Genomic DNA, 57,083 nt, shown 5'->3' on the forward strand with positions numbered 1-57,083 from the left:
ATGAGGTAGGTTCCTACGCGCGGCACTATCAAGAGAAGGCGCGCGAACTGAGTGACCTGCGTCACCGCGCTGCACCGGAGCTGGCCCACAAGGTCGAGCACGAAATCCAGCGGCTGGGCATGCCGGGCGGCCGTTTCAATATCGAGCTGCGTGAGAACGTAGATAAAGAACTTTCACCCAACGGGCTGGAGCAGGTTGAGCTGCTGGTCAGCGCCAACCCGGGTCAGCCGCTCAAGGCGCTGGCGAAAGTGGCGTCGGGCGGGGAGCTGTCGCGAATTAGCCTGGCGATACAGGTGATCACCGCACAGACATCCCGAGTTCCGACGCTGGTGTTTGACGAAGTCGACGTTGGTATCGGTGGCCCAACGGCTGAAATTGTTGGCCAGCTGCTGCGACGTCTTGGCGAACGCGGCCAGGTCATGACGGTTACTCACTTGCCGCAAGTGGCCGCCCAAGGGCATCAACACCTGTTCGTGCACAAGGTTCGTGAAGCGGATGTGACGCGCACGGCGGTGTCCAAGCTAAGCAAAAATGAACGCGTGGAAGAAGTGGCGCGAATGCTGGGAGGGATCGATCTGACCAAGGAGTCGCTCGCGCACGCCAAGAAGATGGTGGTCACGTCCAAATCGTGACGATCATTATGGCCTGAGCCGGACGGCGTTGATGTGGCGTTATCCCGATCCCGCAACGTAGACACAACAAAGGCGACCCGCGGGTCGCCTTTGTCGTACTTCACAAAAGGCTTACACCTTTTGCTTGCGTACGTAGAGCACCAGATTGTGATCAACCAGCTCGAAGCCGTGCTTGCTCACAATGGCTTTTTGCAGTTTTTCGATTTCTTCGTCGAAGAACTCGATAACCTCGCCGGATTCCACGTTGACCATATGGTCGTGGTGACCTCCGTCAGCCAGCTCGAATACCGCATGGCCGCCGTCGAAATTGTGGCGAACCACCAATCCGGCTGCTTCGAACTGAGTCAGAACTCGGTAAACCGTTGCCAGACCGACGTCTTCGTTGGCCTCCATCAGCGCCTTGTAGACGTCCTCCGCGCTCATGTGACGCTGCTGCGCAGAATCGAGCATTTGAAGGATCTTGACCCGCGGCAGGGTCACTTTAAGTCCGGCTTTGCGTAGTTCGCTATTTTCAACCATGGTCAGCTTTCTCGCAGACGCTGCTTCGCAGCTTCTCTTAATGCAGGTATGATCGGGGTTTACGTTGTCCCAGCCAAGATAGTGGAAGTCGCCCACCGATGCAAAACACCAAGCTCTTGCTAACCAGTGTCACCTTCGTGGGACTGCTCGCACTCGCCGGTTGTTCATTCCCCGGGGTTTATAAAATCGACATCCAACAGGGCAATGTCGTCACGCAGGACATGATAGACCAGTTACGCCCGGGAATGACCCGTCGGCAAGTAAGGTTTATCATGGGCAACCCCTTGTTGACCGACACCTTCCACCCTGAACGCTGGGACTATCTGTACAGCCTGCAGCCTGGTGGTGGTGAACGCCAGCAGGAGCGTGTCAGCCTGATATTCAATGGCAATGACCAACTGGCGAGCCTGTCCGGTGACTTCAAGCCGGGCGTCAGCCGCGACGAGGCCATTCTCGGCAATAGCAGCGACACGACTGTCACCCCCGAAAATCAAGGGACGCAGCCGCCGAAGGAAGAGCCGCCGAAGCCTGGTTCGTTGCTTGAGCAGATTCAGAACGATGTCGACAAGGTCGAGACCGTGCCCGTTCCTTCCCAGGAACCACTGGACACAAATCCGCGCTGATCCACCGTTTCCCAGTAGAATCAGCCGCACAAAAAAGCCCGGACATCCCGGGCTTTTTTACGTCTCTCAATCGTGCCGATGAGAAAATTAAATCGATTTTTGCGCCTTTCTTGAAGCCGCAGCTTTTAAAGCGCGCAGACGCCGTACCTCTTTCGGATCAGCGAGCAACGGGCGATAAATCTCGACCCTGTCACCGTCATCCAGCACGCGCCGCTCCGGATCGCCAACGAGCTTGCCGAAGATACCCATCGGGCACTGCGCGAGATCCAGCTCAGGAAAACGCTCGGCCATGCCCGACGCGATAGCCGCAGCGCGTACTGATGTGCCGGCAGGCACATCCAGTGCGAGCAACGCCTGATGGTCAACGGCGGCATACACCACCTCAACGCGAATCAGCCGCTCAGCCATGCAGCTCTTTGGCTCGCTGGCAGAAGGCGTCAACCAGAGTGTTGGCGGCCTGATTGAACAGCGGCCCCAATGTTGCGCGGACGATCGAGCCGCTGTAGTCGAACGACAGGTCCAGACTGATCTTGCAGGCCTTTTCATTCAGGGCCTTGAAGGTCCAGACGCCGTGCAGCTGGCTGAAAGGCCCCTCCTCCAGATTCATCTCGATGGTTTGCCCGGGGGTCAGCGTATTGCGTGTGACGAAGTGCTGGCTCAAGCCGCCTTTGGCGATCTCGACACGCGCACGCATTGAGGTATCACTCTGCTCCAGCACACTGGCGCCGGAACACCAGGGCAGAAACTCGGAGTAGCGACTCACGTCATTGACCAGGTCATAAAGCGCCTGGGCGGGATACGGCAAAAGGGCGGAACGTTGAATATGCGTAGTCATGTCAGCGTCATTTCCAAAGCTGAGCGGCAAAGACAATCAAGATGCCGATCGGCGCCACATAGCGCATCAAAGAGAACGTTAAAGCGAACAGAACCGGGCTACGTACCGACAACTCGTCGCGCACCGCACCGCGTCCCATCACCCAACCTGCGAATACCACGAAACACAATCCACCCAACGGCAGCATGATCCGCGAGGTGAAGAAATCGATCACGCCAAAGAAATCCAGCCCCGACGACGATCCCCACTGATAGAGATGGAACCCGCCGCCTTCGTTCACGAAGAATTTGGCCTGCTTCCAGATGTTGAACGAGAAAACCGTCCCAAGGCCCACGAACCAGCAGATGAACGATAGCCAGAAAGTCACCCAGCCACGGCGCACCTTTGTACGCTCGACCAGGTACGCGACCATGGGCTCGAGCAAGGAAATGGCCGAACTCCAGGCCGCGACGGCGACAAGAATAAAGAACACCACGCCCATGACGGTACCGAAGGCGACGTTACCAAATGCATACGGCAAGGTAACGAACATCAGGCCCGGCCCTTCGCTTGGGTTCAGGCCCGCTGCGAACACAATCGGAAACAATGCAAGGCCCGCCAGCAGCGACACAAACGTGTCGAGCAATGCCACGCCGACCACTGTCGCGCTGATCGAAGCCTCCTTGGTCATGTAGGCGCCGTAGATCATGATCGATCCAACGCCCACGCTGAGCGAGAAGAACGCGTGCCCCATGGCCGGGAGCAGACCATCAAGGACCTTCTCAGGCGTGAAGTCGAACATGAAATGCACGCCTTCCATGAAGTGCCCGGTGGTCAGGCTATAACCCAACAGAATCACGATGAGCACGAACAGCAAAGGCATCAGGATGCGCAGGCTGCGCTCAAGGCCGGCGTTGACGCCCTTGGCAATGGTGATCGCCGACAGCAGCATGAACAGCGTGTGCCAGCCGACCAGGCGCCATGGATCAGCGATCATCTCGCCAAAATAGGCACCGACACCGTCAGGCGTGACGCCTTTGAAATCGCCCTTGCCGACATCGATGATGTACTCGAGCGACCAGCCCCCCACGACGCTATAGAAAGAGAGGATGAGCAACGCGGTGACCATGCCGGCAAACGCGCCCCATGACCACTTCGACGAATGCCCGGCGGCGAGCGCCAGCGAACGCAGCGCGTTGGCCGGACTCTGCCGCGCACGACGGCCGATGAGCGTCTCGGCGATCATCACCGGAATCCCGATCAGGGCGATGCACGCGAGGAAAACCAGCACAAACGCACCGCCGCCGTAGACGCCGACCATGTAGGGGAATTTCCAGATGCTGCCCAACCCCACGGCGGAGCCGGTGGCAGCCAGGATGAACACCCAGCGACTGGCCCAACTCCCGTGAACCGAAACCTTGTCCGTCGACATCGTTGACACGTCCAACACGCAAAAAAGATCGCGCATTGTCCGGGATTCACTCCACGTGCTCAAGCACACAGCTTCAGCGTGCGAGCCCATAGCCGAGACGCCCGTTGATCCCTATAATGCGTCGCCTATGGCTAAGCTCAAGAAACATCCCACAGGGACCATCGCGCAAAATAAAAAGGCGCGTCACGATTACTTCATCGAACACAAGTTCGAGGCCGGTCTGGTCCTGGCTGGCTGGGAAGTAAAAAGCCTGCGTGCCAACAAGGTGCAGCTGGTGGACAGTTACGTGTTGCTCAAGGACGGTGAGGCCTGGCTGATGGGTAGCCATATCTCGCCGTTGACGACAGCCAGTACCCACGTCATCGCTGACCCGACACGCACCCGTAAACTGTTGCTCAACAAGCGCGAGCTGGAGAAGCTGACGTCGTCTGTTCAGCAAAAAGGCTATGCCTGCGTGGCCCTTGCCCTTTACTGGAAGCAGCACTTGATCAAGTGCGAGATTGCTCTGGGTAAAGGCAAGAAGGAATACGACAAGCGCGACACCGAGCGCGAACGCGATTCCAATCGCGAGCTGCAACGCGCCGTGCGGAACAAGGGCAAGGAAGACTGACTCAGTCTCTCCCGCCTGTTACGGCAAGACCGGGTCTCGGCTGAGGCCCGGTAAAAATGCACGTTCAGCAGCGCCGGCTGGTTATCAGCGGCACGTTCCCCATCGTGCGCAACATCACCTCCTCAAATCCGGCTGCGCCGCTCAGCCCGGGCAGTTCGCTGCACTTGCTGGCGCACTTCCTCCAGCACTTCCTGCACGTACAGCAAGTGACGGCTCGACACTTCTCGAGCGTCGTCTGCCCGCCCCTCGATAATCGCCAGGTACAACTCACGATGCTGATCAATCAGCATGTTGCGGGTTTCTGCGCGCTGTTTGTACATGCCGCCAATGTTGGTGACGACACTGCGCCGCAGCAGATCGAACAGACCGCGAATGGTGTGCAGCAACACGGCGTTGTGGCTGGCTTCGGCGATGGCGAGGTGAAAATTGGCGTCCGCCGCGCCCTCCTCCGCGCGGCTCACTTCCTCCGCACGGCTGTAGCAGTCCTGCAAAGCATCAAAGGCTTCGCGCAGCTGCATCCGATCAACATCTGTCGCACGTATCGCCGCGTAGTAGGCGCAGGAGGCTTCAAGGGTGTGGCGAAATTCGAGCAGGTCGCGCTGGGCTTCCGGACTGCTTTCCAGCAGATGAAGCAGCGGATCGCTGAACGTCGACCCAATGCTGTCGACGACGTAGTTGCCGCCCCCCTGACGGCTGACCAACAGCCCTTTGGCCGTCAGCTTTTGAATGGCTTCGCGCAGCGAGGGGCGTGACACACCAAATTGCTCGGCCAGCGCTCGCTCAGCCGGCAGGCGACCGCCGGAGCGCAGCGTGCCCTCCAGAATCATCCTTTCCAGCTGCTCGACAATATCGTCGGACAAGCGGCGCTGACGCACCTGATCAAACCCCATAACCCTTCACTCCACATCCCGACTGCCCCGCCTGACATGGCCGCGGGGCGCATATTCTCGCCCATCGTAACCAGACATTCACCCGGCAGATGTAGGAGAAATCGCCCTCTCAGGCGAAGAGCGGGCGAAATCCGGGCGAGCTGCTACGAAAGTTTAAGCGTCATAAATTGACACACCATCGGCAAGGCTTCTAACCTAGCGCCAAGACATTGTAAATTGGTATTACCAATTTACAATGCCGGCGATGGACGGCTTGCCGCTGTCCCACGCTGCAGGCACTTCCCGACGGCGGAACGCTTGAGCTGGTGAGCTGTGCGACTCGTTCGTCAGCGCCGGCAGGAAGACAGACAAGCAGTTGTCACCTGCAGGAGCCGCGCACGTAAGACATGGACACCGGGCCTAACCAAAAACAATTAGGGGCCTCATACATGCAAACCTGGCAACAGCTCTACACACCTCTTGGCGGCTTGGGCTTTTCGGCGCTGGCGGCTGTCATTCCGATCGTTTTCTTCTTTCTCGCGCTGGCGATATTCCGGCTCAAGGGCCACGTCGCAGGCGCCATCACGCTTGTTCTCGCCATACTGATCGCGATCTTCGCGTTCCAGATGCCTGCCGACATGGCCGTTGCTTCCGCCGGCTACGGGTTCCTCTACGGCTTATGGCCGATCGCGTGGATCATCGTCGCCGCCGTGTTTCTCTACAAACTGACGGTCAAAAGCGGCCAGTTCGAGATCATTCGCAGTTCGGTCATGTCGATCACTGACGACCAGCGCCTGCAGGTCTTGCTGATCGGTTTCTGCTTCGGCGCGTTTCTGGAAGGAGCCGCAGGCTTCGGCGCACCGGTGGCGATCACCGCTGCGTTGCTCGTTGGCCTGGGTTTGAACCCGCTGTACGCCGCCGGCCTCTGCCTGATCGCCAACACTGCACCCGTGGCGTTTGGTGCATTGGGTATTCCGATCATCGTGGCCGGTCAGGTGTCGGGCCTCGACCCGTTCAAGATCGGTGCGATGGCCGGTCGTCAATTGCCGCTGTTGTCGGTGTTCGTGCCGTTCTGGCTGATGTTCATGATGGACGGCGTGAAAGGCGTCAAGGAGACCTGGCCGGCGGCGCTGGTCGCGGGCGGCAGCTTCGCCATCGTTCAATTTCTGACCTCCAACTTCATCGGCCCGGAACTGCCTGACATTACCTCAGCGCTGGTCAGCCTCGTGGCCCTGACGTTCTTCCTGAAAGTCTGGCAGCCCGCTCGCGCAGCCGATGCGCAGATCGCCGGTACGCCAGGCGGTGCCGCAGTCATGGGCGGCGGCGCAGGAAATGCAGGCGGCTTTGGTCAGCCGCGCACCACCAAGAAATCGCCGTACTCGGCGGGCACCATCGTCAAGGCATGGTCGCCCTTCCTGATCCTCACAGTCGTCGTGACGATCTGGACGCTGAAGCCGTTCAAGGCGCTGTTCGCGGCAGGCGGTCCGCTGCAAGGGCTGACCATGAACTTCCCCGTCCCGCACCTGGATCAACTGGTCATGAAGATGGCGCCGATTGTCGCCAACCCGACCGCCATGCCAGCGGTGTACAAGTTTGACCTGCTCGCCGCCTCGGGCAGCGCGATTCTGATCTCGGCGATTCTGGCGATGATCGTGCTGCGCATCAGCGCCAAAACCGGGCTGACCACGTTCAAAGAAACGCTCATCGAACTGCGCTGGGCCATCGTGTCCATCGGCATGGTGCTGGCCTTCGCCTTCGTCATGAACTACTCCGGCATGTCCTCCACCCTGGCGCTGGTCCTCGCCGGGACAGGCAGCGCCTTCCCGTTCTTCTCGCCGTTCCTCGGCTGGCTGGGCGTGTTCCTGACAGGTTCCGACACCTCGTCGAACGCGCTGTTCGGCTCGTTGCAGGCGACTACCGCACATCAACTGGGCGTCAGTGACGTGCTGATGGTGGCGGCCAACTCCAGCGGCGGCGTGACCGGCAAGATGATTTCCCCGCAGTCGATCGCAGTGGCCTGCGCGGCGACCGGGCTGGTGGGTAAAGAATCCGACCTGTTCCGCTTCACCCTCAAGCACAGCATTTTCTTTGCCACCATCGTTGGCTGCATCACCTACGCCCAGGCGTACTGGTTCACCGGCATGCTGGTTCATTAATCAGACGAGCGCCGGGTGCGTTTTTAGCGCCCGGCTGTGGCCCCCGCTCACTCATCTGCGAGATCCCATGATCATTTCTGCCTCCACCGACTACCGCGCCGCCGCTCAGCGCAAACTGCCGCCCTTCCTGTTTCACTACGCCGACGGCGGCGCCTACGCCGAGCACACCCTGCGCCACAACGTCTCCGACCTGGCCAGCATTGCGCTGCGCCAGCGCATCCTGAAGAACATGTCCGAGCTGAGTCTGGAGACGACGCTGTTCGGTGAAACCCTGAGCATGCCGATGGCACTGGCACCGGTCGGTCTCTGCGGCATGTACGCCCGCCGTGGCGAAGTACAGGCCGCCCGCGCTGCCGACGCCAAGGGCATTCCGTTCACGCTGTCGACGGTTTCGTTGTGCCCGATTGAAGAAGTCGCTCCGGCGATCAAGCGACCCATGTGGTTTCAGCTCTACGTGCTGAAAGACCGCGGCTTCATGCGGAATGCGCTGGAGCGAGCCAAAGCCGCCGGCGTGAAGACACTGGTATTCACCGTCGACATGCCCGTCCCGGGCGCTCGTTACCGTGACGCGCATTCCGGCATGAGCGGCAAAAGCGGGCCGATGCGCCGCGTTTTGCAAGCCATGACTCACCCGCAATGGGCGTGGGATGTCGGCATCAACGGCCGCCCCCACGACTTGGGCAACGTGTCGGCCTATCGCGGCAACCCTACCGGTCTCACCGACTACATCGCCTGGCTGGGCAACAACTTCGATCCATCGATTTCATGGAAAGACCTGGAATGGATTCGCGATTCCTGGGACGGCCCGATGATCATCAAGGGCATCCTCGACCCGGAAGACGCCCGGGATGCGGTGAAATTCGGCGCCGACGGCATCGTCGTGTCCAACCATGGCGGTCGCCAGCTCGATGGCGTGTTGTCCAGTGCCCGTGCGCTGCCGGCCATTGCCGACGCGGTGAAAGGCGATCTGAAGATTCTCGCCGACTCCGGCATTCGCAGCGGCCTGGACGTAGTGCGCATGATCGCCCTCGGGGCCGACACCGTGCTGATCGGCCGCGCGTTCATCTACGCCTTGGCCACTCACGGCGAGGCCGGGGTGAAAAACCTGCTGGATCTGTTCGAGAAGGAAATGCGCGTGGCGATGGTCCTGACCGGCGCTAAGTCGATCAACGAGATCACTCGCGATTCGCTGGTTCGCGAACTGGGCGCCTGAACGGCGCCGATCCCGACCCATGCGGCCCGACAGAGGCCGCAGCCGCCACTGAGATGCACCCATGAGGAAAACCGCATGACCTTGCCCGCCGCGTTTCTGGACGGAGTGAACAGCCTCATTCCTGCCGGAAGACGCTTCGACGACCCGCTCTCGACCCTGGCCTTTGGCACCGACGCCAGTTTTTATCGGCTGATCCCCAAACTGGTCATCCGCGTCGAATCAGAAGACGAAGTCGTGGCGCTGCTGAAGCTGGCGCAGGCGGATAAAGTCTCCGTGACCTTCCGCGCGGCGGGCACCAGCCTGTCGGGGCAGGCCATCAGCGACTCAGTATTGATCGTGCTCGGCGACAACTGGAACGGCCGTGAAATACGCGAGCAAGGTGCGCAGATCCGTTTGCAACCGGGCGTCATCGGTGCACAGGCCAATGTCTGGCTGGCGCCGTTTGGACGCAAGATCGGTCCAGACCCGGCGTCCATGCACGCAGCAAAAATCGGCGGCATCGTTGCCAACAATTCCAGCGGCATGTGCTGCGGCACGGCCCAGAACACCTACCACACCCTGGCAGGCATTCGGCTGGTGCTCGCCGGCGGCACACGCTTGGACACGGAAGATGCCGCCAGCGTCGCTGCATTTAAAGTCAGCCATGGCGAGCTGCTCGACCGCCTCGCGCAGCTGGGCCGTGAGACGCGCGCGAATACGGAACTCGCTGCGAAGATTCGCCACAAGTACCGCTTGAAGAACACGTGCGGCCTGTCGCTAAACGCCTTGGTGGATTTCGACGAGCCCCTCGACATCCTCAGTCACCTGCTGGTGGGTTCGGAGGGCACGCTGGGTTTCATCAGCGCGGTGACGTACGACACGGTGCCCGATCACCCGAGCAAGGCGACGGCGCTGATTGTCTTTCCAGACATCGAAACCTGCTGCAACGCCGTAACGGTTCTGAAGACCCAGCCAGTCGCTGCCGTCGAACTGCTTGATCGACGCAGCCTGCGTTCGGTGCAGAACAAGCCAGGCATGCCGGCATTCGTTCGTGAGCTGTCGGAAGGCGCCTGCGCCCTGTTGATCGAAGCCCGCGCCGCGACCCGGCCGTTGCTGCACGAACAACTGGCCCAGATCATGGCGTCCATCGCGCATTTCCCGGTCGAGAAGCAGGTTGATTTCACCGAAGACGCGATCGAAAACGCGCGGCTCTGGGCCATTCGCAAAGACACCTTCCCTGCCGTCGGCGCGGTGCGTGAGACCGGTACGACCGTCATCATCGAAGACGTCACCTTCCCCGTCGAGCAACTGGCCGTCGGCGTTCGGCGACTGATCGAACTGTTCGAAAAGCACCGCTACGACGAAGCGATCCTGTTCGGCCATGCGTTGGAGGGCAACCTGCACTTCGTCTTCACCCAAGGGTTCAACGACCCGCAGGAAATCGCGCGTTATTCCGCGTTCATGGATGACGTCACGCAACTGGTGGCCGTGGAGTTCAACGGCTCACTGAAGGCTGAACACGGCACCGGCCGCAACATGGCGCCGTTCGTGGAGCTTGAGTGGGGAAGCGAGGCTTATGCGCTGATGTGGCAACTCAAACGGTTGCTTGACCCCGCCGGCATTCTTAATCCGGACGTCGTGCTCAGTGAGGATCCGCAGGTGCACCTCAAGCACCTGAAACCCATGCCCGCTGCCGATGCGATCGTCGACAAATGCATCGAGTGCGGCTTTTGCGAACCGGTGTGTCCATCGAAAGGGCTGACCCTGAGTCCACGGCAGCGGATCGTCATGTGGCGTGACATTCAGGCGAAAAAACGTGCGGGCACCGACACCACGCAGCTGGAGCGCGACTACCAGTACCAGGGCATCGACACCTGCGCCGCCACCGGTCTGTGCGCGCAACGTTGCCCGGTCGGCATCAATACCGGCGAACTGGTGAAAAAGCTTCGTGGGGACCAAGCGCATCATGACAAGGCGGCCAGCTGGATCAGTCAGCATTTTGCGACAGCGTTGAAGGGCGCGCGATTTACGCTGCATGCGGCCAATGGTGCGCGCATGTTGCTCGGCGCGCCAAGGCTGGCGAAGATTTCCAGCGCGCTGAGCAAGGCGTCGTCGGGCCGCGTACCTCAGTGGACGCCGGCGATGCCGCAACCCGAGCACGCTATTCGCTTCACGCCCCCGGTTGAAGATACGCGCCCCCGCGTGGTCTATCTGGCTGCCTGCGTTTCCCGCGTCATGGGGCCTGCGGCGGGGGATCGCGAACAGATGTCGCTGATGGACAAGACCCGAGGGCTGCTGGAGAAAGCCGGCTATCAAGTGGTGTTTCCGGAAGACCAAGACAGCCTGTGCTGCGGGCAACCCTTCGCTTCCAAGGGCTACGCCGAGCAGGCTGAAGACAAACGCCAGCAGCTTCTCGCCGCGCTGACCAAGGCCAGTCGTGGCGGGCTCGATCCGATCTATTGCGACACCAGCCCCTGCACCCTGCGTCTGGTTCAGGACCTCAAGGAAACACGGCTCGACCTGTATGACCCGGTACGTTTCATCCGCACCCATCTGCTGGATAAACTGGTGTTCACCCCGCAGCAGGCGCCCATCGCTGTTCACGTCACCTGCAGCACGCAACACCTGGGCGAGAGCCAGGCGCTGATCGACCTTGCGAGGATGTGCAGCGTGAATGTGGTCGTGCCCGAAGGCATTCATTGCTGCGGGTTCGCGGGCGACAAAGGCTTCACCACACCGGAGCTGAACGCCCATGCGCTGCGCTCGCTGAAAGACGCGGTTCAGTACTGTAATGAAGGCATTTCGACCAGCCGGACGTGCGAGATCGGGCTCACGCAACACGGCGGTATCGACTACCACGGGCTGGTCTACCTCGTGGATCGAGTGACTCAACCAAGAACCGCTTAATGCACATAAATGGGGCGTAGATCGCCCCATAATCCCGAAACATCCGGCAACGTGGCTTTTTCACAGCATCGTGAAAAAAAATAGAACCCCTGCGACAGGCGGCAGTCCATCTCTTTAGGCGCCACAAACCATTCGGCGCTTTTCCCTCTATCTCGGGCACCGGCAAATTGAGCGGCGACACCGAGTCAACAGGCTCAAGGAGATACACATGAAGCGCACCGCACTGACTGGACTGTTTCTTACCGCTGCACTGTTGGGCTCCCCGGTTTTCGCTGCTGATGACCTGTGCGGCGCGAACATCGCGACACTGAAGAATGCTGAAGCGTCGACTACCACCAATCTGACCGGCGACAGCAAGACTGACATCGAAAAAACCGTTGCTGATGCCACCGCCGCGCAAAAACGTGGCGATGACAAAGAGTGCATCTCGATCACCACCAAGAAAATCACTGAGCTGAAAACCGGCGGTGACGGCAGCGACGGCGGTGCCGCGAAGTAATTGCCGAATCGCGACGGCTCCAAAGCCGTCGCGAGCGGAATGTCAGGCGGACGGTCGACGTATCTCATTGATTCGGGTAGACTCCGCCGCCTGACTGCTAGAGCAGCAGAATTGGGGCCGATTAGGATTCGACGCCGGTGATGAAACTCTAGGGGCATGCCGACTTGGTAACAGAAGTCGTAAATCCACTGTTGCAACTTTCTATAGTTGCCAATGACGAAACCTACGGGGAACAAGCTCTCGCCGCGTAAGCGGTGCTAGCCTTCCTTCTGGTAGCTTCGGCTCCAGCAATCACCAGGGGATGCCTGTAAACCCAAAGTGATTGTCATATAGAACAGGATCGCCGTGCAGTACGCTGTGGACGAATCGGCTAAAACTTACACAGCTCGCCCAAAGCACCCTGCCCGTCGGGTCGCTGAGGGTTAACTTAATAGACACGGCTAAGCATGTAGGCCCGAAAGCGGAGTACTGGCGGACGGGGGTTCAAATCCCCCCGGCTCCACCAAACACGCAATACAAATCAAGCACTTAGCGCTTAGCGCAAGTGTTTTTTTGTGCCTTTAGGACGGCCAAGTGTTTCAGGATCGAGTGTAGAGCAGAGATACCCGTGCGAGAAAAGGCCGACCGGCTCCATCAAGGGCGTCTCGGCTCTTTCGCCGTCCTTTGAGCCCGAGGGGAGTCACGTGAAGGTTTAGAGATATAGTAGCTGGTTGCCGGTACTTATCAGATCTTCACCATCACAGGGAGCAGAGGCGTGGATCATGGTCGGGCATGTGACAGCAGTAAGCATCGGGTTGGCCTTGCTAGTCAGACTTATTTTCAGTCTGCGGAGCACCAAGCAGTGGGAGTCTGCCGTCAGCACAGACTTTGAAGCAGCGCTTAAGCGTATGCATCCACGCATGTCTTATGGATCGGACGGTCGCCCCAGGTTACGAAACAGCCGAGGCGGTCTATCGGATACTCCTCGATCAGGACGGCCGATACTTTCTGTATATGCTGGTTGAGGGCACCACGGGGCTGATTAAGCCTGTTTCCAAGGAGCGCGCACTCATAGCCGCCAAGCTGAACGGACTTAAAAGCGAGAGCTGACCCACGCATTTGAAATCGCGGTCAGGATACTAAGCTTTGGGGTACAGTCACCCATACGACTATCAGCTTCCGTGACGGGCAGCTGCCAAGCTGCCGTCACCTACATCGCTAACGCGCGCCCCGAAGATCAGGTATGTCGAATGGACAACGATGACGTTGATTATGAACTGCTGGGCACAATAATAGAGTGCATTCAAGAAGCATTTGAGATCGGCAAAAATGGGTTTGAAAATTTAAGTCTGTCGACGGACCTCAATCGTGACCTAGGAATTGAAGGCGATGACGCGAACGAGTTGATGCCTGAGTTTTTCCGGCGATTCTCAGTGGAACTCAAAACCTATGACCCCTACAGATACTTCGTGGCGGAAGGTTACGATCTGCTTTCCTTCAGGCGTGCCAAGGCAAGGCAGGGGAAGATACCGATCAAGCTAGGCATGTTGTACTTGGCCGCCGTAACAAAGGCGTGGGATTCGATACTGCTGGAAACGGGTAACTACAGCGATAGGCCTCTTTATCGCAGTAACGCCGACATCCCACCTCCGGGGCATCAGATGTAGCAGACCGGAGAGCTGTCGCAGTGGTACATCAGCCCATGGGAAAGCATTCTGAAGGTTTCGGCGCCCCGCTGGTGAGCGTTCAAAGCAGATCTGATCCGAGGAAAGTACGGGCTTCCGCCAGCGCAGCAGGCCGTGTAGTCGCCAGCCCGCATCATTTCGGATCCAAGACTATCGCGGCGAAAATGATGCTGGTATGTTTGCGCCCTTCCAAATTGAGCTTTTTGAGAGGGATCTCATGCAGTCATTTTTTGCCAAGTCGTTCGGTGGGCTTAACGCCAGCTACTATCTCCGACACTTTCTCTTTGGTGCCGCATTCGGCACGCTAATGCTTTACGTGGGCGGCAACGCACCCGGCGGCCTTTTCGCTAAACCGGGACTGATTATCTACGTGGTCATCAACACACTGTTGTACCCCTACTCTCGCTTCGTCTACGAGAGCATCGTCGGATACGTCATGGGCACCAATGTGTTTTTCGTGAATGCTTTGCTGATGCTGTTCGTGAAGGCAATGACGATGTTGATCTGCTGGACCATGGCTATATTCGTAGCACCCCTTGGACTCGGATATCTCTACTGGCGAAACAGCCGAGCGTCCGCAGACTAACGTGTGACGACGGCTACCTAACTTCGGCCTGTTTTTTTGCATGTTACGGAATGGGGCGGATGCGTTACCCAGGCACTACCGACCGGCGCTCCAGGCAGAACCATCTGCACAATCACCATAGGCGCGCCGGTTCACGGGGACTTTGAATTCTCCACCAAGGAAAGGACTTCCCATGAAGCAATGGATTGCAGCGTGCCTCATCACAACCCTATCTGGCTGCGGCACCATCATCACGCTCTACAACGGGCCGGGCGCAGCGGACAATCTGGCCGGGTGGCATTCGTATTGCTCTCAGATCCCGCGCGTTTACAGCGGCTTCGCTTACGGGTATTGCACCATGGATGCGCCGGAAAGGTATGGCGTCCATGACTCGGCTCCGATCGCTGCGGCCGACATGCTGCTTTCAGGGATTGCAGACACCCTCGTCCTGCCCTACACGATTTATCAGCAGAATGAGCTCGGTGTTATTCCGGTCAAGCGCAAGCAGCGCTGATCAGCACGCCGTCAACATTCGCCAAAAGCCATAAAAAAGCCCCGCTCTCTTCAGCAGGGCTTTTGGGTTCAGCGCAAGTCGATCAGACCCCGCCCTTCCCCGGCAACAGCTCATCATTCCCACGCCTAGTGGTTGGCTCTTCAGTCACCGGATCGTTCTCGGTACGCGCGGGCTCTGTCGGATCAACCTGCGGGTCAGAGACATCGGGCGATTCCTCATCAAACCCAAGATCCTTATCCGGATCCGTCTGCGCGCTGGTCCCTGTAAGCGAAGTGTCATTAGCCATGAATTCGATCTCCTCGTTTACGTGCGAGTTATCCGCACCATGACCATGAGAAGCCTACAAGCGCTCCAAGTGCCGCGGATTAGACGGGCGGTTTCGAAATCGCCTGCCCATCACACGGCTCACCAACTCGCACGAATGCCGACACTGCCGCTGACTCCCGCCAGTTCATGGCTGTCCAGCTGGGCGGCGTAGTCCACCGCGAAGTACACGCTTACTCCCTTCGCCACACCAACGATCAAGCCAGCGCCAATGTCAGTGGATGAGGACCTGTGTTGGGTTTTGATCCGGTCGACGCCGTTGTAGGTCACGGTGTCCTTGCCATCCAGCACCTGCCAGACGTTCGCGCGCAGGTAGGGTTCGACGGGCAAGTTGTCGATCAAGTATCGACCCCTCAAGCGCGCGCCGACTCGACTCGTCCAGTAGTCCTGTGAATCAAACGAGACGTCGGAGATGCCGTCGTTCTGGCGGTCGAGGTCGATCCGTTGATGGATGACCTGCACTTGGGGTTCAACGACCCAGCGTTCGGAAACGGCCATCGGGTAGCCCGTTTCCAGAGACAGGCTGATGGCGTGGCCGTCGGTGTCGAGCCTGATGCCTTGATCGGACCGACTGCTGCCGCCAAGACGCGTGCCCATGGCGACGGCGTCCAGGTACCAGCCGCCCGGGTCGACCAGGCTCCAATAGGCGCCGAAGTGATCGCCGTTGATTTTCATGCGGCCGGCTCTTGTGCCCTTGAAGCCTTCGGCGAATCCCTCGACGCTGCCTTGTAACCGGCTCTGGCCGACGAAGACGCCAGCGCGTTGCACCCGCCCGGAATCAGTCGGTGCGACATACAGGTCGTGGCCCACTTGGTAGCCCTTGGTCGACCCATCGAAATGCGGCGAGGCATCGCCGGCCCAGTCCCTGCGTATGTCGCTGCCATACAGCCGCGCCCATCCGCCGGGCGCACCGCTGAGCAGGTTTTGATCGCCCTGACGATCATGAAAAGTACCCAGCGCTTCACGCGCCATGATCTGCGCAGCCGGCACGAACACCGAATAGATCGGCACTTCCAGGCGATATAACGGGATGGGCTCGGCGCCGGGCGACGCCGTTGGCAATGGTGCCGTTAACGGGGCCGGGATTGGCGAGACAACGGCAGGCGCAACGGAGGGTGTAACCGGAGCAGCAGGCGGTGGGACGGGAGCAAGGGTCGGTGGCTCAACGGCCGGTTCGTCCGGATCGACAGGGACCGGAGGCACTGGCACTGGCTCGGGAACGGGAACGGGAACGGGAACAGGTATAGGCGTTGGTATAGGCGTCGGAATGACAGGCGACGGCGTGACGGGCTGGGGTGTCGGATCAACCACAGGCGGTGCGGTGGGCGGCGGTACGCTCAATGGGCTTCGGACCGCAGCCACCGAAGAGCGCAGGAACCAGCTGTTCTCGGTCCCGGCCGTCACGCCGCCCTTGAACAACTGATAGCGGTAAGCGCCGGCCACGACGCGGTTACCGAGCACAAAAGCGTCGTTGGTGCTGGTCGCTCCATTGACGGCCTGCACCACTTCGATGCCGTTGTCCTGTGTCAGTCCGCCCAGCCCGTTAAGGTTGCTGATGCCCAGCTGGGTGTTGCCGCTAATTGCACCTTGGGACACCACCAGTCGGTCACTGGCCGAGCGGTCGTCGCCTAGAACCGTCTGCAGCAGCAACCGGCCGTTATTGCCCAAGTAGTTGCCGAACACGTTAAGTGTGTCGGCGGCCACGACGCTGTTGGCGGTCATGTCGACAGTCCCGGCGTTGTTCAACGAGGCGAGCTGTCCGGCGGCGTAAGGGCGAATGGCGCCTTGGGTCACCTCCAGCGTACTGGAGCTGTCGATGTTGAACGTGCCGGTGTTGCTCACGCTGTCACCAAGAAAGAGGTCGGTGTCGAGCGTGAAACGCGACTGCCCGGTGAGATCAATCGCTTCCCACCCCAGGTAGCGCCCGGCCCCGGCGCTGAGGGTCTGGAAAAACGTCAGTTGGTCATTACCCAGTCCGCCGTCTAGCAAAGGGTTCGAACTCAGCGTGCTTTCATTGAGGTTGCTGATTGAGGCGCGGTCATTGCCGTCGCCCATCAGCACGGAGGACTGGATCACTCCGCCCCCGTTCCACGCGAACGTGTCGTCGCCGAAGCTGGCGCGGATTTCGCCGGATACCGTCCCGCCGTTCACGCTGATGCTGTCGTTGCCGCCACTGACGCTGATGTTGCCGCCAATGCTGCCGCCCGAAACGACAATGGTGTCGCGGCCGAAACCGGTGACGAGGTTGCCGATGATCCGGCCGCCCGACATGTCGAAAAGATTGTTGTCGAGCTTCATGTCGACGCGGCCAATGGTGCCGCCGCTGAGGGTCGCGACATCACCGTCTTCAAACGCCCCGACGATGGTCCCGCCGCTCATGAAGAACACGTCGCGGCTATCACCCTGCGCCAGTGACTGGAGGGTGCCGCCGCTCATGAAAAAGTTGTCGATACCGGGACCCTGCATGAGGCTGCCGGTGATGGTCCCGGCCTCCATTACCATCACGTTTGTGCCCGCGCCCTGGTTGATGGCGCCCTGCACCCGGCCGGAGCTCATGACAATCCGGTCGGCGCCGTTGCCAAACAGGATGTTGCCCGTCACCACGCCCGTGCCGCCAGTTGGAAACGTCAGCACGTTATCGCCGGCCAGATCGATCAGGCCCGGACTGGTGCTGCTGTCGCATACGTAGTTGTCATTTCCTGTCCCTGACACCAACGTGCAAGCCGCTTCGATCGGCGTGACTGGCAACAGCACTGATACACAAGACACACGGAGAAACTGGCGGAAAAATGCCCGATCGGGCTGTTTCATCACAACGTCCTGCGGAATGACCCGCGTGCTTACATCCCTATAAAGAGCGCACTCAAGCAAGTGCGTCCAATTGTCGCCCTGACAGTACAAGCGAAGGATACAAACCCCGACATGTCAAACTGCGCGAGCCTTATCGACAGGTGAGTTTGCGGGAAAACGCCGCTTAGGCACACGCCTGAAGCCTTCGATCAGCACCGGCTTGTGACCCGGCGACCGCGCCCGGCCGCGGTTGTGACAACGATGACAACGGCGTAGAATCCGCAACATCTCGTCGCATCTCCCCATACTCATAATATTCAGCTGACCGCATGCACCGCCCAGGCACACGCCTCGAGCGGTCTTTCTGCTTGTCAGCGTTTTTACCGGGGAAACGGCAAACCGAATTCTTCAGGAGGGCATTCGTATTGATGAATACCACTAATGCACACACCGGAAGTTGGCTGAGCGTGATCGCGCTGGCCCTGGCAGCGTTCATCTTCAACACCACGGAATTCGTACCGGTGGGTTTGTTGAGCGCCATCGGTCATAGCTTCGACATGACCACCGCCCAAGTCGGCCTGATGCTGACGGTTTATGCGTGGATCGTGTCCCTCACGTCGCTGCCGATGATGCTGATGACCCGCAACATCGAGCGGCGCAAGTTGCTGTTGTTTGTGTTTCTGACGTTCATCGCCGCCCATGTGATGTCGAGCCTGTCATCGAGCTTCGGCATGCTGCTGGTCAGTCGCGTCGGTATCGCAGTGGCCCACGCCGTGTTCTGGTCGGTCACCGCATCCCTGGCGGTACGAGTGGCACCGGAGGGCAAGCAGGTTCAAGCCCTCGGCCTGTTGGCAACCGGCACTGCGCTGGCGATGGTGCTCGGCATTCCGCTGGGACGCGTGCTCGGCGAAGCGCTGGGCTGGCGCGCAACCTTCCTGGCGATTGCCATTGCCTCGGGCCTCACGGTGTTAGTGTTGATGAAGTCGCTGCCGCTGCTGCCGAGCCAGAACTCGGGCTCGTTGCGCAGCCTGCCGATGCTGTTCAAGCGCCCGGCGCTGATGTCGCTCTACCTGCTGACGGCGCTGGTGGTCACGGCGCAGTTCACGGCCTACAGCTACATCGAACCGTTCGCACAGATCGTGGCGAAGATGGATGGCGACATGACCACCGTTATCCTCTTGCTGTTCGGCGGCGCCGGGATCGTCGGATCGGTGATCTTCAGCCGCTACAACGACCGTTACCCGCGCGGCCTGCTGATCACTGCGATCGGCGCCCTGGCGGCGTGTCTGATTCTGCTGCTGCCGCTGTCCGGCAACTCATCGTCGATGGGTACGCTGAGCGTGGTCTGGGGCATGGCGATCATGTGCTTTGGTCTGGTAATGCAGTCCAAGGTCCTGGCGATGGCGCCGGACGCCACGGACGTGGCCATGGCGCTGCATTCGGGCATCTACAACATCGGCATCGGCGGCGGCGCGCTGTTGGGCAGCGTGGTGATCAGCCAGCTCGGCGTGGCCAACATCGGACTGGTGGGCGGGATGGTGGCGATCAGTGGCTTGCTGCTGGCGTGCCTGGCGACCCATCGCTATGGCGAAACGATTCGGGCATAAAGACAAAAAGCCGAACACAGTATGGAAGGCGCGAGCGACAGTGATGTCGCTCAAGCTTCCTCGCAAACAGTTGTGTATCCGCCAGACAGCCAGCGTCTGAAACGCCGTATTCGTGAGCAAGCTCACTCCCACATGAACTGCGTTCGCCGCGCCACGGCGAACGATCCATCATTCCCATCGATAACCAACATTCCCGCTAATGCCTTCCGCTCAAAACTGATGGGCGTACCATCGCCCTCACACCCAAACACGAACCGAGGGCAGGAAAGATGATCGTTCATCTCCTTACTTGCTTGACGCTCGCAGCGCTCACCAGCTACGTCGTCGCCCTCAAACTCTTCGATCTGGGATCGGTCTTGATGACCGCGGACGATGAGGACAGTCGTGTTGTGGCACCGGCCAACTAAGGCCAAGTAGCTGACACTTATCAGCACCTTTCACGCTTTCAACGTTCTGTTACATGCGGAGCAATCGACATGACCCGAGACGTCACGTTGCACGTTAGTTTTCCAACATTTGGAAAGAACTATTACTCACAACATGTCATCGCCCGCAAGAACGGCCACGGTCTCGTTGAGGACAATCGCTTCGGCGCCTTCATGATGCCTTCGGCGGAAAACCACTTCAGGAATGAGGTGGTGGGCTTCAACGCTTTTATCCTCTCTCTTGAAATGTGTTGATCGTGAAAAACCTCATGCGTAGTTTTATCCCCCATTCGCTAAACACCCACCCTGCCGAATGGTCGCGTGCCGCCATCGGCGCGTGCCTGGGCATCTTCGTCGGCGCGGTGTTCTGCCGCGAGTTGTATGGCATCGACATCACGCTGCACCTGCTGGGGCCGGTGGGCGCTTCAGCGGTGCTGCTGTTCGCGGTGTCGACCGGCGCGCTCGCTCAGCCGTGGGCGATCCTCGGCAGTTACCTGATCGCCGCGCTGGTGGCGCTGTTGTCCATCAGGCTGCTCGGCAACACCATTAACGCCGCTAGCCTGGCGGTCTGCTCGTCCATCCTGCTCATGTGCGTGCTCCGCTGTTTGCACCCGCCCGCTGCTGCGGTCGCGATCTGCATCGTCACCTCGAAGAACGAGCTGTCGCCCATGGGCCTTCAAGTGCTTGGCCCGGTGATGCTAAACGCAGTGTGTCTGCTGGCTGGCGCGCTGATCTACAACAACCTGACCAGGGTGCGTTACCCCAAGGCGCAGGCCACTGAGCTGCCGGCGCCCGAACAGGTGCCACTCAACAGCGACGGCTTCAACGCTGAAGATCTCGACAAGGCGCTGGAGGAAATGGGCGAGTTCGTCGATGTTTCTCGCGAGGACCTTGAGGACATTCTGCACAAGACCGAAGCCCATGCGTTGCGGCGCAACCGTTCCGATATCGACGCCGCCCGGATTCTCTCGCGCAGTACCCAAAGCCTCTCGCTGGAGCATTCGATGGCTGACGCGATGAAAATGCTCGCCAAAAATGACAGCAAGTATTTGCCGGTGCTGGATGGTGACAAGAAGGTGGTGGGCATCATCACGCTGGTCAACTGATAGCCAGCGTCGGGCACCCACTGGTAGAAATCTGGAATCTGAGGTCTGATGCACAAGGCTCGTACCGATAACGAGCCACACCCCCAATTCTGCGGAAACCCACATGAAACACGCCCTGCTTGCCGGCTTGCTCCTGACTGCATGTGCCCTGCCCTTCACGGCAAATGCCAACGACGACAACAATCAGTGCCAGATGAACCTGAGCAAGGTTCGTGACGCGAAAGTCGCCAACCCCCATCTCAGCGATGCGGTCAAAAGCGATATCGACACGACCGTGCACCGCGCCGAAGCGGCCTTGGCGCGGCACAACGATGACGGTGGGCGTGAATGTGTGGCGCTGACGCAGCAAGCGCTGCAGAAGGCTCAGAGCAACTGAGCCGGAGGGGCGCCAGACGGCTCACCCCTTTTCAGCGCTGCAGCTATTTCAAGACCAGCATCCGATACACCCCCGCTTCGCTTTCAATCCCGTGGGTGTCGTGGGTGAAGCCGGGGAATGACCGATCGAAGCCTTCCAGCGCCCGAAGATAGGCCAGCAACGGCCCATCTGCAGGGCCCGCGTTTTCCCCGGGCATCAGCAGCGGAATGCCAGGCGGATAAGGCACGATGCCAGTCGCGGCAATTCGTCCGGCGGCCTCTTCCAGGGTGACCTGCTCTACCTCGTTTTTGACTAACTTCTCGTACGCCTCCACCGGGCTGAATTCGGCCTTGGGCAACGTGCCGAACGCCTTCGACATGGCCGCTGTGGTCTTGGTCTCTTTCATCGCGGCGAAAATGTCCTCTGCCAGATCTTTCAAGCCCATGCCGGCATAGCGCTGCTGATTCGCCGTCAGCAATTCGGGCAGGCAAAGCTCCAGTTCCAGGTTGGTGTCGTAGTCACGCTTGAAGTCCAGCAACGCGTTGACCAGCGTGCCCCACTTGCCCTTGGTGATCCCGATCGAGAACAGGAAAAGGATGGTGAAGTCGGTGGTCTTCTCAACGATGATGCCTTGGTGCCCCAGGTAGGCACTGAGCAAGCAGGCCGGAATGCCGAAGTCCAGCAGGTTGCCGTCATCACCCATCCCCGGGCTGAGGATGGACACTTTGATCGGGTCCAGCATGCAGTAGCCGTCTTCGATGTCGCCGAAGCCGTGCCACACCTCGTTGGGGTGCAAGACCCAGCAGTTCGGGTCAGTCTTGAGCCGAACCGGATCGACTTCGTGAAACGCAATCGCCGTGGCCCCGACCTGCACCGTAGGCGGCTGCCAGCAAGAGAAGAACCAGTCGTCCTGGCTCAGCATGTCGGTCTGCATGCGCGAAATGACCTGACGGAACGCCACCGCTTCTTCGATGGATTCGTTGGTCAGAATCTGGCCACTAGGCGCCTCCATCATCGCCGAGCTGACGTCACAGGACGCCATGATCGCGTAATTGGGCGAGGTCGACGCGTGCATCATGTAGGACTCGTTGAACCGCCCGTGGGGAATCGGGTTGCGGCCGTTACGGACATGAATCATCGATGCCTGGGACAGCGCCGCGAGCAGCTTGTGAGTCGACTGCGTGGCGAACACGGTGGGTTTGGACGGATCGTGATCATCCGGGCTGCCGTGCATGGCAAAGCGGTCCTTGTACAGCGGATTGAACCGGGCATAGCCGTACCAGGCTTCGTCGAAATGCAGCCGGTCAACGCTCTGCCCCAGCAGCTCTTCAACGCGGGTGACGTTGTACGTCAGGCCGTCGTAGGTGGAGTTGGTGACGATGGCATGCACCGGCGTCGGGTCGATGTGGCTTTTGACCAGCGGGTTGCTGGCGATGGCGGCTTTGACGCTCTCGGCGCTCAAGGTCTGCGGCAGGATCGGGCCGATGATGCCGAAGCGGTTGCGCGTGGGCACCAGGTAGGTGGGGATGGCGCCGGACAGCGTCATCGCGTGTTCGGCGGACTTATGACAGTTGCGGTCGCACAGGGCGATCTGGTCCCGGGTGACGCTGGCCATCAGGATCACCCGGTTGGACATCGACGAACCATTGGTCACGTAGTACGTGCGATGGGCGCCAAACACCTTCGCCGCATAGCGCTCGCCCTGGCCGATCGGGCCGCTGTGATCGAGCAACGAGCCGAGCTCGCCGACGGAAATCGACAGATCGGAGCGCAGCAGGTTCTCGCCAAAAAACTCGTAGAAGGCTCGGCCTGCCGTGCTTTTCAGAAAGGCCGTACCGCCGGCGTGGCCCGGGGTGTGCCAGGAGTATTCGTAGCTGCGGGCAAACTTCAGCAGCGCACCGAACATCGGTGGCAACACCGCCTGACGGTAGCGTTCGATGGCCGCCATGATGCGTCCGCTGAGAAAGCGGCTGGTGTCCTCCGGCAGCCAGATGAAGTCATCGGCGTGCTGCATGACGATCAACGGCACACTCGATGCCGTGCTGCGATCGCTGATCAGAAACACCGGCACCCGCGTGTTGCGCTCACGCAGCGTGGTGAGCAGATCGATGCATTGCTTGTGGTCGTCGCTGCTGTCCATTTCCCAACTGAGCAACACACACTGGATCGCCGGATCGGTGCTGAGGATCGACTTCGCGTCGCTGAGGCTTTCGGAGGTCAGCACGCTGATGGCGCGGTCTTCCACATCGCTGATCAGCTGGATCAGGGCCCGGCCGAACACGCTGCGTTTGTCGGGCTGGCTGCTGACCAGCAGCGCCAGCATGCCGAGCAGGTGTCTGTTGTCGCTCATGGTCGAGTCTCCAGGGTGGCCAGGTTCAGGTTGTTGACGGGGATCGGCTCGCCGACGATGTGCTGCGCGGAAACGGTCTGGGTCGGCACGCTGTTGTTCAGCGCTTCAAGCTTGATCAGGCGCGTGTTGACGAAGCCGAACAGGGTGTAGCCGACGATGGTCGCCACACCGCCAAGCATCAACGCCTCGGCGCCGGAGCTGTACAGCGCCAGATAGCTGTACGCGGTGGCGATCCCGGCGACGATGTTGGTGATGAGGGCTTTTTGCGGCGGCACGTTGGAGACCTTTTGCAGGGTCATCAGCGTGGCCATCGACAGGATGTACGGCACCAGATTGGTGACTACCGCGAGATTGACCAGCGTGTCGAACTGTTTGGCCAGGTCAGGGCTGATGGTCAGCAGTGCCAGGGCAGTCTGGATCGCCAGCAGGATCAGCATGCTGATGATGGGCACCCCGTGCTTGTTGGCTTTGGCGAAGATCGGCAGGAAGTAACCGGTGTCTGCCGAGCTTTTGAACACCTGCGCCACCGTGAACTGCCAGCCCAACAGCGAGCCGACGCAGGCGAGGACCATGAGCCCCATGATGATGTCGCCGATCATGGGGTTGAACATCTTGGCGAACACCAGCCCGAACGGCGCCGTTGAGGAAACCAGTGCCGCGTTGTCGACGATGCCGGCAATGACGTTGGTGGAGACGATGTAAATCACTGCTGCGCCGAGTGTCCCGCCGAGCACTGCGATGGGCACATTCTTTTCGGGGTTCTCCACCGCATCGCCGTTGGCGCACGCCGACTCCAGGCCGAGAAATGCCCACAGGGTAATCGCTACCGAAGCGCCCGCTGCCTGGTACCAGGTTTTGTCGTGGGGATTCCATCCGGCCGCATACGTGCTGCTGTCGAACCAGAACCAGCCGATCGTCGAAACCAGCACCACGGGAGCAATAACGCCCCATACGGTCACCGCGCCAATCTTGCCGGTAATACGTGCGCCGCCGAAGTTGGCGAACGTGGTGATCCATAACAGCGCGATGGTGGCCAGGCCGACTTGAAGCGAACCCAACTTGATATCGAACAGCGTCTGTATATATCCAACTGCGGTGATACTGATGGCCACGTTGGCAATCAACAACGACAAACCGTAGGTGTAGTTGGTGATGTAGTTGCCTGATTTACCGAAGGTGTATTCCGCGTATCCACCCATGCCGCCGGTCTTGCGACTGAGCATGCCGCACCGCGCAAAAGCGTAGGCCAAAGCCAGCGAACCGGTGGCTGTGATCAGCCAGGACAGGATGGAAATGCCGCCCACCTCAGCGAGTTTAGTGGGCAATAGCACAATGCCGGACCCGAGCATGTTGACCGCAGTCAACATCGTGAGCTGACCGACGCTCATTTTCTTAGCGACTGACATTCCGTTGCCCTGTTTGCAAAAGGTGAGAGGATTTAGCTATAGCAAAGGATTCTTGTTAATCAAGAAAACAGCGTCTTGTTAATCAAGAACGGCCGGCCGCTAGTTGCTGGCGACAAGCCATCTTTACTTGGGCTAATTATGTTTGAAGGGTGAATAACGTTAAGAAGAACTGTCAGTTCAGAGGGATGGCGGCGTCTTGCCGAAGGCAAAAGAGGATAGCGTCAAGGACCGGAGGGGTATTGATCTATATCAATCAGTGGTCAGGTAGCGAAGCGGCAACACTGGTCAATTCGGACAGGTCTTTTTGGACCAAGCGAAGCGAGGGCTGAACAGGTGGGAGCCGGCTTGCCGGCTCCCGACGTTTCAAACGAATAACGTGATCAGCGCAAACCCGACGTACCAGACGATGGCCGAGCGGATGAGCAGTTCCCACAGCACATCGAGGCTGTTGACGCCCTCGACGCCCACCACGGGCGCAGGAACCTCGCCAGCAACGCAGCCGACTTTGCTGATCAGGCGTGAGGCGCTGATGTTCCAGTTGAGCAGTTCGCTGAGCATCACCCGGCTGACCGCGACGAAGTTGCCCACTAGCGCAAAGCTGGCGGCCAGCAGGCGCACGGGCACCCAGTCAAAGGCATGCCTTGCCTGTGTCGCACGCTCGACCAGCGCCGGTGTTTTGCCGTGTTCCGAAGCAAGGGCCAGTAAGCGGTAGGCCAACGCCGCAACCGGGCCGAGCACGAAATACCAGAAAATCACCGCAAAAAAGCCCTGATAAATCTGCCACAGCAAATATGTCTGAGCGCCGCCCAGTAGCTGTTCTTCATTCTCGGCCTGGACCCCCAGGTCGCGTTCGGCAACCAGCACCGCCGCTTCCTGATCGCCTCGACGGCAGGCATCTCGAAACGAGCCGAGCGCGGCTTTGACGTCGCCACGGCCGAGGCTGTAAATCAGCACCAGCAAGTGGATCGGCAGCGCGAGCCAGCCGTAGGCCACCGAGCCGACAATCACCAATGCCAGGGCCAGGACCACCAAAGGCAGCACAACCGTCACCATCAAAATCCACCACGGTCGCTTGGCTGAGCGTGGGTTGGATTCCAGCCGGCTCAATTGATTGAGCCATGGCCCGTCGCGCTGAATGCGCTGGCGCAGGGCCGAAAACTTCTCGATCCAGACCGCCAGCAGCAAAACCAGAAAACTCATTAGCTGCTCCTCACTTCAAACGTCCAGGGCGGCACGAAACCGCTCCCAGTCAAAACACGGACCCGGATCGGTCTTGCGCCCCGGCGCAATGTCGCTGTGACCGCATATGCGTTGCCCCGTGATCGCTGGCCACGCCGCCTGCAACTGGCGGGTCAACTCGATCAGCGCCTCATACTGCGCGCCGGTGAAAGGTTGATCATCCGTGCCTTCAAGCTCGATGCCAACGGAAAAGTCATTGCACGTCTCTCGACCGTCGAAGATCGAGACACCTGCGTGCCATGCACGGTCGAGGCACGACACGAATTGAGTGACCGCTCCATCGCGCTCAATCAGGAAATGCGCAGACACCCGCAGTTCAGCGATGCCTTCAAAGTAAGGGTGTTCTGTGACGTCCAGCCGATTCTGAAAAAACGCCTGGACCTTGCCGGTCTTGAACTGCGCGGGCGGCAGGCTGATGTTGTGAATCACCAGCAACGAAATTTCATTTTCAGGCCGGGCATTGAAATTGGGTGAAGGGCAATGCTGCGCGCCGTGGCACCAGCCGGTGGCAGGGTCCAGATGCATGGAAAATCCTTAGGGCGTGAAACAACAGCGCGCAGTATGCCCGCGACAGGAAAGGATGTGGATGGCGAATCTACCCTGAGGTTGCGCGGATTCGCAGCAAGAAGTCGTAGGATCGATCTCAGCCCTAGCCCTTCAGCTTGCGTAGATTGCCCAGTACTGACTCAAGAGCGCGGTCAAACAACAGCGCGTCGTCGAGGACGCGAATAGCGCCGCGACGAAATTCAACCGCCAGGCCCATGCGGGTTTTCTCAAGCACCTTCATACCCGTGCGATTGACGAACACATACCGCCCACTCGGATCAACAATCGCCGCCAGCTTGCAGCGCAGCTTGTGGGATTCGTCTTCCTGGATCTCGATCCAACTGCCCAGGCGAAGCTTTTCGACTTGCATCAAACCTTCGTCGTCGGCAGGCAACTGCATCGATGGCTCGGTCTGAATCTGCTCGCCCGGCCCAACGAGAACGATCTCTTCGACCACGGCCATCATCGTCGGCCCATGATCAGACGCGACCTGGTCGCCAACGGTGGTCGTGCCAGGTGCTTTCGTCACGTGGCTGAACGCCTGGACGTGAAGCGCTTCGAGCTGACTGAAGAATTCGCTGGTGGCAAACGGATCGAAGGCGGCACTGCTCAAGCCATCGCGCAGGGACTTGAGTAACCCAGGCACCAGCTCGAGCAAACGCTGTCGCGCTTCCGGCTCGTCATGGGACTCAACGCTCCAGATCAGATCGTCCATCGCCTGAAGGCCTGACGTCCATTCAACTGACTGGTCGCCGTGTTTGAGGCACGTGAGCAACAGCACCTTGCTCCACGCCTCTTGCAACAGGCGAACAACGACCTGCGGCAGGGTCTTGCCGAGCAGGCGATCGTTCAGCGCCTGCTGCACCCGCTGACGGGCCAACTCTGCCAGTGCGCGGCCTTGTTCGGCGTCACGGGTGCGTTGCTCAAGCAACTCACTGCGACGACGCTCGTCGCCGGTAAAGGCCAGAAAATCCACCAGCAGCTCAGTGAAGATTGCCGGGTCATCGACGAAATCGTGGAGCAGGCGCTGGACGATTTGATCGATGCGGGCGTAAAGCGAGTCACGCTGGGTGTCGTCGCGACCACCCCAACCGAGCGCCGCAGAGGCGATTTCATTCAGCAGCCGGCGTGCAGGGTGACTGCCACGGCTGAAGAAACTCTTGTCGATCACCGCGACCTTGAGCATCGGAATCTGCAAGCGGCCGATCAACGCCCGCAGCGAACTGGGCAGGTTGCGGTCGTCGAGAATGAATTCAAACAACATCGAGATGAGGTTGATGACGTCCTCATCCATCGTACCCACAACGCGAAACTTGCCGCTTCTCGCGCTGACCCGACTGATCAACTGCTCAAGCTGGGCGCGCAGGTCGAAGTCGTCGCTCTCCTCGGCTTTCGGTACGTACTGCTGCAAGTGGGACAGCAGACGCAGCAAGTCCTGACTGGAAATCGGACGCGCATCGGTCACCGACTCGGGGCGCGGCGTCAGGTGGCCACGCACATGCACCAGCAACTCCTGCAACGCGGAAAACACGTCCTGCACGCTTTTATCGAGACTTTCGGTCGCTTGGAGAATAGCGGCGTTGTCGGCACGCAACGCTTCGCTCGAAGGCGGCACGCTGGCGATACGATCAGTGGAGCGACGGGACGGCAACGCCTTCAGTTCCGGCAATACACCTGCGGAAATTAGCAACTGGTTGGCTTCCTCATAGAGCTGATCGGCGTTGCTCAAGGCGTACTTCTCGAACAACTTGAGAATGATCAGCTTCACCTTGATTTCAACGCCAAGACTGCGCCCGGCCTGCAGGAAATAGTCGCACAGCAGCGTCGGCCCCAACGGATTGGTCTCGTCGGTCAACGGCTGAGGGATAAGAACATTCAAACGCGTGGTCAGTTGACCGAGGGCGATACCGTCGCGACTCATGACCTTGACCACCATGGCGTCAACCGCAACGGTGCGTTCGAGATCATCGTTATGGACCAGCGCAAGCTTGTCGTAGGAAACGGGCTCGGGCATCGGGGGCTCGGCCACTTCGTACTGACCCAAGCGCAGGAATGCTTCAAAGAATTTGTCGAGGAAGTTGCGCTCGATGCTTTTGCGCTTCAAACGCAAGTCGCGCATGGCCTCGAAGAAGATGTTCTGCTCAGCGTTGTTGTGAGCACGGTCGGCCATTTCGAAAAGCGTGTCGTCAGCGTTATCGAACAACGTCTGCAGGCTCTCCTTCAACTGCTGCGCGGCTCGGTCACGAACCTGAAGCAAAACGACGGGCAGCCGAGCGACAGGCGAGGATCCCGGATGATCCGCACCTGCCTTCAAGGGCACCACTTTGTTTCCGTCGTTCTGCATCAAGGACTCCTTCACACCGTCGACACAACTGCTTTAACAACAGCTACACCCCGCAGTGAATGAAGACTTGACTCCATTCAAACGGATCTCAACATTTTATCCCTGGGGATGTTGCAGGCTAACGTCAACGCTATGACGTCAAATACAAGGCGAAAGTATCAGGTAAATCCGGGCCGCTCGCCAGCGGACGCTTCGCCTTGATTGGAATAATAGGAGGCGGCGAAGGGACGTGCGCAGCGATAGACCCTCAAAATCACAATCTGTCGCATAAGCGAGGAAAAAACCGACAAAGTGCAGGTTATGCACCCGACTGGACACGTGGCCTACATAGGTTGGTACACGCGCCTGCCATATACTCGGCGCACTTAGTTCGTGGAGCCTGATATGCCAAACCTACGTCTTGACGCCCTCACTGCCGAAATTGAAGCCAACGTGCGCCGTGCGTTGGTGGAGGATGTGGGCAGTGGTGACATCACCGCGCAGCTGATTCCGGCAGAGCGCCTGGCCAAGGCCACTGTAATCTCCCGCGACGCAGCGGTGATCGCCGGCACAGCGTGGGTCGATGCTGTTTTCCGTCAGCTTGACCCGCGCGTCGCGGTGCATTGGCAGGTCGTTGACGGCGATCGCGTGCAGCCGAATCAGGCGCTGTTCCACCTGGAAGGCCCCGCGCGTTCGCTGCTGACGGGCGAACGCAGCGCACTCAACTTCCTGCAGCTGCTGTCAGGCGTCGCCACCCGCGCGCAGCACTACGCGGACATGGTCGCGGATACTCAGGTCAAACTGCTCGACACCCGCAAAACCCTCCCCGGCCTGAGAATGGCGCAGAAGTACGCCGTCACCTGCGGCGGTTGCCATAACCATCGGATCGGCTTGTTCGACGCTTTTCTGATCAAGGAAAACCACATCGCTGCCTGTGGCGGGATTGCGGAAGCCATCACCGCCGCGCACAAGATTGCGCCGGGCAAGCCCGTGGAAATCGAAGTGGAGAGCCTCGACGAACTCAAGCAAGCCCTCGACGGCGGTGCCGACATCATCATGCTCGACGAACTGAGCCTGGACGACATGCGCGAAGCCGTGCGCCTCACGGCGGGTCGCGCGAAGCTTGAGGCGAGCGGCGGTGTGACCGATGCGACTTTGCGCACCATTGCTGAAACTGGTGTTGATTACATTTCCATCGGGACGCTGACTAAGGATGTGAAGGCGGTGGATTTGTCGATGCGGTTGAGCATTTGAGAGCGTTGCGACGTCTTAAAGGTTGAACTGCGACGGGTGCTCGGGCTCTGCTTGTTATTACCTTCATAGGGAGAACCGGCATGAACTGTTATCTGTGCGGGGTCGAAGCTGAGCAGCGTGAGTCGGCCCAGGGTGGGAAGGTTGTTATGTGCCGTGACTGCGGTGAATACCTGATCTCGGATATCGTGATCAGGCAGTCGGCTTCGAAGCCGCTTAATTTTTCGAAGATGCGCGAAGACCTGCATCACCAAAGGCAGAGCAACGCTACCTCCCTGGCACAGATCAACAGCGAGACGGCGGTTTGGGCTTGAGGCTTTTGGGTCTGGATTGTTCTTAGCACTGACGAGGAAATGATGATGGCTGATGAGAAGAAAGCTGACGAGAAAGAACAACCCGAGAAGGACGTGCCGGCTCATTCGACTGAGGAAGAGAAGGAGCGGCTGAAGGATTTCAATAAGGACGGGATTCCGCCTGGGATTTGTTGATTCAGTACAGGTAGAGCGGGCCGCATTGCTCAACCGGCAACGCGGCCTTCGCTTGGATTTCCCCCCATCCAACGTCAAAGTTTAGTCATGGAGTTGTAGTTACCAAAATGCTGCGAGGACCGTTCCGAGCAAGATAGACGTCCAGATCGCCACGCGCCTGGTGAAATTGGCGTAGATCAACAGCTGCATTCCGATAGCTGTCCCGACTGCTATTCCTCGTAAACAGAACGATTGCTGGAGCCGTTATCGCTCCAATTCACTGGCGCATTCATCGGCGAGCCAGTGCTCATCCAATCGTATTCAGCCCCTTGGAAAAAGCGTGTAGAGCAGAAGGCAGGCGGCATACATGCCGTACACAACGAGGCGCGTCAAAATCCTTTTCTATCTCATTGCCTGCGGGTCTCCTTCATCGACTCTCGGGTTTTCGGTGTTGCAAGGCACACAACCAGTGATCACGCTTTTTGGCGATGCTGTTGACGCGCTAACAAAGAACGAACTGTTTCGTGGCCACCATCATTGCGATGACTAGAATGGCGAGCCCTACAGCAGCAGTCCAATCAGCTTCCGGGGTACAGGCAAGCCATGAGCCCTTCGATGGATAATTCCCCAAGCGTGACCAGCCTCACCGAGTGCCAACCGCTCGGAAAGCAGGCCACACGAAAATCTCCTCGATAAAAGTATCAAACACACTCGTGCATCCTTTGGCTAGGCAATAGATATGGCTTGGTTTGGCTAGCCTGTAGACGTGACGCCAACGTCTTCTATCTAAGGTTACAGCTGGCTGAATGGTAAGCCTTCGTGTAGTGACATCCAACGGATGGAGTTATCTTCCACGCCTGCCACCTAAGAGAAGAGCGGTTGCCGGACTCCTTCTCACGGCGAAGTGTAAGCGCTCCGCGAACTCCACCTCCGCATAGATCAGCAATCTATCCAGCCTATGTCGCATGTACCAGCGGCTTACGCGCAGGTATGCTTTGGCCACTACATCACCCACGTGTTCTGGATAGTCCTTGAGTGCGAGTGCCCGTTGGAATTGCTGAGGTTTCGCTGTGTCTCCACAAAAGCCTGTTGAAAGCAAGGTAGCCCCGCCGTATCTTTTTGGGAGCGCGGCAGCAGGCATTATATTGTTCTGGCTGATAGGCGTATGGTTTTTGCCCGAGCGGCTTCTGATCTTGAAATATTTTCGAGGCTATATCGTCGCTGGCGTGGTTATTACGCTCTTCGGCTCCTATGTACACGAGAAAGGGAGCGGCATCTTAAGGCGTATTGGCAAAGCTTTTCTCGGGATAGGCTTTGGAGTTATAGGGGCTTTCTTCGCGCTGTGCTTTTACGTGGCTATATCATTCACATTCTTCAAGTGATTGTTTCTCTGCTGGGTAGTAGAACTGAAAGGGTTCCGCGAACACGCCTCGCGTAGCTGAACGGACGCCCATTTGTGCGTGAGCAGCTCCGTTGTTTAAATCGCCCGCAGCGTCGGCAAACGAGTCAGTACATCCTTGAGATATGGGTACGGATCATGCCCATTCATGCGTGCCGACTGGATAAAAGTCATGATCGCCGCCGCCCGCTTCCCACTGCGCAGCGACCCGGCAAATAACCAGTTGAACGCCCAAGTGCCCAAGTGCCCAAGGTCGGATCTTGCTCTCCACCTGATTGCTGTCTGTGGGCACAGCCCGATCTACCAGGTAGGCCCAGACATAAGCACGGTGGGCTTTCTTCTGCCCGGGCGCCAGCATCGGTACCGGCGTTGCATCGGCGTGAACCTGCGCCAGCGCCACTTCGCTTAGGGCATCGACCAGAGACTGACGCTGCGCGCCGGCTTGGCCCACCCACTGCGTCAGTGTAGAGCGCGGCATGGCCAGGCCAGCGCAGCCGAAGATCTTTTCCTATCGATACAGCGGCAGGTGGTCGGCGAATTTGGCCACCATCACATGTGCAAGCAGGCCGGCAGTGGGGATGCCCTTGTCTATCAACTGCGGCGGCACCGGGGCCTGGATCAGTGTTTCGCTTTGCCGGCAGGCCCATTTCCCACGCACATGCCGTTCGACGGTGAACACGCCCGGCATATAGTCCAGTTTTTCGCTGACGTCTTCACCGCTGCGCTGAAGCTGGCAGCCAGCGAATTTGCGACGGCGCATTTTAATTCGCGGGCCGCAGGATATGAAAAAGCCCGGTCTTGAGGACCGGGCTTTTTGTGCTTCTGGTGCCGAAAATAGGAATCGAACCTACGACCTTCGCGTTACGAGTGCGCTGCTCTACCGACTGAGCTATTTCGGCATAAGAAACGCAACTTAGTAAACTTGTTCTAAGTTGCTATTACTTGATTGCCGTGCAGCCCTTAGGAAGATAATCTGCATCGACGTTTGCTCCACAGGTCCACAATCCGGTAGCGTCGCGGGCAAGGGTTATCGCCTTGCCGGTAACAGCGGGCGGTGCGTTCGCCAAATCACACTTAAGCGCGGCAGTAGTAGCACCAACGGTGGTGGTACAGTTCGCACTTGCAGTGGTTGGCACGCTCAATGTCGTGTTGGACGGAGTGCCGCCTTGGTTGATGACATCTTCGTAACCCGTTTTAAGAGCAGAAATCTCTGCAAGACCTGCTGTAACTTTAGCTTTCGCTTGGTATTTCGAATATGCAGGAATCGCGATTGCTGCGAGGATACCGATGATCGCTACTACGATCATCAGCTCAATAAGGGTAAAACCTTTTTGCATTTTCATATTACTTCTCCGAAGCCACAAATAATTTGACGCGAGCACCTTACACATAGCAAGCACCGTGCCACCTCACGCGCTAACGATAAGCATGTAGAGCGTAAGATTTCACGAGCCTGGAGCCTGTCTCGCCGAAGGTACGGATGTGACGTTTTTTGTCACAATGCATCATCGAAATTGGCAGGGCCTTCTGACTAAGCTATAAACCATGGAATGTTCGTGCCTGGTGGTTTTATGACTGACGTTGTCCTCACCGGTTTGGCCAAGCAACTTGTAGTGGCCAAGCTTCTCACCGAAAAAGTCGCTCAGCAGGCCTATCAGCATGCACGCAGCGACAAGCTCTCGCTTGTGAGCTATCTGGTTCAAAGCAAGCTCGTTGACAGCCTCGTTCTAGCAGAAATGGCTTCGGAGCAATTCGGATTGCCGTTTCTAGACCTGAACATGCTGGATAAAGAGAGCCAACCGAGGGGTGTGGTAAGCGAAAAACTCGTACGTCAGCACTCCGCTATACCGCTGTGGAAACGCGGCAACAAATTATTTGTAGGCATATCTGATCCTACTAATCATCAAGCAATTACCGACATCCAGTTCAGCACAGGCCTCACGACCGAAGCCATTTTGGTCGAAGACGACAAGCTAAGTCGCGCCATCGATAAATTCTTCGACTCCCATAGCGGTCTGGGTGAGATGGCCGACGTTGATCTCAGCCTGGAAATTGAGTCATCCGTTGAAAGCAAAGAAACAACGCTAGGTGAGGTCGATGCAGAGGACGCGCCGGTTGTTCGTTTCGTGAACAAGATGCTACTGGACGCAATCCGCCTAGGCTCTTCCGATCTGCATTTCGAGCCGTACGAAAAAACCTTCCGGGTGCGCTTACGTACTGACGGCATTCTTCACGAGGTAGCAAAACCTCCGACGCAACTGGCTGGTCGTATTGCTGCTCGTTTGAAGGTAATGGCTGGGCTCGACATCTCGGAGCGACGCAAACCGCAAGATGGCAGGATCAAGCTCCGTATCTCAAAAAATCGAGCGATCGATTTTCGTGTAAACACTCTGCCCACGCTGTGGGGAGAAAAGATCGTCATGCGGATACTCGACCCCACGAGCGCGCAGATGGGGATCGATTCACTCGGCTACGAACCTGAGCAAAAAGAGCTCTACATGGCCGCTTTGCGTCAACCACAAGGCATGATTCTGGTCACAGGCCCGACGGGTTCAGGTAAAACCGTTTCGCTTTATACCGGCCTGAACATACTGAATACGGTAGACATCAACATCTCTACCGCGGAAGACCCTGTCGAGATCAACCTGGAAGGTATCAACCAGGTCAACGTCAATCCGCGGCAGGGTATGGATTTCTCACAAGCTTTGCGCGCATTCCTCCGTCAAGACCCTGACGTCATTATGGTTGGAGAGATTCGAGACCTGGAAACTGCCGAGATTGCGATCAAGGCTTCGCAGACAGGGCACATGGTTCTGTCGACGCTTCACACCAACAGCGCGGCTGAAACGCTGACTCGGCTTCATCATATGGGTGTTGCGGCGTTCAATATCGCGACCGCCATCAATCTGATCATCGCCCAGCGCTTGGCGCGCAAACTCTGCCCTCACTGCAAGAAAGAGATTGATGTCCCGCGAGAGACGCTTATTGCCGAGGGTTTTCCGGAATCCAAGATTGGAACGTTCAAACTCTACTCACCCTCTGGCTGCGATCAATGCAACGCCGGGTACAAAGGGCGTATAGGTATTTACGAGGTGGTGAAAAATACCCCCGATCTGGAGCGGATAATTATGGAAGAGGGCAACTCTATTGAAATATCACGCCAGATGCGCAAAGACGGCTTCAACGATCTGCGCACATCTGGCCTCCTCAAGGCAATGCAGGGCGTGACGAGCCTTGAGGAAATAAATCGGGTAACCAAGGATTAAGCATGGCGACCAAAGCAGCCAAGAGTCCCAAGGTGGCGAAGCCCGCTATGTATGCCTGGGAGGGACTGGATAAAAAAGGTGTGAAGATTTCTGGCGAGTTGGCGGGGCATAACCCCGCTTTGATAAAAGCGCAACTCAGAAGACAAGGCATAAACCCGTTAAAGGTTCGCAAGAAATCGATCTCGATATTCAGCGCTGGCAAGAAAATAAAACCGCTTGATATCGCTTTTTTCTCCCGCCAGATGGCGACGATGATGAAAGCGGGCGTGCCGCTCCTGCAGTCTTTCGACATTATTAGCGAGGGCTCGACCAACCCCAATATGCGCAAGCTGGTCGAGGACATAAAGCAAGAGGTAGCGGCAGGCCATAGCTTCGCAACCGCTCTACGGCAGAAGCCGCAATACTTCGATGATCTGTTTTGTAACCTTGTAGATGCAGGTGAGCAAGCCGGTGCTCTCGAGTCGCTTTTGGACAGAGTAGCGACCTACAAGGAGAAAACTGAGTCTCTCAAGGCAAAGATCAAAAAAGCAATGACCTACCCCATAGCCGTAGTAGTCGTCGCCTTCATTGTCACAGGCATTTTGCTCATCAAGGTCGTCCCCCAGTTTCAGACGCTGTTTGCCGGATTCGGTGCAGATCTGCCCGCTTTCACGCTGATGGTCATCGGACTGTCTCAAGCGCTCCAAGACTATTGGCTCATTGTCTTGATCGCGCTATTTTTGGCCATCATTGGCTTCAAACGCGCTTATAAGACGTCTGAAAAATTTCGCAATGGTCTCGACAGAGCACTGCTTAAAACGCCGATCATCGGACAGCTCCTTTATAAGTCCGCAGTCGCACGGTACGCCCGAACACTGTCCACGACATTCGCTGCTGGGGTTCCGCTAGTAGAAGCGTTGGACTCAGTTTCCGGGGCGACCGGAAATATTGTTTTCAAAAACGCCGTGAATAAGGTCAAGCAGGATGTCTCGACTGGGATGCAGTTAAACTTCTCGATGCGCAGCACCGGCGTGTTTCCCACGCTTGCGATTCAAATGACAGCTATCGGGGAAGAGTCAGGGGCGTTGGACTCAATGCTCGATAAGGTGGCCAATTATTATGAGGAAGAGGTCGACAATATGGTCGATAGCCTCACCAGCCTAATGGAGCCAATGATCATGGCTGTGTTGGGCGTAGTCGTTGGTGGCCTAGTCATCGCGATGTACCTCCCAATCTTCAAACTCGGCAGCGTCGTCTAACCATGCCCCTCCTCGACCTCCTGGCCAGCTCCCCGCTGGCCTTTGTTTTATGCGCACTTGTCTTGGGCCTGCTCGTCGGCAGTTTCCTCAACGTCGTCGTCTACCGCCTCCCCAAAATGATGATCCGCGACTGGAAAACCCAGTCCCGGGAAATGCTCGACCTCCCCGCCGAGCCCCCAACAGAAACCTTCAACCTCATCCTCCCCCACTCCCGCTGCCCGCATTGCTCACACAGAATCCGCGCGTGGGAGAACATTCCGGTGGTGAGCTACCTGTTCCTAGGCGGCAAGTGTTCCCAATGCAAAGCCTCCATCAGCAAGCGCTACCCCCTCGTTGAACTGGCCTGCGGCTTACTCTCGGCCTTCATCGCCTGGCATTTCGGTTTCGGCTGGCAGGCAGCGGCGATGCTGGTGCTGACGTGGGGGTTGTTGTCGATGAGCCTGATCGACGCCGATCACCAGCTTCTGCCGGACGCAATCGTGTTGCCGCTGTTGTGGCTCGGCCTGATCGTCAACGCGTTCGGGCTGTTCACGTCGCTGACCGACGCGCTGTGGGGCGCGGTCGCCGGGTATCTGGTGTTGTGGTGTGTGTTCTGGCTGTTCAAGCTGATCACCGGCAAGGAAGGCATGGGTTACGGCGACTTCAAGTTGCTGGCGATGCTCGGCGCATGGGGCGGGTGGCAGATTCTGCCGCTGACGATTCTGCTGTCGTCGATTGTCGGTGCGGTGTTGGGCCTGATTCTGCTGCGCTTGCGCAATGTCGAAACCAGCACGCCGATCCCCTTCGGTCCTTATCTGGCGCTCGCAGGGTGGATCGCTTTGCTCTGGGGTGATCAAATAACGACTTCGTATCTGCAGATCGCCGGTTTCAGATGACTTCTCCTGCGTCAAAACCCTGGATTCTGGGCCTCACCGGTGGCATCGGCAGCGGCAAGAGTGCGGCGGCTCAGTGCTTCGTGGATCTGGGCGTGCACTTGGTGGACGCCGATCACGCTGCACGCTGGGTCGTCGAACCCGGGCGCCCTGCCCTGGCGCAGATTGCCGAGCACTTCGGCCCAAGCGTGTTGCAGGCCGATGGCACGCTGAATCGCTCGGCGTTGCGCGAGCTGATTTTCAAGGATCCCCAGCAGCGGCTCTGGCTCGAAAGCCTGCTGCATCCGCTGATCCGCGAGGAAATCCGTCAGTACCTGGCGCGCGCTGAATCGGCTTACGCGATTCTGGTGTCGCCGTTGTTGCTGGAGACTTCTCAGCACCAGATGGTTCAGCGGGTGTTGGTCATTGATGTGCCGGAATCGGTGCAAATCCAGCGCACAGTGTTGCGCGATAAGACCAACGAGGAACAGGTGCGGGCGATTCTCAAAGCGCAGGCCAGTCGCGAGGAGCGCTTGAGCCGGGCCGACGATGTAATCGTCAATGACCGTGACCCGGCCTGGCTGAAAAGCGAGGTGGAGCGTCTGCATCACTTTTATTCAACTTTGCGTGGAGGCCAATGATGAGCCAACCAATGACCGTCGATTGCCCAACCTGCGGAGCGCCCGTGGAATGGACGCCGGAGAGTAAATTTCGGCCGTTCTGTTCGGACCGGTGCAAGCTGATCGACCTGGGCGCCTGGGCGTCGGAAGAACATGCGATTCCGGTGGCGCCGGATGCTGAAGACGAGCTGTTTTCGGGTGACTTCGACCCTCGTCAACATTGATCTAAGTGGGCAGCCACACAGGACGAACAACGCCAGTGCTGCCATATCTCCCAAGAGCTGAGAGCATCCCGCCAACAAAAGCGAGCGGCGAGCGGGATGACGTTTTGTGTAAGCGTGCCTGCTCGCGAAGAGGCTGGTACATCCGCTGGATATCCAGCAGTTCCAATGCCGTCTTCGTGAGCAAGCACACTCCCACAATGGGCTTGCGGCGGTTTCTTGAGCCGATAAGCACCGCCCCGCCCAACTTTATCTCCGCTCCAGTATTTCTTATCCCCTCAGCAGCGTTAAGCTTGGCGCCATGGATGACTCTGATTATCTGCGTCTTTTGACGAGCCAGGCCGAGCAAGCCAATGCGTTTCTGTCCAATGCGCGCAAGTGGGAGCGCGAACGTTGGGTGTGCGAGCGGTTGCTGCAGGGCCTGAATATTCCCCATCGTACTGACGACTTCCTGCCTGCCGGGCAAGAGCCGCCGGACGTACTGTTTCGCGACGCGTGTTTTGAAGTGTTCTTTGTTCTGGATGAAGGCCGTCGGCTCAACGATGAGTGGCGTGAAGAACTGCAACGTCGACGCAGCGCGTTTTCCCTCAGCCAACTGGTGCGGCGCGAAGCCAAACCCAAGCGCATTCCCGCTGCCGAGCTGCTCCGGCGCCTGGCACCCACGCTGCGCAAAAAGGCCCACAACTACAAAGAGCGTGGGCTGGATGTGGGCGAGCTGGACATCATTGCCTTCGCCAGCCTCAAGCGCGAGGTGCTCGACTTGAACAGCCACTTTCCGCCGCCCACCGAGTATTTGCGTCAGGGCTGGCGGTCACTCTCGCTGGTCGGGCCGACCTTCGCCCGGGTATTGTTCGCCCATCCGGATGCCCCGGATTTCCTGCGGACCAATCTGGGCCGCAGCGTGGTGTTTGATGTAGGAATCAGTTTATGAGCCCGTTGCAGGAATTGATCGCCGATGTACCCCAGCGCGGGCGTGTGCGCTGGATTGGCGTGCGCCCGGAATCCCGGGGCGAGATGGTTGAGCTGGACGCCGTGGAAGCCCGTCGCGAAGCAGGCCTGACGGGCGATCATGCCCGCCCCGGCCCGCGCAACGCTCGACAGGTGACGCTGATCCAGTGGGAGCACTTTGCAGTGGTCAGTTCGCTGATGGGGCGGGCCGAGGACAATCCGGTGTTGCCCCAGGATTTGCGACGCAACATCGTGATCAGCGGCATCAACCTGTTCAGCCTGAAGAACCGACGTTTCCGCATCGGCCAGGCGATCTTCGAAACCACCGGCTGGTGCCAGCCCTGCGCGCGCCTTGAGCAACGCCTCGGCCACGGCATCTTTCAGGCCGTTCGCGGGCATGGCGGAATCACCGCGCGGGTGATACAAAGCGGCATCGTGCGTCTGGACGACGTGTTGTGTATCGAGCCGATCGAACCGAGCGTCCATGACTTTAACGCAGCCAACAGCGCAGCCTCCTGATCCGGGTCAATGTTGATAAAGCGCCTCAAATGATCAGCTGCCTGAAACCTGCCGACCCAGCGCGTGTCGAAGCGTACATTCGAGCCCCCACCCCAAGTCGAGCGCTGGCCTTTTTGGCTTCGGCTGCTCCTTGTGGTGGTGCTCGGACCGGGCCCGTTGACCCGTTTGCTGAGCGATCTGACGCTATGAGCTGCCTTGCGCTCGCGAGGATTTCGCTGACACAGAATTCCTTAAGCCTTATGAGATATCCCCATGACCCATCGTATTGTGATTGTCGGCGGAGGCGCTGGCGGTCTGGAACTGGCTACCCGTCTGGGTAAAACCCTCGGCAAGAAAGGCAAGGCCAGCGTCACGCTGGTGGACGCCAATCTGACCCACATCTGGAAACCGCTGCTGCACGAAGTGGCCGCCGGTTCGCTCAACTCTTATGAGGACGAACTGAACTACGTGGCGCAAGCCAAGTGGAACCATTTTCAGTTTCAGATGGGCCGCATGACCGGGCTGGACCGCGAGAACAAGCAGATCCACCTGGCCGAGACCCTCGACGAAAACGGCAATGCGCTGGTCCCGGCGCGCAGCCTGGATTACGACTCGCTGGTCATTTCCGTGGGCAGCACGACCAATGATTTCGGCACCAAAGGCGCGGCTGAGCACTGCCTTTTCCTCGACACGCGCAAGCAGGCCGAGCGCTTCCATCAGCAATTGCTGAATCGCTATTTGCAGGCCCACGCCAGCCAGAACGATGCGGCCGAAGAAATCAACGTCGCCATCGTCGGTGCCGGTGCGACCGGTGTCGAGCTGGCCGCAGAGCTGCACAACGCTGCGCACGAACTGGCGGCTTACGGGCTCGGCCAGATCAAGCCGGAAAACCTGCGCATCACCGTGATCGAGGCCGGGCCGCGCGTCCTCCCCGCACTGCCGGAGCGTATTGGCGGCCCGGTACACAAGACGCTGGAGAAACTCGGCGTGACGGTGCTGACCAACTCGGCGGTCAGCGAGGTGACGGCTGACAGCCTGGTGACTGCGACCGGTCAGGTGATTCCTGCAACGCTGAAGGTCTGGGCGGCGGGCATCCGCGCTCCGGCGTTTCTGGAGGGCATCGCCGGTCTTGAGACCAACCGCATCAATCAGCTGCAGGTGCGTCCGACGCTACAGACCACCCGCGACGACAGTATCTTCGCCTTCGGCGACTGCGCGGCCTGCCCGCAAAAAGGCACCGACCGCAATGTCCCGCCCCGTGCGCAAGCGGCGCATCAACAAGCGTCGTTGCTGGTGAAATCGCTGAAGCTGCGCATCGAGGGCGGCACGCTGCCCGAGTATCGCTATCAGGACTACGGCTCGCTGATCTCGCTGTCGAAGTTCTCGGCAGTCGGTAATCTGATGGGGAATCTGACCGGCAGTGTCATGCTCGAAGGCTGGCTGGCGCGGATGTTCTACGTTTCGCTGTACCGCATGCACCAGATGGCACTCTACGGCATGTTCCGCACGTTGATGCTCATGCTGGGCAGCCGAATCGGCCGCGGCACCGAGCCACGGATGAAGCTGCACTAAGGCTCAGTCCTACAGGTCCGCCGCGCCAGTGCGGCGGGCCTCATTCCTCGACATTCTGCACAACCTACCCCGCAACTCGTCTGCCACGAGCGCACGCCTGCGCTAAGGCATCACCTGCCCTTTGCCCAGATGCTTGGCCTTGTACATCCAGCGGTCGGCTTCGCGCATGAGTTCGTCAGGAGCCTTGCCCGAGCCGGGTTCGTACATGGAAAAGCCGATACTGGCGTTGCAGCGAATGACATCGCCTTTGATCGTGAGGGGCTGTGCAATCGCGACGAGGAGTTTCTGAGCCACTTCGCGGGCCTCCTCCACACCCGGCGTGATGCCTTCCAGGATCACGATGAATTCATCACCGGCCAGCCGCACCAGGCTGTCAGTCCTGCGAATGCAGCTCTGCAAACGTGTGGAAACAGCGCGCAGCAGATCATCCCCGGCATCGTGCCCGTAACTGTCGTTGATGACTTTGAACCCATCCAGATCGATGAACATCAACGCCAGCTGCAACCTGGAGCGGTCGGCACGGGCCTGAGCGATCGGCAACAGCGAGTCCAGCGCGCGGCGATTGTGCAGGCCGGTCAGGGCGTCATGTCGGGCTTCCTGCTCAAGCTCTTTGCGCGCTTGAATGTTCTGAATGATGGAGATGAAATATTCCAGCTCTCCGGCTTCGGACAGCTTCTTCGTGACGCTCAGATTGACCCAGACCGAGCTGCCGTTTTTGCGCAGGTAGCGCTTCTCCATCTGGTAGCTGTTGATTTGGCCGACACTCAACTGATGCAGCATCTCAAGATCACTGTCCAGATCGTCGGGGTGAGTGATGTCCTGAAACGTCAGGTGCTTGAGCTCATCGGGTGCGTAGCCAAGGACGTCGCACAGCGCGGCGTTGACGCTGATCCAGCCACCATCCGGCGCAACCAGCGCAATGCCCACCGAGGCCAGCTCGAACATCGAGCGATAGCCTGCCTCGCTGGCCTGAAACATTGCTTCGGAGCGGTTCTTCTGAATCCGCGTCAGCATCAGGTTTTCCCGCAGCTGCATTTCGCGGCTGACGATCTCGGCCAGGTCGTGGAGGATGGACAGCTCGTCTGGGGTAAGGATTCTGGGCCGTGCGTCAATGGCGCAAAGCGTGCCCACAGCGAAGCCCTGGCTGGTGCGTATGGGTACGCCGGCATAAAAGCGGACATGGGGATCGCCGGTGACCAGTTGGCTGTTGCAGAACCGCGCGTCCTCGATGGCATCGGGCACCACAAGCTCGGTGGCCTCAAGGATGGCGTGCGCACAGAAAGCGAGCTCCCGCGGCAACTCGACAGCCTCAAGCCCCACTCGGGACTTGAACCACTGGCGGTCCTGATCCACCAGCGATATCAGGGCAATCGGCACGTTCAGCACTTGCGCCACCAGACGAGTGATCCGGTCCAGCGCGACCTCGGGTGGGGTGCCGAGTACTTCGAGAAGATGCAGCGCTTCAAGTCGCTGTTGCTCGAATGAAGGAGTTGGCGACTTCATAACACGGCCGATCCTGAAAAGACTGCCTGAAGTCTATACCCGGCCTCATGAATCCGCACCGGAGCGACGTGTAAATAACTGACTTGGCCGTGGCAATTGATCACGCTATCAAAAAAGAAATTCTGTCACGCCTTGTCATAAAAACGTGCTGTTTGCTGTGATCCCATCAACGCATCTCACCCCGATGTCGCTCGATTACAGGAAGTCATCCATGTCGCAGCTCTCCCGACTGATGCTGGCCGCAGGCCTTGGCATCGCGCTCAATCTATCCATGGCCGCTACGGCAGGCGCAGCGTCCGAGGTCACCGGCGCCGGCTCCACGTTCATTTACCCGGTGCTGTACAAGTGGGCGACTGACTACAACCAGAAGACCCAGATCAAGGTTAACTACCAATACATCGGCTCTGGCGCAGGGATTGCGCTGATCAAGGAAGGCGCCGTGGATTTCGGTGCGACCGACCGGCCGATGAGCTCGGCAGACCTGCAATCCTTCGGGCTGCAGCAGTTTCCCTCTGTGATCGGCGGCATCGTACCGGTCATCAACATCGCTTCGATAAAACCCGGCACCCTGAAATTCACAGGCCCAGTGCTGGCCGACATCTACCTGGGGAAGATCAGCAAATGGAATGACCCGGCCCTCGCCGCCCTGAACCCGGGCGTGAAATTGCCTGACGCGAAAATCAGCGTCGTGTACCGCTCGGATGATTCCGGCACCACGTTTAACTGGGTCAGCTATCTGGCGAAGGTCAGCCCGCAATGGAAGAGTCAGCTCGGGGCAGGCGCATCGGTGCACTGGCCGGTGGGCATGGGCAGCAAGGGCAGCGAGGGCGTGGCGACGTACGTGAAACAGGTGCCGAACTCGATCGGCTACGTCGAGTACGCCTACGTCAAACAGCAGAAGTTGAATTATGGGCTGTTGCAGAACGCTGCCGGCACGTTCGTGACGCCGAGCACCGAAAGCTTTCAGGCGGCAGCCGCGACGGCAGACTGGAAAAACGCGAAGGATTTTGACCTGTCGATGCTCGACGCGCCGGGGGAAAACGCTTACCCGATCACCGCCGCGACGTTCATCGTGATGTACAGGCAACCCAAGGACGCTGATCGTCAGAAGACCGTCCAGGATTTCTTTCGCTGGACGCTGGAGAGCGGGCAGGAACACGCACGCTCTCTGGACTTCGCGCCGATCCCGGATGACCTGAAAAATCAGATCGAGGCGTACTGGGCTAATCCGCCCAAGGCTCAGTGAAAGCCAGAAACGAAAAAAGCGTCCCGAAGGACGCTTTTTTGTAGCTTCAGCGCGAGTGGCGTTGAAGCGGTATTTTCTGCCCGGATACTGCTTAGGCGAAAATGGTCGGGGTAAGGGGATTCGAACTCCTGACATCCTGCTCCCAAAGCAGGCGCGCTACCGGACTGCGCTATACCCCGGTGAAACATGAAAACACCCTAAGGCGTTTCCAGAGCGGGTGACGCGAATGGCGTCACTCCCTAAGATCCAACCCGATGAAGCCAGGTCAAAAATGGTGGGTCGTGTGGGATTCGAACCTACGACCAATTGGTTAAAAGCCAACTGCTCTACCAACTGAGCTAACGACCCAAATAATGGTCGGGGTAAGGGGATTCGAACTCCTGACATCCTGCTCCCAAAGCAGGCGCGCTACCGGACTGCGCTATACCCCGACGGTACTACCTCTTGAAATTGGCTCCGTGACCAGGACTCGAACCTGGGACCCAATGATTAACAGTCATTTGCTCTACCGACTGAGCTATCACGGAACGATCTTTTCAAATCTATCAATTTCAGATGCAGCGTTTGACGCACTTCAACACAACAAATTCAGTAATTTCGCACCAAACGAATCTGGCGTTTACCTCACTGAACCTACCGCATTTTCAGCCTCTTCGACCTGTCTGCATCGCTGCGTTCACGTCTCTGAGGCGCGCTATTCTACATTTCCAGAAACACCTGTCAACCCTCTAAATTGCTTTCAAGACAATGATTTGCGAATTTTTTGCGGATCGCCCTCAACCTCGCGAAAATCCTGCGCTCGGCGAATAAATCACCCCGCATAAAAAAGGGCCCCCACCAGGAGAGCCCTCTGCGCCTCTATATAGAAGTGCGGATCAGCCAAAGACGATCTCGTCGTCCTGCACCGTGCCTCTGATGCTGGTACCAGGCATGAAGCCACCCGACAGAATCAACTGAGCCAGCGGGTTTTCGATCCAGCGCTGGATGGCCCGCTTGAGCGGCCGCGCGCCATACACAGGGTCGTAGCCGACAGCGATCAGCTTGTCCATCGCCTCGCTGGACAGCTCCAGCCCCAGATCGCGCTCCGCCAGACGCTTGCGCAGGCGGCCGAGTTGGATCTCGGTGATGCCTGCGATCTGATCGCGGGCCAGCGGTTCGAAGATCACCACTTCGTCCACCCGATTGATGAACTCCGGACGGAAGTGCGTGGTGAGCGCATCCATGACCGCCGCGCGCTGCCCTTCCCGATCGCCCACCAGCTCCTGGATGCGAGCCGAGCCGAGGTTGGAGGTCATGACGATCACGGTATTACGGAAATCCACCGTACGCCCGTGACTGTCGGTCAGACGCCCGTCTTCGAGCACTTGCAGCAGGACGTTGAAGACGTCCGGGTGCGCTTTCTCGACTTCGTCCAGCAGGATGACCGAGTAAGGCTTGCGGCGTACCGCTTCGGTCAGATAACCGCCCTCTTCGTACCCGACATAGCCAGGTGGCGCGCCGATCAGACGAGCCACGGAATGTTTCTCCATGAACTCAGACATGTCGATGCGCACCATGGCCTCTTCGGTGTCGAACAGGAACTCCGCCAGCGCCTTGCACAGCTCGGTCTTACCCACACCGGTTGGGCCGAGGAACATAAACGAGCCGCTCGGACGATTCGGGTCCGACAACCCGGCACGCGACCGGCGCACCGCGTTGGCCACGGCGACGACCGCTTCGTTCTGGCCGATCACCCGCTGGTGCAGCAGCTCTTCCATCTTCAGCAGCTTGTCACGCTCGCCTTCGAGCATCTTCGAAACCGGAATGCCGGTCCACTTGGACACGACTTCGGCAATCTCTTCCTCGGTCACCTTGCTGCGCAGCAACTGGTTTTCCGGCTTGCCGTGCTGGTCGACCATCTGCAGGCTGCGTTCCAGATCGGGAATCACGCCGTATTGCAATTCGGCCATGCGGTTGAGGTCGCCCTTACGCCGCGCCGCTTCCAGTTCCTGGCGGGACTGCTCGATCTTCTGCTGGATCTGTGCAGAACCGGTCACTTCCGCTTTTTCAGAGGTCCAGATTTCTTCGAGGTCGGCGTATTCCCGCTCAAGGCGCTGAATCTCTTCCTGGAGTTTTTCCAGGCGCTTGATCGCGGCCTCGTCGTCTTCCTTCTTCAGCGCCTGCGCTTCCACCTTCAGCTGGATCAGGCGACGTTCAAGACGGTCGAGCACTTCCGGCTTGGAGTCGATCTCCATGCGGATGCGGCTGGCGGCTTCGTCGATCAGGTCGATGGCTTTGTCCGGCAGTTGCCGGTCGGTGATGTAGCGGTGGCTGAGCTTGGCGGCCGCAATGATTGCGCCGTCAGTAATCGCCACCTTGTGGTGAACCTCATAGCGCTCTTTGAGGCCGCGCAAGATGGCGATGGTGTCTTCTTCGCTCGGCTCATCCACCAGCACTTTCTGGAAGCGACGCTCGAGGGCAGCGTCCTTCTCTATGTATTGGCGGTACTCGTTGAGCGTCGTGGCGCCCACGCAATGCAACTCACCCCGGGCCAGCGCCGGCTTGAGCATGTTGCCGGCATCCATCGAGCCTTCGGCCTTGCCGGCACCGACCATGGTGTGCAGCTCGTCGATGAACAGGATGATCTGCCCTTCCTGCTTCGACAGTTCGTTGAGCAGGCCTTTCAGGCGCTCTTCGAATTCGCCACGGAACTTGGCACCCGCGATCAGTGCGCCCATATCCAGCGACAGCAGACGCTTGCCTCGCAGCCCGTCCGGCACTTCGCCGTTGATGATGCGCTGGGCAAGGCCCTCGGCGATGGCGGTTTTACCCACGCCAGGCTCACCGATCAGCACAGGGTTGTTCTTGGTCCGACGCTGCAGTACCTGGATGGTCCGACGGATCTCGTCGTCGCGGCCAATCACCGGGTCGAGCTTGCCTTCCTCGGCGCGCTTGGTCAGGTCGACGGTGTACTTGTCCAGCGCCTGACGGGATTCCTCTGCGTTCGGGTCGTTGACGGCATCGCCGCCCCGCAGGTTGCTAATGGCGTTTTCCAGGGCTTTCTTGCTGACGCCCTGGCCGAGCAGGAGCTTGCCGAGTTTGCTGTTCTCGTCCATCGCGGCGAGCAACACCAGCTCGCTGGAGATGAACTGATCGCCCTTCTGCTGAGCCAGGCGATCGGCCTGGTTCAACAGGCGCGCCAGGTCCTGCGACATGTTCACGTCGCCAGTCGGGTTCTGGATCTTCGGCAGTTGGTCGAGCTCTTTGGTCAGCGCGGTGCGCAGGCTGTTGATATCGAAGCCCACTTGCAGCAGCAAAGGCTTGATCGAACCGCCCTGCTGCTCAAGCAGCGCCTGCATCAGGTGCGCGGGTTCGATAGCCGGATGGTCCAGGCCCACCGCCAGTGATTGAGAATCTGAGAGAGCGAGTTGTAATTTGCTGGTTAAACGGTCAATACGCATTCTTCACCTTCCTATATGGGCAGGCCGGAGCAATGAACACACCTAATAAAGAAAACCTGCCAGATGGTTCTTTAGATGCGGTCGATTAGGCAGGATTCAAGCGCGCACTGGTTGACATGAGTCAACATTAGCTTGAAGGAGAGGATTCGGGAGGAATGAGTGGAGCGGCGGAGGCTACCGGGCTTCGACCCAGACAAGCGAAGCGAAGCGTCCAGTGCGTGCGCCACGGCGATAAGAGAAGAAGCGCTCATCGTTATAGGTCGAAAAACCGCCGCCGTAGACCGCTGTGACACCGTGGGCAGCGAGACGCAGACGCGCCAACTGATAGATGTCGGCCATGAATTTGCCGGCGTTGGCGCCCGGCACGAACGCATCGGCCGTCTCGGGGTGCATGGCTATAAAGGCTTCACGCACTTCGGGACCGACTTCGAATGCCTGCGGCCCGATGGCAGGGCCAAGCCAGACGAGGATGTCGGATGACGCATCGGCAAAACTGTCCACAGTCGCCTCAAGCACACCTGCCGCCAGACCGCGCCAACCTGCATGGGCAGCGGCGACCTGAGTACCGGCTTTGTTGCAGAACAGCGCCGGCAGGCAATCAGCCGTCATGATGGTGCAGGCAACGCCCGGGGTTCGGCTCCAGCTGGCATCAGCCTGAAGTACATCTGCCGGTGCAGCCTCGACGACGTCAATACCGTGAACCTGCTTCAGCCATGCAGGCTGAACGTGCAGGCGTGTGGTCAGTGCCGAACGGTTATATGCAACGGCTGCCGGATCGTCATCAACGTGATCGCCGAGATTGAAGCTGTCGAACGGCGCCACACTGACACCGCCCGAACGCGTCGTGACGCACGCGTTGACACCCGCCGGCGCAGGCCAGTCGGGAATCAGCCAGTCCGTCACGCGCTCAGTCATCCGATGAACGCTTCGCGGTCTTGCTTGAGCAGGGTCAGCAGCCAGACAAAGTCGTCCGGCAGCGGCGATTCCCAGCTCATGCGCTTACCGGTCGTCGGATGATCCAGTTCAAGGAAACGCGCATGCAGCGCCTGACGCGGGAAGTGTTTCAGCGATTCGACCATGGTGACACTGGCTGCAGGCGGAATCCGGAAACGACCGCCGTAGGCAGGATCGCCGACCAGCGGGAAGTTGATGTGGGCCATGTGCACGCGGATCTGGTGGGTACGCCCGGTTTCCAGCTTCACCCGCACGTGGGTGTGCGAACGGAAACGCTCCAGAACCCGGTAATGGCTGACCGCAGGCTTGCCGCCTTCCATGACCGCCATGCGCTGACGCTGCTGGCCATGACGACCGATGGGTGCGTTGATCTTGCCACCCGAGGTCACCACGCCGATGACGATGCACTCATAGATGCGGCTGACGCTGCGATTCTGCAGCTGGGTGACCAGTTGCGTCTGCGCCTGGATGGTCTTGGCGACCACCATAAGACCGGTGGTGTCCTTGTCCAGGCGGTGCACGATGCCGGCACGCGGGACATTGATGATGTCCGGCACGTGATGCAGCAAAGCGTTGAGCAGAGTGCCGTCGGCATGACCTGCTGCCGGATGCACCACCAGACCGGACGGCTTGTTGATCACCAGGATCTGGTCGTCTTCGTAGACGATATCGAGCTCGATGTCCTGCGCGATCCACTCGCCCTGGGCTTCCTGCTCGGCTTTGAGGAGCAGAACGGCGCCGCCATGAACGATGTCACGCGGGCGCAAAGCGCCGCCATCCACAGTCAGGCGGCCGTCTTTGATCCAGGCAGAAAGGCGCGAGCGCGAGTGCTCTGCGAATAGTTGGGCGGCGACTTGGTCGAGGCGTTGACCGCCCAATTCGGACGGCACCTCTGCGCGGAGTTCTATGATCTCAGACATGCTCAAACTAGGAGGTGGCACTGGCCTTTGGTTTCGGCTGTGCGCTTGTGGTTAAATACGGCGTCTTTTGTCCCGGGGGTTCCACGGGGCGCCCATCATAACAGGACGGTCCTGCGCAAGACAGCAGGCCGTTATAGGGACGCAAGCCGCCATGCAAGTGAAACACCTGCTGCTGATAGCCATCCTCGGACTTACTGTTGCCTGTTCTTCGAAGAAAGAAGTCATCGACGAAAACCTCAGTGAAGTCGAGCTGTACCAGCAGGCGCAGGCCGATCTGGACAACAACAGCTATAACAGCGCCACCGAGAAGCTCAAGGCGCTGGAGTCGCGTTATCCGTTCGGTCGCTATGCTGACCAGGCGCAACTCGAGCTGATCTACGCCAACTACAAGAATGGCGAGCCCGAGGCTGCCAAGTCGGCGGCCGAGCGTTTCATTCGTCTGCACCCGCAACACCCGAACGTCGACTACGCCTATTACCTCAAGGGCCTGACCTCGTTCGACCAGGACGTCGGCATCATTGCCCGCTTCCTGCCGCTGGATCAGACCAAGCGTGACCCGGGCGCTGCTCGCGATTCGTACAACGAGTTCGCCCAGCTGACCAGCCGCTACCCGAACAGCCGCTACGCCCCTGACGCCAAGCAGCGCATGATTTACCTGCGCAACCTGCTGGCCGCCTACGAGATTCACGTTGCCGACTACTACCTGACCCGTCAGGCCTACGTGGCAGCGGCCAACCGCGGTCGTTACGTTGTCGAAAACTTCCAGGAAACCCCATCGGTCGGTGACGGCCTGGCGGTCATGGTCGAGGCTTATCAGCGTCTGCACCTGGACGACCTGGCTGAAACCAGCCTGGAAGTCCTGAAAACCAACTATCCGGATCACCCGCAGCTGGTAGATGGCAAGTTCGAAGCGCGCACGGCAGAAGCCGACAACCGCTCCTGGCTGTCCAAGGCGACCCTGGGCCTGATTGAAAGCCGTCCGCCGCTGCCGCCAGGACAAACCCGCGCCAACCAGGACGTGATCAAGCAGTATCAGGACGCCAAGGAAGCCATCCCTGCCGAACTGTTGCCTGAGAACCAGTCGGCTGACGAAGAGAAGAAAAACGATGACGACGACGGCACGCCGAAAAGCCGCTCGATCTTCAGCTACATGACCTTTGGCCTGTTCGACTGATTCAGTCCCTGCCAAACGTCAGCTAAAAGAGGCCCTTCGGGGCCTTTTTTCATGCCCGACCACTTTCCGACAGCATCCGGCGATGGAGATGACTGTGCGCCCGACATCCGCTTGGCTACACTGCGCGCTCTTCACTTCATAAGCTGACAGACATGATTCGCTTGATTATGTGGCTCGCCCTGATTGTGGCGGTCGTCTGGTTTTTCAAACGCCTGGTCAAAGGCCCTGCACCACGCCCGAAGCCCGCAACGCCGGAACTCGACGCTGCGCCCATGGTGCGTTGCGCGCAATGTGGCGTGCATGTCCCTCGCGATCGCGCGCTGAGCCAGAACCAGCAATGGTATTGCACCGAAGCGCACCGTTTGCAGGGCCCCGCTGCACGTGACCGCTGACAGCCTGTCGCTGGCGACGCCTCAGGCCCAACGCATCCTGCGGCTGTATCACCTCTATCGTCTGAGCATCGGCGTGCTGCTGGTGCTGCTGATCTCCAGCAGCCTGGACGCCGAATTGCTGGAGCTGGCCGACATCGAGCTGTTCCGCATCGGCTGTTGGCTGTATCTGGTCTTCAACATCCTTGTCGTGGTGCTGCTCGAACGCCCGAGCCGCCAGGGGCAACTGTTCTCCCTCGCCATGGCCGACACGCTGATGCTGGCGGCGCTGTTCTACGCCGGGGGCGGTGCACCGAGCGGCATTGGCAACCTGATTATCGCCTCGGTGGCGATCAGCAACGTGCTCCTGCGCAAGCGAACCGGCCTGCTGATTGCCGCGCTGTCAGCCATCGGCATCATCTATCTGACCTTCTACATCAGCTATCACAAGCCCTCTGCCGCCAACCATTTCGTGCAGGCCGGCTCGCTGGGCGCCCTGTGTTTTGCGGCGGCACTGCTGGTTCAGGCCCTGTCACGCCGCTTGCAGCTCAGTGAAGACATCGCCGAACGTCGCGCCGCTGACGTCGACAACCTTGAAGAACTCAACGCGCTGATCCTGCAGCGCATGCGCACCGGCATTCTGGTGCTCGACGAGGACCACAAAGTACTGCTCGCCAACCAGAGCGCGCTGAATTTGCTGGGCCACGAGCGCTTGCTGGGCGAAATCGTCGACGCCTATTCGCCGCAACTGGTCGAGCGCCTGGGTCAATGGATGACCAACCCGTCGATGGCCCCGCGCAGCATCACCACTTCGGCCATTGGTCCGGTGCTGCGTCCGGGTTTCATCCCACTGGCACGCGGCAGTCATCGCCACACGTTGGTATTTCTCGATGACCTGTCGCAGATTTCCCAACAGGCCCAGCAGCTCAAACTGGCCGCGCTGGGCAGACTGACCGCCGGTATTGCCCACGAGATCCGCAACCCGCTGGGCGCCATCAGTCATGCCGCGCAACTGCTGCTGGAATCGGAGGAACTGACCGCGCCGGACCGGCGTCTCAATCAGATCATTCACGATCAATCGCGGCGGATGAATCTGGTGATCGAGAACGTTCTGCAGCTGTCTCGTCGACGTCAGACCGAACCCCAGCTGCTCGATCTCAAGCAATGGCTGGAGGCGTTCGTCGCTAACCTTCGGGATGAGCTGACGGCGGGTCAAAGCGTGCATCTGGACATCGGCGCAGGCGTGCTCAGTACGCATATGGATGCCGAACAATTGCAGCAGGTGATGAGCAATCTGGTGCAAAACGGTTTGCGCTACAGCGGCCAGCTCCACGAACACGCGCAAGTTTGGCTAAGGTTGTTTCAAGCCCCGTACAGCGAACTGCCGACGCTGGACGTCCTCGACGACGGGCCAGGCGTTGCCGAAGAGCATCTGGCGAAAATCTTCGAACCCTTCTTCACCACCGAAAGCAAAGGAACCGGCCTGGGCCTGTATCTGTCGCGCGAGTTGTGCGAAAGCAATCAGGCGAGCCTCAATTACATTCCACGGGAAGGTGGCGGAAGCTGCATGCGAATGACCTTCGCCCATCCATTCAAGCTGAGCTGAACATGAGCCAACGGCAAAAGATCCTGATCGTCGACGATGAGCCGGACATTCGCGAGCTGCTGGAAATCACGCTCGGTCGGATGAAACTGGACACCCGCAGTGCGCGCAACGTCAAGGAAGCGCAAGAGTGGCTGGCCCGCGAGCCGTTCGACCTGTGCCTGACCGACATGCGCTTGCCCGACGGCAACGGCCTGGAGTTGGTGCAACACATTCAGAAACGCCATAACCAAGTACCGGTGGCGATGATCACCGCCCATGGCAGCCTCGACACGGCGATCCATGCACTGAAAGCCGGCGCGTTCGATTTCCTGACCAAGCCGGTCGACCTGACACGCTTGCGTGAGTTGGTGTCCAGCGCCTTGCGCCTGCGCACCGCGCCTGCCGAAGAAAATCGCATTGACCATCGCCTGCTGGGCAGCTCCCCGCCGATGCAGGCGCTGCGCAAGCAGATCGCCAAACTGGCGCGCAGCCAGGCGCCGATCTACATAAGCGGCGAATCGGGCAGCGGCAAAGAACTGGTCGCCCGGCTTATTCATGAGCAAGGCCCGCGCGCCGAGCAGCCGTTTGTGCCGGTCAATTGTGGCGCGATCCCTTCAGAGCTGATGGAAAGCGAATTCTTCGGACATCGCAAAGGCAGCTTCACCGGCGCCCACGAAGACAAGCCCGGGCTGTTTCAGGTCGCCCACGGCGGCACCCTGTTTCTCGATGAAGTGGCTGATCTGCCGCTGGCGATGCAGGTGAAACTGCTGCGCGCGATCCAGGAAAAGTCCGTTCGCGCCATCGGCGGTCAGCAGGAGCAAGTGGTGGATGTTCGCGTGCTGTGCGCGACCCACAAGGACCTTAATCAGGAAGTGGCTGCCGGGCGTTTCCGGCAGGATTTGTATTACCGACTGAACGTCATCGAGCTGCGCGTGCCGCCGTTGCGCGAACGTCGCGAAGACATCGAAGAGATCGCCAACAGCGTGCTGCGCCGCCTGACCGAGTCCGCCGGTGAGCCAGCGACTGTCATTCCGCCCCATGCGCTGGCGGCCCTCAAGGGCTATCGCTTCCCCGGCAACGTGCGCGAGCTGGAAAACATGCTTGAGCGGGCATACACGCTGTGCGAAGACGATCAGATCGACACCGCGGACCTGCGCCTGGCCGAGCCATCACGCCCCGCCGAGGAGGACGGCCCGAGCCTGGCCAACATTGATAACCTGGAAGACTACCTGGAAAGCATCGAGCGCAAACTGATCCTGCAGGCGCTGGAGGAAACCCGCTGGAATCGCACGGCGGCAGCGCAGCGTTTGAATTTGACGTTCAGGTCGATGCGTTATCGGTTAAAGAAGTTGGGGTTGGAGTGATGGATTACGCCGCGCTGGACAGGTCCCAAAAAGGGACCTATCGTTCCCTTTTTGGGACTTATCTAGACAGATCCCTATGAACATCGGCGACGCGCTCTTCACCACGACTCAGCAACGAGTGCTGGGCCTGCTCTTCGGCAATCCGGAGCGGAGCTTCTATACCAACGAAATCAGTCGCTGGGTCCAGGTCGGCAAAGGCAGCACAACTCGTGAGCTGGAGAAATTGCACTCAGCAGGTTTGCTGACCGCAACCCGGCAGGGCAACCAAATCCATTATCAGGCGAATCCTGAAAGTCCGGTGTACCCCGAACTGGTTGGCCTTGTGCGCAAAACATTCGGCATCGCCGATCACCTCCGAGTGGAGTTGCTGCCTTTCGCAGACCAGATTCAGCGAGCGTTTATCTACGGCTCGGTTGCGAAAGGGACCGCCAACACATCCAGCGACATAGATCTGATGCTGATCGGTGAAGGCGTCAGCTACAGCGAAGTGATGGAGCGTATGATCCCGCTCGAAGAGATGCTGGGCAGGCCCATCAACCCAACGCTCTACACGCCGTCGGACTGGAAAGCGAAGCTCGCCACCGGCAACAGCTTCGTGACCCGAGTGGCAGAGCAGGAAAAGATCGACATCATCGGAAGCGATTAGGGAGAACCCACGGAATGGGCAACGAGCCTTTGGCGAACTTGGTACGTACTGGCGGATTGAAAGCCGAGCCTGCTGACAAGAACGAATATCGGACTGGTCCGCTCGGCCCTTGATAGGCTGTTGGACGTTCATAATTCCGCTCTTTCATACGCCAGCCGTTTTGATCTGGCCTATAACGCTGCACACGCAATGGCGCTGTCGGCACTGCGCCTGAAAGGATACCGGTCGGACCGCCGCTATCTTGTGTTTCAGTGCCTTCCACACACGCTGATCTGGATAAAGTGCGGGTACAGCTCTCTGCGCTTTGCCACGAGCGCAGAAACCTCGCTGAGTACGAAGGCTACATGGATATCGATGACGCGTTGCTCGCGGAGCTACTCACGAGTACCGAAGCACTTCGAGGGCTACTGGCGTCGGAGATGGCCGCTCATGGTTTCAGTCTCCCCTCTGGCGCATAAGGCGCTTCATCAATAATCGGCACTTCCCCGACCAGCAAATCCGTCAGCAACTGACACGACGCCGGCGCCAGCACCAGGCCGTTGCGGTAGTGGCCGCAGTTGAGCCACAAGCCGTGATGATCCGGCACGGGGCCTATGAATGGAATGCCGTCAGGCGACCCCGGTCGCAACCCCGCCCAGTGCCCGACCACGTGCGCATCCGCCAGCGCGGGGATCAATTCGATCGCCGAAGCTTTCAGGCTGTCCAGGGCATTTTCGGTGGGCGTCTTATCAAACCCCTCGTGCTCAAGCGTACTGCCGATGAGGATATGCCCGTCACGCCGAGGGATCGCGTAACGGCCCTTGGCGAGGATCATGCTCGGCAGAAAGTCGGCGGCGCACTTGTAGAGGATCATCTGGCCTTTGACCGGCTCAACGGGCAGCGCCAGCCCCAGTTTGCCAAGCAGATCCCCGCTCCATGCGCCAGCCGCCAGCACCACACTGTCGCCCAGCACATCGCCCTCGTCCGTCGTGACACCCAGGACGCGATCACCTTCGCGCACAAAGTCGATGACCTGGCAGTGTTCGCGAATCACCACGTTGGGCAATGCCAGTAACGCAGCCTTGAGCGACTTGACCAGACGCGGATTGCGGACGTTAGCGACGTCGGCCATGTGCACCGCTCGCGAATAGCCGCCGCCCATGACTGGCACGGCGTCGTAGACCGCAGAAATATCCACCGACGTCAGCGGACGATTCACACGCGCTGCCCATTCGAGCGCCTCGGCCTCGTCGTCGAGATCCAGCCAGTAAAGGCCGGTCTTGTGGACTTGCGGATCGATGCCGGTCATTCCCTGCAAGCGCTCGGCGAGCTGTGGGTAAAAATCCTGCGACCAGTGCGAGAGTGCCGTTACGGCGGGGCTGTAGCGCCATGGGTAGAGCGGAGACACAATGCCGCCGCCGGCCCATGAGGACTCCTGGCCGACTTCCGATCGGTCGATCAGCGTTACGCTTCGGACCTTTGAGGCGATGTTGAAGGCGGTCAGGAGGCCGATGACGCCTCCGCCGATGATAATGATGTGTTGCCCGGACATGCTGAACCCAACCATCCACGAATTATATGCGCCGCAATCCGCCCGTCAGATGGCAATCAACCTGACGCGAACGCAGCCGAAGAAATACTGTGTGCCACCGGTCCGCCGAAAATTCCCGAACATCTACTACTTAGCGACTTCGGAGCTGAGTAGTATCACCATATTTCAATGCAAAAAATGGAATTTCCTTGATGGATCTCAGCTCTGGTCTAACGCGCCCGAATCCGCGTCGCAGCTGGCAATGTCCTGACAAGGGCGTTAATGGCGGGTTTACGTTGATCGAGCTGATCGTGACCGTAGTGATCGTTGGCATTTTTGCCGCCATTGCGGTGCCGAGTTTCGTCAGCCTGATTCACCGCAGTAACGTGAGGGCAGGGGCCGATGAGCTTTATAACCTGCTGCAATACTCTCGAGCGGAAGCGGTGACTCGTAGTACGCCTGTCACCATTGCGGCCCCCGGGAGCAGTAGCGCCAACTGGGCGGGAGATCTCTCGGTCAAAACGACTCAGCAGACGCTGAGACAAATTGGCGCCTCGGGGCTGCAATCCGGTATC

Annotated in this window: 51 protein-coding genes, 5 tRNA genes, 1 other RNA gene and 2 pseudogenes (2 of these 59 cut by a window edge); 35 read left to right on the plus strand and 24 right to left on the minus strand. The window is 59.0% G+C overall.

The genetic code is table 11. The features are described 5' to 3' along the window. On the plus strand, positions 1–632 hold the end of the coding sequence (gene recN, locus BBI10_RS06765; RefSeq protein WP_065987615.1) for a DNA repair protein RecN. The gene continues 1,042 nt to the left of window position 1, outside the view; the window shows 632 of its 1,674 coding nt (coding positions 1,043–1,674); the start codon falls outside the window, past its left edge; it ends in the stop codon at positions 630–632. A gap of 111 nt (positions 633–743) precedes the next feature. On the opposite strand, the gene fur is transcribed toward recN, so the two are convergent. Next, positions 744–1,151 carry a ferric iron uptake transcriptional regulator gene (gene fur / locus BBI10_RS06770; RefSeq protein ID WP_065987616.1) on the minus strand — a complete coding sequence of 136 codons (408 nt, stop codon included), beginning with the start codon at positions 1,149–1,151 and terminating at the stop codon, positions 744–746. 98 nt (positions 1,152–1,249) lie between these two features. Between fur and BBI10_RS06775 the strand changes: the two genes are divergently transcribed. Next, positions 1,250–1,774 carry an outer membrane protein assembly factor BamE gene (locus BBI10_RS06775; protein WP_065987617.1) on the plus strand — a complete coding sequence of 175 codons (525 nt, stop codon included), beginning with the start codon at positions 1,250–1,252 and terminating at the stop codon, positions 1,772–1,774. A gap of 87 nt (positions 1,775–1,861) precedes the next feature. Here BBI10_RS06775 and BBI10_RS06780 read toward each other — a convergent pair whose 3' ends face one another. The 3 genes from BBI10_RS06780 to BBI10_RS06790 are packed head-to-tail and all read right to left on the minus strand — an operon-like array spanning position 1,862 to position 4,020. Then, the gene (locus tag BBI10_RS06780; protein ID WP_065987618.1) at positions 1,862–2,182 is read right to left on the minus strand and encodes an RnfH family protein; all 321 of its coding nucleotides are present in this window, start codon (positions 2,180–2,182) and stop codon (positions 1,862–1,864) included. Further along, positions 2,175–2,609, minus strand: coding sequence for a type II toxin-antitoxin system RatA family toxin (locus tag BBI10_RS06785; protein ID WP_065987619.1), 435 nt, complete (start codon positions 2,607–2,609; stop codon positions 2,175–2,177). Before BBI10_RS06785 ends, BBI10_RS06780 begins: the two co-directional genes overlap by 8 nt. Before the next feature lie 7 nt (positions 2,610–2,616). After that, entirely contained in the window at positions 2,617–4,020 is a 1,404-nt protein-coding gene (locus BBI10_RS06790; protein WP_065987700.1) for a sodium-dependent transporter, read from the minus strand. Positions 4,021–4,147: 127 nt separating this feature from the next. On the opposite strand from BBI10_RS06790, the gene smpB reads away from it, so the two are divergent. Further along, positions 4,148–4,630, plus strand: a complete 483-nt coding sequence (smpB, locus tag BBI10_RS06795) for an SsrA-binding protein SmpB (protein WP_065987620.1) — start codon at positions 4,148–4,150, stop codon at positions 4,628–4,630. Positions 4,631–4,752: 122 nt separating this feature from the next. On the opposite strand, the gene BBI10_RS06800 is transcribed toward smpB, so the two are convergent. Then, complete coding sequence (locus BBI10_RS06800) at positions 4,753–5,520, minus strand: GntR family transcriptional regulator (RefSeq protein WP_065987621.1); 768 nt, start codon at positions 5,518–5,520, stop codon at positions 4,753–4,755. A gap of 428 nt (positions 5,521–5,948) precedes the next feature. Between BBI10_RS06800 and BBI10_RS06805 the strand changes: the two genes are divergently transcribed. From BBI10_RS06805 to BBI10_RS06845, 8 genes are all read left to right on the plus strand, one after another. Further along, positions 5,949–7,655: a lactate permease LctP family transporter gene (locus tag BBI10_RS06805; RefSeq protein WP_065987701.1), complete on the plus strand. Its 1,707-nt coding sequence runs from the start codon at positions 5,949–5,951 to the stop codon at positions 7,653–7,655. Between the two features lie 67 nt (positions 7,656–7,722). After that, positions 7,723–8,868: an FMN-dependent L-lactate dehydrogenase LldD gene (gene lldD, locus BBI10_RS06810; RefSeq protein WP_065987622.1), complete on the plus strand. Its 1,146-nt coding sequence runs from the start codon at positions 7,723–7,725 to the stop codon at positions 8,866–8,868. A 75-nt stretch (positions 8,869–8,943) separates the two neighbouring features. After that, positions 8,944–11,754 carry an FAD-binding and (Fe-S)-binding domain-containing protein gene (locus BBI10_RS06815; protein ID WP_065987623.1) on the plus strand — a complete coding sequence of 937 codons (2,811 nt, stop codon included), beginning with the start codon at positions 8,944–8,946 and terminating at the stop codon, positions 11,752–11,754. Between the two features lie 208 nt (positions 11,755–11,962). Beyond that, positions 11,963–12,253: a hypothetical protein gene (locus BBI10_RS06820; RefSeq protein ID WP_065987624.1), complete on the plus strand. Its 291-nt coding sequence runs from the start codon at positions 11,963–11,965 to the stop codon at positions 12,251–12,253. Between the two features lie 113 nt (positions 12,254–12,366). Next, positions 12,367–12,758, plus strand: a transfer-messenger RNA (tmRNA) gene (ssrA, locus tag BBI10_RS06825). A gap of 724 nt (positions 12,759–13,482) precedes the next feature. After that, a complete protein-coding gene (locus BBI10_RS06835; protein WP_065987626.1) occupies positions 13,483–13,899 on the plus strand; it encodes a DUF1493 family protein in 417 nt (138 codons plus the stop codon). 193 nt (positions 13,900–14,092) lie between these two features. Next, positions 14,093–14,503, plus strand: a complete 411-nt coding sequence (locus BBI10_RS06840) for a hypothetical protein (RefSeq protein ID WP_244160322.1) — start codon at positions 14,093–14,095, stop codon at positions 14,501–14,503. A 172-nt stretch (positions 14,504–14,675) separates the two neighbouring features. Beyond that, the gene (locus BBI10_RS06845; protein WP_065987627.1) at positions 14,676–14,996 is read left to right on the plus strand and encodes a YceK/YidQ family lipoprotein; all 321 of its coding nucleotides are present in this window, start codon (positions 14,676–14,678) and stop codon (positions 14,994–14,996) included. A gap of 82 nt (positions 14,997–15,078) precedes the next feature. Here the strand turns inward: BBI10_RS06845 and BBI10_RS06850 are convergent, their stop codons facing one another. Both BBI10_RS06850 and BBI10_RS06855 read right to left on the minus strand, forming a co-directional pair. Further along, complete coding sequence (locus BBI10_RS06850; protein WP_065987628.1) at positions 15,079–15,282, minus strand: DUF6021 family protein; 204 nt, start codon at positions 15,280–15,282, stop codon at positions 15,079–15,081. A 119-nt stretch (positions 15,283–15,401) separates the two neighbouring features. After that, positions 15,402–18,131: an autotransporter outer membrane beta-barrel domain-containing protein gene (locus BBI10_RS06855; RefSeq protein ID WP_065987629.1), complete on the minus strand. Its 2,730-nt coding sequence runs from the start codon at positions 18,129–18,131 to the stop codon at positions 15,402–15,404. Positions 18,132–18,538: 407 nt separating this feature from the next. Between BBI10_RS06855 and BBI10_RS06860 the strand changes: the two genes are divergently transcribed. From BBI10_RS06860 to BBI10_RS06875, 4 genes are all read left to right on the plus strand, one after another. After that, on the plus strand, positions 18,539–19,717 hold the full coding sequence (locus BBI10_RS06860) for a sugar transporter (protein WP_065987630.1): 1,179 nt from the start codon (positions 18,539–18,541) through the stop codon (positions 19,715–19,717). A gap of 476 nt (positions 19,718–20,193) precedes the next feature. After that, positions 20,194–20,397: a hypothetical protein gene (locus BBI10_RS27135; RefSeq protein ID WP_065987631.1), complete on the plus strand. Its 204-nt coding sequence runs from the start codon at positions 20,194–20,196 to the stop codon at positions 20,395–20,397. A gap of 14 nt (positions 20,398–20,411) precedes the next feature. Then, entirely contained in the window at positions 20,412–21,248 is an 837-nt protein-coding gene (locus tag BBI10_RS27705) for an HPP family protein (protein WP_208600738.1), read from the plus strand. A 103-nt stretch (positions 21,249–21,351) separates the two neighbouring features. Continuing rightward, positions 21,352–21,624, plus strand: coding sequence for a hypothetical protein (locus tag BBI10_RS06875; protein ID WP_065987633.1), 273 nt, complete (start codon positions 21,352–21,354; stop codon positions 21,622–21,624). A 43-nt stretch (positions 21,625–21,667) separates the two neighbouring features. On the opposite strand, the gene BBI10_RS06880 is transcribed toward BBI10_RS06875, so the two are convergent. The 5 genes from BBI10_RS06880 to BBI10_RS06900 all read right to left on the minus strand — a co-directional run bounded on the left by BBI10_RS06880 (position 21,668) and on the right by BBI10_RS06900 (position 29,488). Next, a complete protein-coding gene (locus BBI10_RS06880; RefSeq protein WP_065987634.1) occupies positions 21,668–23,953 on the minus strand; it encodes an Orn/Lys/Arg decarboxylase N-terminal domain-containing protein in 2,286 nt (761 codons plus the stop codon). Beyond that, positions 23,950–25,359 (minus strand): putrescine-ornithine antiporter, encoded by a 1,410-nt coding sequence (potE, locus tag BBI10_RS06885; RefSeq protein WP_065987635.1) that lies wholly within the window; start codon positions 25,357–25,359, stop codon positions 23,950–23,952. Before potE ends, BBI10_RS06880 begins: the two co-directional genes overlap by 4 nt. Before the next feature lie 363 nt (positions 25,360–25,722). Next, positions 25,723–26,559: a regulatory signaling modulator protein AmpE gene (gene ampE / locus BBI10_RS06890; RefSeq protein ID WP_065987636.1), complete on the minus strand. Its 837-nt coding sequence runs from the start codon at positions 26,557–26,559 to the stop codon at positions 25,723–25,725. A gap of 15 nt (positions 26,560–26,574) precedes the next feature. After that, positions 26,575–27,123: a 1,6-anhydro-N-acetylmuramyl-L-alanine amidase AmpD gene (gene ampD, locus BBI10_RS06895; RefSeq protein ID WP_065987637.1), complete on the minus strand. Its 549-nt coding sequence runs from the start codon at positions 27,121–27,123 to the stop codon at positions 26,575–26,577. Between the two features lie 124 nt (positions 27,124–27,247). Further along, positions 27,248–29,488 carry a DUF1631 domain-containing protein gene (locus BBI10_RS06900; protein ID WP_065987638.1) on the minus strand — a complete coding sequence of 747 codons (2,241 nt, stop codon included), beginning with the start codon at positions 29,486–29,488 and terminating at the stop codon, positions 27,248–27,250. 384 nt (positions 29,489–29,872) lie between these two features. Between BBI10_RS06900 and nadC the strand changes: the two genes are divergently transcribed. The 4 genes from nadC to BBI10_RS06915 all read left to right on the plus strand — a co-directional run bounded on the left by nadC (position 29,873) and on the right by BBI10_RS06915 (position 32,567). After that, a complete protein-coding gene (gene nadC / locus BBI10_RS06905; RefSeq protein ID WP_065987639.1) occupies positions 29,873–30,721 on the plus strand; it encodes a carboxylating nicotinate-nucleotide diphosphorylase in 849 nt (282 codons plus the stop codon). An 80-nt stretch (positions 30,722–30,801) separates the two neighbouring features. Further along, positions 30,802–31,032, plus strand: coding sequence for a hypothetical protein (locus BBI10_RS06910; protein ID WP_065987640.1), 231 nt, complete (start codon positions 30,802–30,804; stop codon positions 31,030–31,032). A 45-nt stretch (positions 31,033–31,077) separates the two neighbouring features. Continuing rightward, a complete protein-coding gene (locus BBI10_RS28205) occupies positions 31,078–31,206 on the plus strand; it encodes a hypothetical protein (RefSeq protein ID WP_141695135.1) in 129 nt (42 codons plus the stop codon). A 1,049-nt stretch (positions 31,207–32,255) separates the two neighbouring features. After that, on the plus strand, positions 32,256–32,567 hold the full coding sequence (locus BBI10_RS06915) for a hypothetical protein (protein ID WP_141695136.1): 312 nt from the start codon (positions 32,256–32,258) through the stop codon (positions 32,565–32,567). Positions 32,568–32,662: 95 nt separating this feature from the next. Here the strand turns inward: BBI10_RS06915 and BBI10_RS26520 are convergent. From BBI10_RS26520 to BBI10_RS06935, 3 genes and pseudogenes are all read right to left on the minus strand, one after another. After that, positions 32,663–33,323: pseudogene (locus tag BBI10_RS26520) on the minus strand (IS66 family transposase); the annotation flags it as partial. Between the two features lie 84 nt (positions 33,324–33,407). Continuing rightward, positions 33,408–33,483 (minus strand) — tRNA-Thr (locus BBI10_RS06930). A gap of 39 nt (positions 33,484–33,522) precedes the next feature. Next, positions 33,523–33,927: a pilin gene (locus BBI10_RS06935; protein ID WP_065987644.1), complete on the minus strand. Its 405-nt coding sequence runs from the start codon at positions 33,925–33,927 to the stop codon at positions 33,523–33,525. Between the two features lie 228 nt (positions 33,928–34,155). Between BBI10_RS06935 and pilB the strand changes: the two genes are divergently transcribed. From pilB to BBI10_RS06975, 8 genes are all read left to right on the plus strand, one after another. Next, entirely contained in the window at positions 34,156–35,850 is a 1,695-nt protein-coding gene (gene pilB / locus BBI10_RS06940; RefSeq protein WP_065987645.1) for a type IV-A pilus assembly ATPase PilB, read from the plus strand. Positions 35,851–35,852: 2 nt separating this feature from the next. Further along, complete coding sequence (locus BBI10_RS06945) at positions 35,853–37,088, plus strand: type II secretion system F family protein (protein ID WP_065987646.1); 1,236 nt, start codon at positions 35,853–35,855, stop codon at positions 37,086–37,088. A gap of 2 nt (positions 37,089–37,090) precedes the next feature. Then, positions 37,091–37,963 (plus strand): prepilin peptidase, encoded by an 873-nt coding sequence (locus BBI10_RS06950; RefSeq protein WP_065987647.1) that lies wholly within the window; start codon positions 37,091–37,093, stop codon positions 37,961–37,963. After that, a complete protein-coding gene (gene coaE / locus BBI10_RS06955) occupies positions 37,960–38,580 on the plus strand; it encodes a dephospho-CoA kinase (RefSeq protein WP_065987648.1) in 621 nt (206 codons plus the stop codon). The genes BBI10_RS06950 and coaE overlap by 4 nt, the downstream gene beginning before the upstream one ends. Then, the gene (gene yacG, locus BBI10_RS06960) at positions 38,580–38,783 is read left to right on the plus strand and encodes a DNA gyrase inhibitor YacG (RefSeq protein ID WP_062378727.1); all 204 of its coding nucleotides are present in this window, start codon (positions 38,580–38,582) and stop codon (positions 38,781–38,783) included. The genes coaE and yacG overlap by 1 nt, the downstream gene beginning before the upstream one ends. 298 nt (positions 38,784–39,081) lie before the next feature. Continuing rightward, positions 39,082–39,711 carry a DUF1780 domain-containing protein gene (locus tag BBI10_RS06965; protein WP_065987649.1) on the plus strand — a complete coding sequence of 210 codons (630 nt, stop codon included), beginning with the start codon at positions 39,082–39,084 and terminating at the stop codon, positions 39,709–39,711. Further along, positions 39,708–40,247, plus strand: a complete 540-nt coding sequence (locus BBI10_RS06970; protein WP_065987650.1) for an MOSC domain-containing protein — start codon at positions 39,708–39,710, stop codon at positions 40,245–40,247. The genes BBI10_RS06965 and BBI10_RS06970 overlap by 4 nt, the downstream gene beginning before the upstream one ends. A gap of 252 nt (positions 40,248–40,499) precedes the next feature. After that, entirely contained in the window at positions 40,500–41,798 is a 1,299-nt protein-coding gene (locus BBI10_RS06975) for an NAD(P)/FAD-dependent oxidoreductase (RefSeq protein ID WP_065987651.1), read from the plus strand. Positions 41,799–41,900: 102 nt separating this feature from the next. On the opposite strand, the gene BBI10_RS06980 is transcribed toward BBI10_RS06975, so the two are convergent. Continuing rightward, complete coding sequence (locus BBI10_RS06980; protein WP_065987652.1) at positions 41,901–43,301, minus strand: sensor domain-containing diguanylate cyclase; 1,401 nt, start codon at positions 43,299–43,301, stop codon at positions 41,901–41,903. A gap of 211 nt (positions 43,302–43,512) precedes the next feature. Here BBI10_RS06980 and pstS point away from each other — a divergent pair, with 211 nt between their 5' ends. Next, a complete protein-coding gene (gene pstS / locus BBI10_RS06985; protein ID WP_065987653.1) occupies positions 43,513–44,547 on the plus strand; it encodes a phosphate ABC transporter substrate-binding protein PstS in 1,035 nt (344 codons plus the stop codon). A 102-nt stretch (positions 44,548–44,649) separates the two neighbouring features. Here pstS and BBI10_RS06990 read toward each other — a convergent pair. From BBI10_RS06990 to rluD, 7 genes are all read right to left on the minus strand, one after another. Continuing rightward, positions 44,650–44,726 (minus strand) — tRNA-Pro (locus BBI10_RS06990). 93 nt (positions 44,727–44,819) lie between these two features. Then, a tRNA-Lys gene (locus BBI10_RS06995) sits at positions 44,820–44,895 on the minus strand. A 6-nt stretch (positions 44,896–44,901) separates the two neighbouring features. Continuing rightward, a tRNA-Pro gene (locus tag BBI10_RS07000) sits at positions 44,902–44,978 on the minus strand. 20 nt (positions 44,979–44,998) lie between these two features. After that, a tRNA-Asn gene (locus BBI10_RS07005) sits at positions 44,999–45,074 on the minus strand. A 348-nt stretch (positions 45,075–45,422) separates the two neighbouring features. Further along, positions 45,423–47,987, minus strand: coding sequence for an ATP-dependent chaperone ClpB (clpB, locus tag BBI10_RS07010; RefSeq protein WP_065987654.1), 2,565 nt, complete (start codon positions 47,985–47,987; stop codon positions 45,423–45,425). Between the two features lie 174 nt (positions 47,988–48,161). Continuing rightward, complete coding sequence (gene pgeF / locus BBI10_RS07015) at positions 48,162–48,890, minus strand: peptidoglycan editing factor PgeF (RefSeq protein WP_065987703.1); 729 nt, start codon at positions 48,888–48,890, stop codon at positions 48,162–48,164. An 8-nt stretch (positions 48,891–48,898) separates the two neighbouring features. Next, complete coding sequence (rluD, locus tag BBI10_RS07020; RefSeq protein ID WP_065987655.1) at positions 48,899–49,861, minus strand: 23S rRNA pseudouridine(1911/1915/1917) synthase RluD; 963 nt, start codon at positions 49,859–49,861, stop codon at positions 48,899–48,901. A gap of 151 nt (positions 49,862–50,012) precedes the next feature. Between rluD and BBI10_RS07025 the strand changes: the two genes are divergently transcribed. The 6 genes and pseudogenes from BBI10_RS07025 (at position 50,013) to BBI10_RS27920 (ending at position 55,456) form a co-directional block, all read left to right on the plus strand. Beyond that, positions 50,013–51,035 (plus strand): outer membrane protein assembly factor BamD, encoded by a 1,023-nt coding sequence (locus BBI10_RS07025; RefSeq protein WP_065987656.1) that lies wholly within the window; start codon positions 50,013–50,015, stop codon positions 51,033–51,035. Between the two features lie 152 nt (positions 51,036–51,187). Beyond that, positions 51,188–51,427: a PP0621 family protein gene (locus tag BBI10_RS07030; RefSeq protein ID WP_065987657.1), complete on the plus strand. Its 240-nt coding sequence runs from the start codon at positions 51,188–51,190 to the stop codon at positions 51,425–51,427. Continuing rightward, on the plus strand, positions 51,417–53,009 hold the full coding sequence (locus tag BBI10_RS07035; protein WP_065987658.1) for a sensor histidine kinase: 1,593 nt from the start codon (positions 51,417–51,419) through the stop codon (positions 53,007–53,009). The genes BBI10_RS07030 and BBI10_RS07035 overlap by 11 nt, the downstream gene beginning before the upstream one ends. Positions 53,010–53,011: 2 nt before the next feature. Beyond that, positions 53,012–54,352, plus strand: a complete 1,341-nt coding sequence (locus tag BBI10_RS07040; RefSeq protein ID WP_065987659.1) for a sigma-54-dependent transcriptional regulator — start codon at positions 53,012–53,014, stop codon at positions 54,350–54,352. A gap of 76 nt (positions 54,353–54,428) precedes the next feature. Beyond that, on the plus strand, positions 54,429–54,998 hold the full coding sequence (locus BBI10_RS07045; protein ID WP_065987660.1) for a nucleotidyltransferase domain-containing protein: 570 nt from the start codon (positions 54,429–54,431) through the stop codon (positions 54,996–54,998). 14 nt (positions 54,999–55,012) lie between these two features. Beyond that, positions 55,013–55,456, plus strand: a pseudogene (locus tag BBI10_RS27920) (hypothetical protein). Here the strand turns inward: BBI10_RS27920 and thiO are convergent. Next, a complete protein-coding gene (gene thiO, locus BBI10_RS07050) occupies positions 55,426–56,529 on the minus strand; it encodes a glycine oxidase ThiO (protein ID WP_065987704.1) in 1,104 nt (367 codons plus the stop codon). The pseudogene BBI10_RS27920 and the gene thiO overlap by 31 nt on opposite strands. Positions 56,530–56,720: 191 nt before the next feature. Between thiO and BBI10_RS07055 the strand changes: the two genes are divergently transcribed. After that, on the plus strand, positions 56,721–57,083 hold the 5' portion of the coding sequence (locus tag BBI10_RS07055) for a GspH/FimT family pseudopilin (RefSeq protein ID WP_065987661.1). The gene runs 174 nt beyond the window's last position; only the first 363 of its 537 coding nucleotides appear in the window; it begins with the start codon at positions 56,721–56,723; its stop codon lies beyond the right edge, outside the window.

This window comes from Pseudomonas graminis, from assembly GCF_001705435.1.
In the GTDB taxonomy this organism is placed as follows: domain Bacteria; phylum Pseudomonadota; class Gammaproteobacteria; order Pseudomonadales; family Pseudomonadaceae; genus Aquipseudomonas; species Aquipseudomonas graminis_B.

Bases quoted from the DNA above. Each gene is read 5' to 3' on its own strand.
- BBI10_RS06815 (WP_065987623.1), top strand. From the start codon at position 8,944: ATGACCTTGCCCGCCGCGTTTCTGGACGGAGTGAACAGCCTCATTCCT.
- ampD (WP_065987637.1), bottom strand. From the start codon at position 27,123: ATGCATCTGGACCCTGCCACCGGCTGGTGCCACGGCGCGCAGCATTGC.
- BBI10_RS06950 (WP_065987647.1), top strand. From the start codon at position 37,091: ATGCCCCTCCTCGACCTCCTGGCCAGCTCCCCGCTGGCCTTTGTTTTA.
- smpB (WP_065987620.1), top strand. From the start codon at position 4,148: ATGGCTAAGCTCAAGAAACATCCCACAGGGACCATCGCGCAAAATAAA.
- pstS (WP_065987653.1), top strand. From the start codon at position 43,513: ATGTCGCAGCTCTCCCGACTGATGCTGGCCGCAGGCCTTGGCATCGCG.
- BBI10_RS06775 (WP_065987617.1), top strand. From the start codon at position 1,250: ATGCAAAACACCAAGCTCTTGCTAACCAGTGTCACCTTCGTGGGACTG.
- BBI10_RS27135 (WP_065987631.1), top strand. From the start codon at position 20,194: ATGACCCGAGACGTCACGTTGCACGTTAGTTTTCCAACATTTGGAAAG.
- BBI10_RS06790 (WP_065987700.1), bottom strand. From the start codon at position 4,020: ATGTCGACGGACAAGGTTTCGGTTCACGGGAGTTGGGCCAGTCGCTGG.
- BBI10_RS06900 (WP_065987638.1), bottom strand. From the start codon at position 29,488: ATGCAGAACGACGGAAACAAAGTGGTGCCCTTGAAGGCAGGTGCGGAT.
- BBI10_RS06820 (WP_065987624.1), top strand. From the start codon at position 11,963: ATGAAGCGCACCGCACTGACTGGACTGTTTCTTACCGCTGCACTGTTG.
- BBI10_RS07040 (WP_065987659.1), top strand. From the start codon at position 53,012: ATGAGCCAACGGCAAAAGATCCTGATCGTCGACGATGAGCCGGACATT.
- potE (WP_065987635.1), bottom strand. From the start codon at position 25,359: ATGTCAGTCGCTAAGAAAATGAGCGTCGGTCAGCTCACGATGTTGACT.
- rluD (WP_065987655.1), bottom strand. From the start codon at position 49,861: ATGTCTGAGATCATAGAACTCCGCGCAGAGGTGCCGTCCGAATTGGGC.
- lldD (WP_065987622.1), top strand. From the start codon at position 7,723: ATGATCATTTCTGCCTCCACCGACTACCGCGCCGCCGCTCAGCGCAAA.
- fur (WP_065987616.1), bottom strand. From the start codon at position 1,151: ATGGTTGAAAATAGCGAACTACGCAAAGCCGGACTTAAAGTGACCCTG.
- BBI10_RS06875 (WP_065987633.1), top strand. From the start codon at position 21,352: ATGAAACACGCCCTGCTTGCCGGCTTGCTCCTGACTGCATGTGCCCTG.
- BBI10_RS06845 (WP_065987627.1), top strand. From the start codon at position 14,676: ATGAAGCAATGGATTGCAGCGTGCCTCATCACAACCCTATCTGGCTGC.
- ampE (WP_065987636.1), bottom strand. From the start codon at position 26,559: ATGAGTTTTCTGGTTTTGCTGCTGGCGGTCTGGATCGAGAAGTTTTCG.
- yacG (WP_062378727.1), top strand. From the start codon at position 38,580: ATGAGCCAACCAATGACCGTCGATTGCCCAACCTGCGGAGCGCCCGTG.
- nadC (WP_065987639.1), top strand. From the start codon at position 29,873: ATGCCAAACCTACGTCTTGACGCCCTCACTGCCGAAATTGAAGCCAAC.
- BBI10_RS06800 (WP_065987621.1), bottom strand. From the start codon at position 5,520: ATGGGGTTTGATCAGGTGCGTCAGCGCCGCTTGTCCGACGATATTGTC.
- pilB (WP_065987645.1), top strand. From the start codon at position 34,156: ATGACTGACGTTGTCCTCACCGGTTTGGCCAAGCAACTTGTAGTGGCC.
- clpB (WP_065987654.1), bottom strand. From the start codon at position 47,987: ATGCGTATTGACCGTTTAACCAGCAAATTACAACTCGCTCTCTCAGAT.
- BBI10_RS07030 (WP_065987657.1), top strand. From the start codon at position 51,188: ATGATTCGCTTGATTATGTGGCTCGCCCTGATTGTGGCGGTCGTCTGG.
- BBI10_RS06935 (WP_065987644.1), bottom strand. From the start codon at position 33,927: ATGAAAATGCAAAAAGGTTTTACCCTTATTGAGCTGATGATCGTAGTA.
- BBI10_RS06840 (WP_244160322.1), top strand. From the start codon at position 14,093: ATGTTTGCGCCCTTCCAAATTGAGCTTTTTGAGAGGGATCTCATGCAG.
- BBI10_RS06850 (WP_065987628.1), bottom strand. From the start codon at position 15,282: ATGGCTAATGACACTTCGCTTACAGGGACCAGCGCGCAGACGGATCCG.
- thiO (WP_065987704.1), bottom strand. From the start codon at position 56,529: ATGTCCGGGCAACACATCATTATCATCGGCGGAGGCGTCATCGGCCTC.
- BBI10_RS06860 (WP_065987630.1), top strand. From the start codon at position 18,539: ATGAATACCACTAATGCACACACCGGAAGTTGGCTGAGCGTGATCGCG.
- BBI10_RS28205 (WP_141695135.1), top strand. From the start codon at position 31,078: ATGGCTGATGAGAAGAAAGCTGACGAGAAAGAACAACCCGAGAAGGAC.
- BBI10_RS07025 (WP_065987656.1), top strand. From the start codon at position 50,013: ATGCAAGTGAAACACCTGCTGCTGATAGCCATCCTCGGACTTACTGTT.
- BBI10_RS06880 (WP_065987634.1), bottom strand. From the start codon at position 23,953: ATGAGCGACAACAGACACCTGCTCGGCATGCTGGCGCTGCTGGTCAGC.
- BBI10_RS06975 (WP_065987651.1), top strand. From the start codon at position 40,500: ATGACCCATCGTATTGTGATTGTCGGCGGAGGCGCTGGCGGTCTGGAA.
- BBI10_RS06980 (WP_065987652.1), bottom strand. From the start codon at position 43,301: ATGAAGTCGCCAACTCCTTCATTCGAGCAACAGCGACTTGAAGCGCTG.
- BBI10_RS06945 (WP_065987646.1), top strand. From the start codon at position 35,853: ATGGCGACCAAAGCAGCCAAGAGTCCCAAGGTGGCGAAGCCCGCTATG.
- BBI10_RS06785 (WP_065987619.1), bottom strand. From the start codon at position 2,609: ATGACTACGCATATTCAACGTTCCGCCCTTTTGCCGTATCCCGCCCAG.
- BBI10_RS27705 (WP_208600738.1), top strand. From the start codon at position 20,412: ATGCGTAGTTTTATCCCCCATTCGCTAAACACCCACCCTGCCGAATGG.
- BBI10_RS06835 (WP_065987626.1), top strand. From the start codon at position 13,483: ATGGACAACGATGACGTTGATTATGAACTGCTGGGCACAATAATAGAG.
- BBI10_RS07045 (WP_065987660.1), top strand. From the start codon at position 54,429: ATGAACATCGGCGACGCGCTCTTCACCACGACTCAGCAACGAGTGCTG.
- BBI10_RS06965 (WP_065987649.1), top strand. From the start codon at position 39,082: ATGGATGACTCTGATTATCTGCGTCTTTTGACGAGCCAGGCCGAGCAA.
- BBI10_RS06805 (WP_065987701.1), top strand. From the start codon at position 5,949: ATGCAAACCTGGCAACAGCTCTACACACCTCTTGGCGGCTTGGGCTTT.
- coaE (WP_065987648.1), top strand. From the start codon at position 37,960: ATGACTTCTCCTGCGTCAAAACCCTGGATTCTGGGCCTCACCGGTGGC.
- BBI10_RS06910 (WP_065987640.1), top strand. From the start codon at position 30,802: ATGAACTGTTATCTGTGCGGGGTCGAAGCTGAGCAGCGTGAGTCGGCC.
- BBI10_RS06855 (WP_065987629.1), bottom strand. From the start codon at position 18,131: ATGAAACAGCCCGATCGGGCATTTTTCCGCCAGTTTCTCCGTGTGTCT.
- BBI10_RS06970 (WP_065987650.1), top strand. From the start codon at position 39,708: ATGAGCCCGTTGCAGGAATTGATCGCCGATGTACCCCAGCGCGGGCGT.
- BBI10_RS06780 (WP_065987618.1), bottom strand. From the start codon at position 2,182: ATGGCTGAGCGGCTGATTCGCGTTGAGGTGGTGTATGCCGCCGTTGAC.